Origin of the sequence: Mesorhizobium sp. IMUNJ 23232, assembly GCF_044326205.1 — a bacterium.
In the GTDB taxonomy this organism is placed as follows: domain Bacteria; phylum Pseudomonadota; class Alphaproteobacteria; order Rhizobiales; family Rhizobiaceae; genus Kumtagia.
On sequence record NZ_JBIRCY010000028.1, the window covers coordinates 1 to 56220 of the forward strand.

Annotated in this window: 53 protein-coding genes (1 of these 53 only partly in view); 32 read left to right on the top strand and 21 right to left on the bottom strand. The window is 65.2% G+C overall.

What is annotated here, in order from left to right:
• The first annotated feature begins 813 nt into the window (after positions 1-813).
• Complete coding sequence (locus ACH196_RS20045) at positions 814-1362, top strand: transposase (RefSeq protein WP_396648695.1); 549 nt, start codon at positions 814-816, stop codon at positions 1360-1362.
• A 187-nt stretch (positions 1363-1549) separates the two neighbouring features.
• Here ACH196_RS20045 and ACH196_RS20050 read toward each other — a convergent pair whose 3' ends face one another.
• Entirely contained in the window at positions 1550-1960 is a 411-nt protein-coding gene (locus ACH196_RS20050; protein ID WP_396648696.1) for a hypothetical protein, read from the bottom strand.
• A gap of 367 nt (positions 1961-2327) precedes the next feature.
• Between ACH196_RS20050 and rpmH the strand changes: the two genes are divergently transcribed.
• From rpmH to yidC, 3 genes are read left to right on the top strand one after another with little or no spacing between them, the layout of a single operon-like run.
• Positions 2328-2462 carry a 50S ribosomal protein L34 gene (gene rpmH / locus ACH196_RS20055; protein ID WP_287093473.1) on the top strand — a complete coding sequence of 45 codons (135 nt, stop codon included), beginning with the start codon at positions 2328-2330 and terminating at the stop codon, positions 2460-2462.
• A gap of 16 nt (positions 2463-2478) precedes the next feature.
• Positions 2479-2832 (top strand): ribonuclease P protein component, encoded by a 354-nt coding sequence (gene rnpA / locus ACH196_RS20060; protein ID WP_396648697.1) that lies wholly within the window; start codon positions 2479-2481, stop codon positions 2830-2832.
• 13 nt (positions 2833-2845) lie between these two features.
• A complete protein-coding gene (yidC, locus tag ACH196_RS20065; protein WP_396648698.1) occupies positions 2846-4684 on the top strand; it encodes a membrane protein insertase YidC in 1839 nt (612 codons plus the stop codon).
• A gap of 43 nt (positions 4685-4727) precedes the next feature.
• On the opposite strand, the gene ACH196_RS20070 is transcribed toward yidC, so the two are convergent.
• Positions 4728-5372, bottom strand: coding sequence for a TetR family transcriptional regulator (locus tag ACH196_RS20070; RefSeq protein WP_396648699.1), 645 nt, complete (start codon positions 5370-5372; stop codon positions 4728-4730).
• A gap of 102 nt (positions 5373-5474) precedes the next feature.
• Here ACH196_RS20070 and ACH196_RS20075 point away from each other — a divergent pair, with 102 nt between their 5' ends.
• From ACH196_RS20075 to ACH196_RS20095, 5 genes are all read left to right on the top strand, one after another.
• On the top strand, positions 5475-6335 hold the full coding sequence (locus ACH196_RS20075) for an NAD(P)H-binding protein (RefSeq protein ID WP_396648700.1): 861 nt from the start codon (positions 5475-5477) through the stop codon (positions 6333-6335).
• A 1-nt stretch (position 6336) separates the two neighbouring features.
• The gene (locus ACH196_RS20080) at positions 6337-6816 is read left to right on the top strand and encodes a DUF1772 domain-containing protein (RefSeq protein ID WP_396648701.1); all 480 of its coding nucleotides are present in this window, start codon (positions 6337-6339) and stop codon (positions 6814-6816) included.
• Between the two features lie 164 nt (positions 6817-6980).
• On the top strand, positions 6981-7619 hold the full coding sequence (locus ACH196_RS20085) for a CatB-related O-acetyltransferase (RefSeq protein WP_396648702.1): 639 nt from the start codon (positions 6981-6983) through the stop codon (positions 7617-7619).
• 2 nt (positions 7620-7621) lie between these two features.
• Positions 7622-8275 (top strand): ribosome biogenesis GTP-binding protein YihA/YsxC, encoded by a 654-nt coding sequence (yihA, locus tag ACH196_RS20090; RefSeq protein WP_396648784.1) that lies wholly within the window; start codon positions 7622-7624, stop codon positions 8273-8275.
• A 228-nt stretch (positions 8276-8503) separates the two neighbouring features.
• Positions 8504-8758 carry an RNA-binding protein gene (locus ACH196_RS20095; protein ID WP_396648703.1) on the top strand — a complete coding sequence of 85 codons (255 nt, stop codon included), beginning with the start codon at positions 8504-8506 and terminating at the stop codon, positions 8756-8758.
• Positions 8759-8818: 60 nt separating this feature from the next.
• Here the strand turns inward: ACH196_RS20095 and ACH196_RS20100 are convergent, their stop codons facing one another.
• A complete protein-coding gene (locus tag ACH196_RS20100; protein ID WP_396648704.1) occupies positions 8819-9511 on the bottom strand; it encodes a TetR/AcrR family transcriptional regulator in 693 nt (230 codons plus the stop codon).
• A 116-nt stretch (positions 9512-9627) separates the two neighbouring features.
• Between ACH196_RS20100 and ACH196_RS20105 the strand changes: the two genes are divergently transcribed.
• Both ACH196_RS20105 and ACH196_RS20110 read left to right on the top strand, forming a co-directional pair.
• Entirely contained in the window at positions 9628-10851 is a 1224-nt protein-coding gene (locus ACH196_RS20105) for an HlyD family secretion protein (protein ID WP_396648705.1), read from the top strand.
• Positions 10852-10873: 22 nt separating this feature from the next.
• Positions 10874-12460 (top strand): DHA2 family efflux MFS transporter permease subunit, encoded by a 1587-nt coding sequence (locus ACH196_RS20110; RefSeq protein ID WP_396648706.1) that lies wholly within the window; start codon positions 10874-10876, stop codon positions 12458-12460.
• A gap of 5 nt (positions 12461-12465) precedes the next feature.
• Here ACH196_RS20110 and ACH196_RS20115 read toward each other — a convergent pair whose 3' ends face one another.
• Entirely contained in the window at positions 12466-12813 is a 348-nt protein-coding gene (locus ACH196_RS20115; RefSeq protein ID WP_396648707.1) for a putative quinol monooxygenase, read from the bottom strand.
• 259 nt (positions 12814-13072) lie between these two features.
• Between ACH196_RS20115 and ACH196_RS20120 the strand changes: the two genes are divergently transcribed.
• From ACH196_RS20120 to otsB, 5 genes are all read left to right on the top strand, one after another.
• Positions 13073-13546, top strand: a complete 474-nt coding sequence (locus ACH196_RS20120; RefSeq protein WP_396648785.1) for a nucleoside deaminase — start codon at positions 13073-13075, stop codon at positions 13544-13546.
• Positions 13547-13667: 121 nt separating this feature from the next.
• Positions 13668-14762 carry a glycosyltransferase family 4 protein gene (locus tag ACH196_RS20125; RefSeq protein WP_396648708.1) on the top strand — a complete coding sequence of 365 codons (1095 nt, stop codon included), beginning with the start codon at positions 13668-13670 and terminating at the stop codon, positions 14760-14762.
• On the top strand, positions 14759-16957 hold the full coding sequence (locus tag ACH196_RS20130; protein ID WP_396648709.1) for a glycogen debranching N-terminal domain-containing protein: 2199 nt from the start codon (positions 14759-14761) through the stop codon (positions 16955-16957). Before ACH196_RS20125 ends, ACH196_RS20130 begins: the two co-directional genes overlap by 4 nt.
• Before the next feature lie 178 nt (positions 16958-17135).
• A complete protein-coding gene (locus tag ACH196_RS20135) occupies positions 17136-18896 on the top strand; it encodes a trehalose-6-phosphate synthase (protein ID WP_396648710.1) in 1761 nt (586 codons plus the stop codon).
• A gap of 8 nt (positions 18897-18904) precedes the next feature.
• Positions 18905-19690 carry a trehalose-phosphatase gene (gene otsB / locus ACH196_RS20140; protein ID WP_396648711.1) on the top strand — a complete coding sequence of 262 codons (786 nt, stop codon included), beginning with the start codon at positions 18905-18907 and terminating at the stop codon, positions 19688-19690.
• On the opposite strand, the gene ACH196_RS20145 is transcribed toward otsB, so the two are convergent.
• Positions 19641-19919: a hypothetical protein gene (locus tag ACH196_RS20145; protein WP_396648712.1), complete on the bottom strand. Its 279-nt coding sequence runs from the start codon at positions 19917-19919 to the stop codon at positions 19641-19643. The two genes, otsB and ACH196_RS20145, sit on opposite strands and share 50 nt — an antisense overlap.
• 98 nt (positions 19920-20017) lie before the next feature.
• Between ACH196_RS20145 and ACH196_RS20150 the strand changes: the two genes are divergently transcribed.
• Complete coding sequence (locus ACH196_RS20150) at positions 20018-20560, top strand: DNA-3-methyladenine glycosylase (protein WP_396648713.1); 543 nt, start codon at positions 20018-20020, stop codon at positions 20558-20560.
• Here ACH196_RS20150 and ACH196_RS20155 read toward each other — a convergent pair.
• From ACH196_RS20155 to ACH196_RS20165, 3 genes are read right to left on the bottom strand one after another with little or no spacing between them, the layout of a single operon-like run.
• The gene (locus ACH196_RS20155) at positions 20534-22678 is read right to left on the bottom strand and encodes a SpoIIE family protein phosphatase (RefSeq protein ID WP_396648714.1); all 2145 of its coding nucleotides are present in this window, start codon (positions 22676-22678) and stop codon (positions 20534-20536) included. The genes ACH196_RS20150 and ACH196_RS20155 overlap by 27 nt on opposite strands.
• Before the next feature lie 8 nt (positions 22679-22686).
• Positions 22687-24531, bottom strand: a complete 1845-nt coding sequence (locus tag ACH196_RS20160; protein WP_396648715.1) for a hypothetical protein — start codon at positions 24529-24531, stop codon at positions 22687-22689.
• A complete protein-coding gene (locus ACH196_RS20165; RefSeq protein WP_396648716.1) occupies positions 24503-25285 on the bottom strand; it encodes a hypothetical protein in 783 nt (260 codons plus the stop codon). The genes ACH196_RS20160 and ACH196_RS20165 overlap by 29 nt, the downstream gene beginning before the upstream one ends.
• A 146-nt stretch (positions 25286-25431) precedes the next feature.
• Between ACH196_RS20165 and ACH196_RS20170 the strand changes: the two genes are divergently transcribed.
• The 5 genes from ACH196_RS20170 (at position 25432) to ACH196_RS20190 (ending at position 31005) form a co-directional block, all read left to right on the top strand.
• Entirely contained in the window at positions 25432-26076 is a 645-nt protein-coding gene (locus tag ACH196_RS20170; protein WP_396648717.1) for a hypothetical protein, read from the top strand.
• Positions 26073-28076 (top strand): MFS transporter, encoded by a 2004-nt coding sequence (locus tag ACH196_RS20175; protein ID WP_396648718.1) that lies wholly within the window; start codon positions 26073-26075, stop codon positions 28074-28076. The genes ACH196_RS20170 and ACH196_RS20175 overlap by 4 nt, the downstream gene beginning before the upstream one ends.
• Positions 28073-29095, top strand: coding sequence for an ABC transporter substrate-binding protein (locus ACH196_RS20180; RefSeq protein ID WP_396648719.1), 1023 nt, complete (start codon positions 28073-28075; stop codon positions 29093-29095). Before ACH196_RS20175 ends, ACH196_RS20180 begins: the two co-directional genes overlap by 4 nt.
• 96 nt (positions 29096-29191) lie before the next feature.
• Entirely contained in the window at positions 29192-29869 is a 678-nt protein-coding gene (locus ACH196_RS20185; RefSeq protein ID WP_396648720.1) for a hypothetical protein, read from the top strand.
• Positions 29866-31005: an alanine racemase gene (locus ACH196_RS20190; RefSeq protein WP_396648721.1), complete on the top strand. Its 1140-nt coding sequence runs from the start codon at positions 29866-29868 to the stop codon at positions 31003-31005. The genes ACH196_RS20185 and ACH196_RS20190 overlap by 4 nt, the downstream gene beginning before the upstream one ends.
• Positions 31006-31103: 98 nt before the next feature.
• Here ACH196_RS20190 and ACH196_RS20195 read toward each other — a convergent pair whose 3' ends face one another.
• Entirely contained in the window at positions 31104-32219 is a 1116-nt protein-coding gene (locus ACH196_RS20195) for a Gfo/Idh/MocA family protein (RefSeq protein ID WP_396648722.1), read from the bottom strand.
• Between the two features lie 363 nt (positions 32220-32582).
• On the opposite strand from ACH196_RS20195, the gene ACH196_RS20200 reads away from it, so the two are divergent.
• Together ACH196_RS20200 and ACH196_RS20205 are read left to right on the top strand one after the other, a co-directional pair.
• Positions 32583-32789 carry a hypothetical protein gene (locus ACH196_RS20200; RefSeq protein ID WP_396648723.1) on the top strand — a complete coding sequence of 69 codons (207 nt, stop codon included), beginning with the start codon at positions 32583-32585 and terminating at the stop codon, positions 32787-32789.
• Positions 32790-32792: 3 nt separating this feature from the next.
• On the top strand, positions 32793-34259 hold the full coding sequence (locus ACH196_RS20205) for a PLP-dependent aminotransferase family protein (protein ID WP_396648724.1): 1467 nt from the start codon (positions 32793-32795) through the stop codon (positions 34257-34259).
• Positions 34260-34268: 9 nt separating this feature from the next.
• Here the strand turns inward: ACH196_RS20205 and ACH196_RS20210 are convergent, their stop codons facing one another.
• Entirely contained in the window at positions 34269-35513 is a 1245-nt protein-coding gene (locus tag ACH196_RS20210) for a DegT/DnrJ/EryC1/StrS family aminotransferase (protein ID WP_396648725.1), read from the bottom strand.
• Between the two features lie 708 nt (positions 35514-36221).
• Between ACH196_RS20210 and ACH196_RS20215 the strand changes: the two genes are divergently transcribed.
• The 4 genes from ACH196_RS20215 to ACH196_RS20230 all read left to right on the top strand — a co-directional run bounded on the left by ACH196_RS20215 (position 36222) and on the right by ACH196_RS20230 (position 40672).
• Positions 36222-37190 (top strand): sugar ABC transporter substrate-binding protein, encoded by a 969-nt coding sequence (locus tag ACH196_RS20215; protein ID WP_396648726.1) that lies wholly within the window; start codon positions 36222-36224, stop codon positions 37188-37190.
• Between the two features lie 229 nt (positions 37191-37419).
• A complete protein-coding gene (locus ACH196_RS20220; RefSeq protein WP_396648786.1) occupies positions 37420-38535 on the top strand; it encodes an ABC transporter permease in 1116 nt (371 codons plus the stop codon).
• A complete protein-coding gene (locus ACH196_RS20225) occupies positions 38532-39338 on the top strand; it encodes an ATP-binding cassette domain-containing protein (RefSeq protein WP_396648727.1) in 807 nt (268 codons plus the stop codon). The genes ACH196_RS20220 and ACH196_RS20225 overlap by 4 nt, the downstream gene beginning before the upstream one ends.
• A 236-nt stretch (positions 39339-39574) precedes the next feature.
• Positions 39575-40672, top strand: a complete 1098-nt coding sequence (locus ACH196_RS20230) for a Gfo/Idh/MocA family protein (RefSeq protein ID WP_396648728.1) — start codon at positions 39575-39577, stop codon at positions 40670-40672.
• A gap of 13 nt (positions 40673-40685) precedes the next feature.
• On the opposite strand, the gene ACH196_RS20235 is transcribed toward ACH196_RS20230, so the two are convergent.
• From ACH196_RS20235 to ACH196_RS20250, 4 genes are all read right to left on the bottom strand, one after another.
• Positions 40686-41549, bottom strand: a complete 864-nt coding sequence (locus ACH196_RS20235; RefSeq protein ID WP_396648729.1) for a carbohydrate deacetylase — start codon at positions 41547-41549, stop codon at positions 40686-40688.
• A 20-nt stretch (positions 41550-41569) separates the two neighbouring features.
• On the bottom strand, positions 41570-42421 hold the full coding sequence (locus ACH196_RS20240; protein WP_396648730.1) for an ATP-binding cassette domain-containing protein: 852 nt from the start codon (positions 42419-42421) through the stop codon (positions 41570-41572).
• On the bottom strand, positions 42418-43572 hold the full coding sequence (locus tag ACH196_RS20245) for an ABC transporter permease (protein ID WP_396648731.1): 1155 nt from the start codon (positions 43570-43572) through the stop codon (positions 42418-42420). The genes ACH196_RS20240 and ACH196_RS20245 overlap by 4 nt, the downstream gene beginning before the upstream one ends.
• Before the next feature lie 70 nt (positions 43573-43642).
• Positions 43643-44701 carry a substrate-binding domain-containing protein gene (locus tag ACH196_RS20250; RefSeq protein WP_396648732.1) on the bottom strand — a complete coding sequence of 353 codons (1059 nt, stop codon included), beginning with the start codon at positions 44699-44701 and terminating at the stop codon, positions 43643-43645.
• A gap of 296 nt (positions 44702-44997) precedes the next feature.
• Between ACH196_RS20250 and ACH196_RS20255 the strand changes: the two genes are divergently transcribed.
• On the top strand, positions 44998-46455 hold the full coding sequence (locus tag ACH196_RS20255) for a TrkH family potassium uptake protein (protein ID WP_396648733.1): 1458 nt from the start codon (positions 44998-45000) through the stop codon (positions 46453-46455).
• Between the two features lie 175 nt (positions 46456-46630).
• On the opposite strand, the gene ACH196_RS20260 is transcribed toward ACH196_RS20255, so the two are convergent.
• Positions 46631-47494 carry a hypothetical protein gene (locus tag ACH196_RS20260; protein ID WP_396648734.1) on the bottom strand — a complete coding sequence of 288 codons (864 nt, stop codon included), beginning with the start codon at positions 47492-47494 and terminating at the stop codon, positions 46631-46633.
• A 223-nt stretch (positions 47495-47717) separates the two neighbouring features.
• Between ACH196_RS20260 and ACH196_RS20265 the strand changes: the two genes are divergently transcribed.
• Genes ACH196_RS20265 through ACH196_RS20275 form a run of 3 tightly spaced genes read left to right on the top strand, consistent with a single transcriptional unit; the run spans position 47718 to position 49729 of the window.
• Positions 47718-48929, top strand: coding sequence for an adenylate/guanylate cyclase domain-containing protein (locus tag ACH196_RS20265; RefSeq protein WP_396648735.1), 1212 nt, complete (start codon positions 47718-47720; stop codon positions 48927-48929).
• A gap of 10 nt (positions 48930-48939) precedes the next feature.
• Entirely contained in the window at positions 48940-49365 is a 426-nt protein-coding gene (locus ACH196_RS20270) for an ATP-binding protein (protein ID WP_396648736.1), read from the top strand.
• A 25-nt stretch (positions 49366-49390) separates the two neighbouring features.
• A complete protein-coding gene (locus ACH196_RS20275) occupies positions 49391-49729 on the top strand; it encodes an STAS domain-containing protein (RefSeq protein WP_396648737.1) in 339 nt (112 codons plus the stop codon).
• A gap of 75 nt (positions 49730-49804) precedes the next feature.
• On the opposite strand, the gene ACH196_RS20280 is transcribed toward ACH196_RS20275, so the two are convergent.
• The 6 genes from ACH196_RS20280 to ggt form a co-directional block, all read right to left on the bottom strand.
• Positions 49805-51319, bottom strand: coding sequence for an ABC transporter substrate-binding protein (locus tag ACH196_RS20280; RefSeq protein WP_396648738.1), 1515 nt, complete (start codon positions 51317-51319; stop codon positions 49805-49807).
• A gap of 70 nt (positions 51320-51389) precedes the next feature.
• Positions 51390-52238: an ABC transporter permease gene (locus tag ACH196_RS20285; protein WP_396648739.1), complete on the bottom strand. Its 849-nt coding sequence runs from the start codon at positions 52236-52238 to the stop codon at positions 51390-51392.
• A complete protein-coding gene (locus tag ACH196_RS20290; protein WP_396648740.1) occupies positions 52235-53173 on the bottom strand; it encodes an ABC transporter permease in 939 nt (312 codons plus the stop codon). The genes ACH196_RS20285 and ACH196_RS20290 overlap by 4 nt, the downstream gene beginning before the upstream one ends.
• Entirely contained in the window at positions 53170-54252 is a 1083-nt protein-coding gene (locus ACH196_RS20295; protein ID WP_396648741.1) for an ABC transporter ATP-binding protein, read from the bottom strand. Before ACH196_RS20295 ends, ACH196_RS20290 begins: the two co-directional genes overlap by 4 nt.
• Positions 54249-55229 carry an ABC transporter ATP-binding protein gene (locus tag ACH196_RS20300; protein ID WP_396648742.1) on the bottom strand — a complete coding sequence of 327 codons (981 nt, stop codon included), beginning with the start codon at positions 55227-55229 and terminating at the stop codon, positions 54249-54251. Before ACH196_RS20300 ends, ACH196_RS20295 begins: the two co-directional genes overlap by 4 nt.
• 18 nt (positions 55230-55247) lie before the next feature.
• A protein-coding gene (gene ggt, locus ACH196_RS20305) for a gamma-glutamyltransferase (protein WP_396648743.1) crosses the window boundary here: on the bottom strand, positions 55248-56220 show its 3' portion. It continues 605 nt past the right edge of the window; only the last 973 of its 1578 coding nucleotides appear in the window; its start codon lies off the right edge, out of view; it ends in the stop codon at positions 55248-55250.

A 56220-nucleotide genomic window follows, 5' to 3' on the forward strand; every position in this document is an offset into this window, starting at 1 on the left:
CGACGGCGGCATCCCCAAGCACCAGCGACAGCGGCCTGCCAAACCCCATCTCGGCCATGCCGACGAGCATCAACAGGATATGCTTCAGCGCCTGCCGGTATCGCTCGATTGTCGTACTCGCGTCTCCAAACTCCACCGATGCCTCCTCCGGACAAGGCCGGCATCCAATATGGAACATATCGGGAACAAATGCAAGTGTCCGAGGAAAATAATCCTTAGTGATAACAGAAAGGCGCGACTGCCCTCACGCCGTCAGTACAACACTTTGAAAAAGCTTGATTTTTCGAGAGGCAGCGACGCGCCTCAGGGCCTTCCCAGCCTGGGCGCAAGGCCGGTCGAAAACAATGTCATGCTTGCAAAGCCAAGCGGAAGCAGAGAGTTAATCGGAACCCGCGTCGATTTTGGCGGAACAAGCATGACCAAACTGGGCTGACAAGGCCGACAAAGCGGCGATCGGAAATCCAGCCTGAAATCCGGAAATCCGGGGACAGTTTTACCCCGTCCACCCGGACCCGAAATTCGCCTGCACGAGGCCGATGCCGGAAGGGGAACTGCAGGGGACAGTTTACTTAACTCCGCAGAAACGCGCGGCGCTTCTGAGTTGATGCAGGTGGAATTAAGTAAACGGTCCCCGGCGTTCGAACCGTCTCGGGCACAAACTTCCGAACTGGTTTCGGGTTTCCAAGTGGACTGAATATTACTTCTTTCCGGTTGCGCTTTGTTCTGAACTGTTGCTGCTTTTCTGCGGAAAGAAAGTAAACTGTCCCCGGAAGGTGCCGTTGGCCCCGTCTCGCCCGCATCGTCGTTCCCGGCGTGCCTCATCACGTCACACAACGGGGAAACCGGCGCGAGCGAATCTTCTTATCGCCTTCAGATTATCGTTTCTACAAATGGCTCTTGTCCGAAGCTGCGCGCGAGGCGAGCACCGAAGTTTGGTGTTGCTGCCTGATGCCGAACCATGTTCATCTGATCCTGACGCCGTCGGATGCGGACGGGCTGCGGGCAACCCTTGCGGAAACCCACCGGCGCTACACCCAGTTCATCAACGACCGCAACGGTTGGACCGGTCATCTATGGCAGGGCCGCTATGGATCGGTTCCGATGGACGAGGATCATCTGGCTGGGGCTTTGCGATACGTGTCGCTCAATCCGGTAAGGGCCGGGTTGGTGCGGCGCGCGGAGGATTGGCCGTGGTCGAGCGTGCGGGCGCATTTTTCCGGGCAGGGCGATGGGCTTGTTTCGGTGCGGCCCGCACTGGACCGCTATCCGGATTTCGCTTCCATGCTGGAGGTTATGCCGAGCGGGAGCGAGATGAAATGCATTGCGCAAAGCCGAGACGAGCGGGCGGCCGCTCGGCAGTAAGGAATGGGTGGAGGGGCTCGGCGTGAAGACGGAGAAACGGGGACGGAAGGGGAGGTAAGCGCAGGGACGGTTGCGGATAAGCGCAGGGGACAGTTTACTTTTTTCCGCCCGCGCCAACCTTGAAGCGGCTGCGCCTTTCGGCGGAAAGAAAGTAAACTGTCCCCGGAGGTGCCACTTTCGTGTCCGTCTACAGTGTTTGTAACGCGTCGATGAACTTCTTCCTATTCCGGTCGATCTGCAATCGAAATTCTTCCATAATTCTCTTGAGTATAGGGGTTGGCGACTCATCCGAATGGATTTGGACTTTCGGTCCTCGAACAAATGCCCTACAACTCGGCTCATCGATATCGCAGGTTATCTGGAAAACGCAGCTCGTCATGTTCGTAACCATCACGGAAATTACCGCCTCGTCGCTATTTGCATCCCTGATGATAGAAAGGTATTTATTCATCAGGACGTTGTTCGACGATCCATCCTTTTGATGGTGGATGATAAAATCGTTTCCGAAAATCGAAGCAAGATTTCTTCGTTCTTCGGCCAGAAGGTCGTCGACGTCGTGGCCAAATTCTGACATCCATTGCGGAAGGCGGTCAGTCATGATGCAGCCTCGCACCCCGTCACGAACCCGTCCAGCAACTTTTTCTGCCCCGTCCCGTCAAAGTCGATCGTCAGTTGCCCGCGACCGGCGCAACACCACCGTTGCCGAATTTCCGGTGCAAGGCGCGATCGCCGACGTTAAGAGGGGAGGGGGTGACGAATGCGCTAACCAGCCAATGTCCCCTCAAGCGATCGCCTTGTCGCAGCCGCCGCCACCGATTGACTCGAAAAACCTCTGCCCCTATAAGCCCGCCACGCTCGGGCTCCGTCGTCCGGCGCGCTGTTTCGCGCGTCCCGCAAGGCCCGGCAAAGCTCCTGTTACCTGGTGACAGAATCAAGAAGGGCCGCACCCCGCGGTATTAAAACAAATGAAGCGTACCTATCAGCCGTCCAAACTCGTCCGCAAGCGCCGGCATGGTTTCCGCGCGCGCATGGCCACCAAGGGTGGACGCGACGTCGTCGCGGCGCGCCGCAACCGTGGCCGCAAGCGCCTGTCCGCCTGAACGGACGACCGGCGCGTTGCCGGTTTCCGGCATCTCTGAGCCTGCTGCTCCCGCGCGTTTGCGCAAGCGGGAAGAGTTTCTGGCCGTCCGGCGCGGTGAAAAGCGCCGTGGGCGGCTTTTCCTGCTGGAGGTGCTCGACCGCGGCGACGGCGGCGCGCCCCGCGCCGGCTTCACCGTGACCAAGAAGGTCGGCAACGCCGTGGTGCGCAACCGCGTGCGGCGGCGCCTGAAAGAGGCGGTGCGCGTCCATGCCGCCCGTGACATGGCGCCCGGCCATGACTATGTCATCGTCGGGCGCGAGGATGTGCTGACGGCGCCCTTCACGCAGCTTGCTGACGAACTGGCGCGGCGCATCCGCCCGAGGCGTTGAGACCTAGGACCCGATGGAAAACAACCGGAATTTCTTCATCACCATCGCGGCGTCGGTGCTGATCCTGACCTTGTGGCAGGTGTTCTACATGAACCCGCGCATCGAGCAGCAGCGGGAAACCGCGCGGATCGAGGCGGAGCGCGTGGCGGCGGAGCAGAAGGCGGCGCAGCCGGCCCAGCCGGGAGTCGCCGGAACCGACGCGGCCGTACCGCCGCAGGGCACCGTGCCGGGCCTGCCGGGGACCGACGGCGCGACGGAAGCCAGCCGCGAGCAGGCGCTCGCCAAGGGGCAGCGCGTGCCGATCGATACGCCCAGCCTTTACGGCTCGATCAACCTCGCCGGCGCGCGGCTCGACGACCTGCGCCTGAAGGATTTTCGGCTGACGGTCGATCCCAACTCGCCGACCATCGAACTTTTGAACCCGCAGGTGCTGCCGAGCGGCTATTTCGCCGAGATCGGCTTTGTCGGCAACGCCGAGACCGGCGCCGTTCCCGGCCCCGATACGGTCTGGACCGTCGAGGGCAACCCGACGCTGACGCCCTCCACGCCGGTCACGCTTTCCTGGACCAACGACAAGGGCCTGACCTTCAAGCGCACCATAAGCGTCGATGCCGACTATATGTTCACGGTCTCCGACACGGTGAGCAATGCCGGCACGGTGCCCGCCAGCCTGTCGAGCTACGGACGGGTGACGCGCTACGACAAGCCGCTGCACGCGGCAGCCTATGTGCTGCATGAGGGCCTGATCGGCGTGACCGGCGAGGAAGGCCTGCAGGAGATCGGCTATTCCAAGATCGAGGAGGAAAAGCAGATATCGCCCGGCAAGTCGACCGACGGCTGGCTGGGCATAACCGACAAATACTGGGCGGTGACGCTGGTGCCCTCGGGCAAGCAGCCGTTCCAGCCGCGCTTCGCCTTTTTCCCGGACGGACGCCCGCGCTATCAGGCGGATTTCCTGACCGATGGCATTTCGGTGGCGCCCGGCCAGTCGGCCACCGTCGAGACCATGGTGTTCGCCGGCGCCAAGGAAGTCGCCAAGATCAACGCCTACGAGCAGGACCGGCAGATTCGCCAGTTCAACCTGCTGATCGACTGGGGCTGGTTTTATTTCATCACCAAGCCGATGTTCTGGCTGATCGACAACCTCTACAAGCTGCTCGGCAATTTCGGCCTGGCCATTTTGGCCACCACCGTGCTGGTCAAGGCGGTGTTCTTTCCGCTCGCCAACAAGTCGTACAAGTCGATGGCGAACATGAAGAAGGTGCAGCCGAAGATGCTGGAAATCCGCGAGAAATACGCGGACGACAAGATGAAGCAGCAGCAGGCGATGATGGAGCTGTACAAGACCGAGAAGATCAACCCGATCGCCGGCTGCTGGCCGGTGCTGATCCAGATCCCGGTGTTCTTCGCGCTCTACAAGGTGCTCTACATCACCATCGAGATGCGGCATGCGCCGTTCTTCGGCTGGATCCAGGATCTTGCCGCGCCCGATCCGACCTCGCTGTTCAACCTGTTCGGCCTGCTGCCCTTCGATCCGAGCACGGTGCCGATGTTCGGTCCTTTCCTGATGCTGGGCGTCTGGCCGATCATCATGGGCATCACCATGTTCCTGCAGATGCGCATGAACCCGACGCCGCCGGACCCGACGCAGGCGATGATCTTCAACTGGATGCCGCTGATCTTTACCTTCATGCTGGCCTCGTTCCCGGCCGGGCTGGTGATCTACTGGGCCTGGAACAACTCGCTGTCGATCCTGCAGCAGGGCGTCATCATGAAGCGCCAGGGCGCCAAGATCGAGCTGTGGGACAATCTCGCGGGGCTGTTCAAACGGAAACCGACACCGGCGGAGTAGTTTTCGACCTCAAGAGAAGGCTCGTTTCGGCGGGCCTTTTTCTTTAGGTGGCCAGCAATACCGCCAGCGCCATGCGTTTGTAGGCTTCCACCAGCGCGTCGCCTTCGGCGCGCGGCACCGAGATCGCCAGCCGCATCGCTTCCTCGCCGAGATGCATGGCGATGAAGGCCGATGTTTCCAGCGCCTCAGAGTCGGCATCGGGCCGAAGCCGCTTGAGGGCCGCGGCGACCAGCGCGCCGTTGCGGCGGCTGTCGGCAAGCTGCGCGTCGCGCAGCGCCTTGTCGGCCTGCGCGCCGAACCAGATGTCGCGCATCACCGGCTCCGCCAGGAAGATCTTGTAGTAGATGTCGATTAGCGCCGAGAAGGCGCGGCGCATGTCGTCGTCGTTTGTCACATCAGCCAAGCCATCGGCGATGCAGCGGCGGCCCGCTTCGTTGTAGCGATCGACCAGCGTGCCGACGATCGCCTTCTTGTCCGGGAAGAACTGGTAGAGCGAGCCGATCGACACGCCCGCCCGCTCGGCCACCTCGCTCATGCGCAGCGCGTCGCTGCCCTGCTCCGAAATCAGCGCGGTCGCGGCGGCCAGCATGCGCTCCACCCGCTCACGGCTGCGCTTTTGCGTCGGCGTCCTGCGCGGCCCCGCCGCGTCGCCGGCGCCGGCCTCGGTCGCCCCTGTCGGATTCTCCATGCCCCGTTCGTCCTTCGCCTGGAATGCCGCTTGACATTCATAATATGAGGATTTATCACATTTGCAAATATGAGGGTTGCTCATATTTAGACGGAGGTTTCGATGACCATCAATGCTGAGGAAAAGCCGGTCCTTCTGGTTGGCGGCTACGGAAAAACCGGGCGGCGTGTCGCCGAACGGTTGCAGGCGCGTGGCGTGCCGGTCCGCGCCGGCTCCCGTTCGGCAACGCCGGCGTTCGAATGGACCGACCGCGAAACGTGGGCCGGGGCGCTCTATGGCGTGCGCGCAGCCTACATCACCTATTATCCCGACTTGGCTGCGCCGGGCGCCGCCGACGAGATAGGGGCCCTCGTCGAGGCCGCGCTGAAGGCCGGCGTGCGCCGGCTGGTTCTGCTGTCCGGCCGGGGCGAGGAGGAAGCACTGAAAGCGGAAGAGGCGCTGAAGGCGTCGGGCGCCGATTGGACGATCGTGCGCTGCGCCTGGTTCAACCAGAACTTTTCCGAAAGTTTTCTGCTCGACCCGATCCTAGCCGGCGTGGTGGCGCTGCCGGTCGGCGGGGTGCGTGAGCCGTTCGTCGATGCTGACGACATCGCCGACGTGGCCGCCGCCGCGCTCACCGACGACCGCCATATCGGAAAACTCTACGAACTGACCGGCCCGCGCCTGCTGAGTTTCGGCGAGGCGATTGCCGAGATCGTGGTGGCGACGGGCCGAAAAATCAGGCTGGAGCAGATATCGGTCAGCGAATTTTCGAACCTGCTGGTCGCGGAAGGCGTTCCGGACGAACTCATCGGCCTGCTGCTGATGCTGTTCACCGAAGTGCTGGATGGCCGCAACGAATCGCTGGCGAATGGTGTGTTCGAGGCGCTTGGCCGGCCGGCTCGCGACTTCGCGGATTATGCGCGGGATGCGGCGGAGACCGGCATATGGGCGCCGCGCCGCCGCCGGGCCGTGGGAGAGTAGGATGAGCGAGCGTGTGTTCCAGACCCTCACCATCCTGGCCGCCGTCGGCTCCGGCGTCATGGGCGGGCTGTTCTTCGCCTATTCGACCTCGGTGATGGGGGCCCTCGGGCGGGTCGCGCCGGCCGGCGGCATCGCCGCCATGCAGGCGGTGAACGTCGTCATCCAGAACCCGGTGTTCTTCATCGCCTTCTTCGGCCCGGCGCTGCTCAGCCTCGTGCTGGCGGCGGCGGCGCTGCTCGGCTGGCACGGCGGCAGCGCCGTGGCGATCTATGTAGGTGCGGCCTTCTATCTCGCCGGCATCATGGCTGTGACCATCGCCATCAACGTGCCGATGAACAACGCGCTCATGGCCGTCGATCCGGCAAGCGCCGAAGGCGCGCGATACTGGGCCACCTACCTCTCCAACTGGACGGCGTGGAACCATGTCCGCACCGTCGCGGGCATCGCCGCCTGCGTGTCGTATATCCTGGCGCTGCGCTAGGCTTTTCCGCCAGGCGCCAGGGGACGGCCGCCTCGCGCGGCCGTTTCCGCTTGAACGGTTTCCGGCCCCGTGCAATGAGCCGAAGGAATTGAGAAGCACGCGTCCGGGCCGCCGGGCGACCGGCGCGGAAAAAGATGCTTCCGACCGACGGAGCGAGGCGCGCCATGCACGGACCCCACCCGAATATCAAACACCCGATACCGATGCATTCGCGCGTCGGCTATCTGAAGCCGCTGGTCGACGCGCCGAACATCGAGATCGGCGACTTCACCTACTATGACGACCCGGACGGTCCCGACCGGTTTGCGGAAAAATGCGTATTGCACCACTATCCGTTCATCGGCGACAGGCTGGTGATCGGAAAGTTCTGCGCCATCGCCGAGGGCGCACGTTTCATCATGAACGGCGCCAACCACGCCATGTCCGGCTTTTCCACCTATCCGTTCAACATTTTTGGGCACGGCTGGGAGGAGGGGTTCGACGTATCGACATGGGAGCGCGAGGTGCGCGGCGACACGGTGATCGGCAACGATGTGTGGATCGGCATGGATGCGGTGGTCATGCCCGGCGTCAGTATCGGCAGCGGCGCCATCGTCGGGGCGAAGTCGGTGGTGACGCATGATGTGCCGGCCTACGCCATCGTCGCCGGCAATGCGGCGAAGGTGGTGAAGAAGCGTTTTGACGAGCGCACCATCCGCCGCCTGCTCGACATCGCCTGGTGGGACTGGCCGGTGGAAAAAATCACCCGCAATCTCAACGCCATCCGGGGCTCCGACCTGAAAGCGCTGGAGGCGGCACGGTGAGCATGACGACGAGCCAGGCCGACGTGGCGCCGGATTTTTTCGCAAAACCGTGGGTCTTCATCCGCAGCGTGCCGTCGATGACCCTGCTGCCGCCGGAAGGGCCGGCCGAGATCGCCTTCGCCGGCCGCTCCAATGTCGGAAAATCGTCGCTGATCAACGCGCTCACCGGCAAGAAGGGGCTGGCGCGGACCTCCAACACGCCGGGCCGCACGCAGGAGCTCAACTATTTCGTGCCGGACGGTTTTTCAGGCGAGGGGGCCGACCTGCCGCCGCTGGCGCTGGTCGACATGCCCGGCTACGGCTACGCCAAGGCGCCGAAGACCGAGGTCGACCGCTGGACAAAACTGGTGCTCGACTATCTCAGAGGCCGCGTCACGCTGAAGCGCGTCTACCTGCTGATCGACGCGCGCCACGGCATCAAGGCGAATGACGAGGAGGTGATGACCCTGCTCGACAAGGCGGCCGTGTCTTACCAGATCGTCTTGACCAAGATCGACAAGATCAAGGCCGCCGGCGTTCCGCGCCTGCTGGAGGAAACGGCGGAGAAGACGAAGAAACGTCCGGCCGCCTTTCCGGAGATCATCGCGACGTCGTCGGAGGAAGGCGAGGGGATCGAAGAGTTGCGGGCCGCTATCTCGCTGGCCGTGACGCAGTAGAGCGCCGGGGACAATTCCACTTTCTGGATACTACTGGATACAACAAGGCGCTATCCCCTTGAAGCAAGCAGGCGCGGCTTCACGGAAAATCGACCTACACGTCTTTGTACATAGCCAGCCGCCCCGCATGGGCGTACGGTCATCAAGTCGTCCGCACCCAGTCGAGGCACGCGGACGCTTGAAAGAGTCCATCACGCTTTCGCCCCGCAATGAGGGAGGAAAAGCGTCATGGCTTTCTCTGGATATATTGGCATGCTTACCCCGACCGACCTTCAGATGGTTCAGCGGGTTTTCGACCAGTTGTGCAAGGAGAGACGCCTGGCGCAAAGGGACAGGGAGCAGCGGGAAGATTTGGCTGCGGAGTTGATCCGCACCTTCCGTCAAGGCGCGACAAACGAGGTCGACCTTTGGCAGCGAATTTCCAAGTTGCGGCGAGCGCAAACAGGTGTGACGCAAGCCGCCGGCACCGCTGGCGGCTGTTAGCTTGAAGCCCAGCAAGACGATCCGACTTCTGGCACCATGGCAACGGTCCCGTAGAGCCGCTTATCGATTGGTTTTCTCCGGCCCGTACGCCTTCAAAAACACATCCACCCCGGCCGTCACCACCTCACCGATCTCCTCCTCGCTCGGCGTCGTGCTGCGGTAGCCGAACAGGCACTGGCGGAAGATGCGGGACATGCTGAGGTCGCCGAGCTGGTAGGCGGCAAGGTCGATGTCGGGGATATCAAGCAGGCCCTTTTCCACTGCCCGCGTCAGAAATACGGCCAGCTTGTCGTGGCCGCGCTTCGGGCCGCGTTCGTAGAATCGCACGCCGATCTCGGGCATGCGCTCGCAGATGCTGATCACGGTGCGCTGTGCTTTCAGCACCGTCGGCGAGGTGATCTTCCGGGCCAGCGCGATGCCGTAGCGGATCAGCGTCTCGCGCACGTCGCCATCGCCCTCCAACGCGTCGTAGAGATTGGCGAAGATGGTCTGGCGCTCGTCCTCGATCAGCGCCTCGAACAGTTCTTCCTTGTTGGCGAAATAGACATAGATGGTGCCCTTCGAGACGCCGGCCTCGCGGGTGATGTCGTTCATCGAGGCGGCGTCAAAACCCATGTTTATGAAGATGCGGCGCGCGCCGTCGATGATCTGCTTGCGTTTGGCGGGATCCTGGCCCGCCGCCCGACGGCCTGGGCGCAGGCTTTCCAGCGTGTCGTCATGCGCCGCTGGAGCCACCATGGTGTCAGGAGACATCGTTTCCTCGAAAATTATTCGAACCAGGCGGTTCGATTGCCTCTTGATATGCCTCTTTTAACGCGCTAAGTCAAGATCGAACCGAACGGTTCAGTTTAATCTCAAGGCCGATGTCCATGTCCGTCCGTACAGCCACAGCCCCGGTATCCGAAGCGCTCGCCGATGCCTCCGTGCATCCGTTCCCGGCCATGAAGAACGTGCCGGATGCGGAACGCCCGCTTCCCGAGATTGCGCCGCCGCCTGCGGCTCCGGCCGAGGCCGCTCCGCCCGCCCGCAAGAAGGGGTCGGCGAAGTCGTTCCTGCTGCCGATTATCGCGGTTGCCTTGCTGGGCGGAGCGGGCTGGTACGGCCATCAATACTGGACCGAAGGCCGCTTCATGATATCGACCGATGATGCCTATGTGCAGGCCGACATGGCCTTCGTCGCTCCGAAGATCACCGGTTATGTCGCGCAACTCAATGCGGACGAGAACCAGCACGTCAAGGCCGGCGACCCGCTGGTGACCATTGATGACGGCGACTATCGCATCGCGCTGGAGCAGGCAGAGGCGCAGATCGCCGTGCAGACCAGGACGCTGGACCGCATCAAGGCGCAGACGGAAGCCGCGCGCGCAGCCCTTGGACAGGCCGAAGCACAGAAGACTTCGGCCGTGGCCGCCGCCGGCAATGCCAAGAGAACCTCCGATCGCGCCAACAAGCTGCTGAAGACCCAGGTCGCCACCCAGGCGCAGGTCGACGATGCCCAGACGGCGGTCGACCAGGCCAATGCCGGGCTGGTGGGCGCGGATGCGCAGATCGCCAGCGCCAAGGCCAATATCGATGTGCTCGACGCGCAGTATCAGGAGGCGCAGGCATCGATGCGCAACCTGGAACTCGCCCGCGACAAGGCGGCGCGCGACCTGTCCTTCACCGTGCTGCGCGCGCCCTATGACGGCGTGGTGGGAAATCGCGCCGTCGAGGTCGGCGACCTCGTGTCGCCCGGCCAGAAGCTCGCCGTCGTCGTGCCGCTGAACAAGCTCTACATCGTTGCCAACTTCAAGGAGACGCAGCTTGCCCAACTGGTGCCCGGTGAGAAGGTGAAATTTTCGGTCGACGCCGTCGACGACGGCGAATTCGAGGGCACGGTATCGTCGCTGGCGCCGGCTTCCGGCGCGGTGTTCTCGCTGTTGCCGCCGGAAAATGCCACCGGCAACTTCACCAAGGTGGTGCAGCGCGTGCCGGTACGTATCGACGTGTCGGAGGAAGCGCTGGAATCCGGCAAGCTGCGCGCCGGCCTGTCGGTGATCGTCGACGTCGACAACCGCACCGCGCCGCCGGCGACGACGGCCAGCATCAACTGAAGAGCCTCCTGGAGGCACGATCATGGCCACCGCCACCGTTACAATGGGCGCCGCGCCGGCGGCGTCGCGCGACGCGATGCCCACGCGGCGCGTCATCGCTTTCCTGGCGATGGTGTTCGGCATGTTCATGGCGATCCTCGACATCCAGATCGTCTCGGCCTCGCTGGCCGAGATCCAGGCCGGCCTCAGCGCCAGCTCTGACGAGATCTCATGGGTGCAGACTTCGTACCTGATCGCCGAGGTCATCATGATCCCGCTGTCGGGTTTTCTGGCGCGCCTTGTCTCCACCCGCGTGCTGTTCGCCGCCTCGGCCGCCGGTTTCACGGCGGCGAGCGCGCTTGCCGCGACCGCCACCAACATCGACCAGATGATCGTCTACCGCGCCATCCAGGGTTTCATCGGCGGCGGCATGATCCCCAGCGTCTTCGCGGCCGCCTTCACCATCTTCCCGCCGTCGCGCCGCGCCATCGTGTCGCCGATGATCGGCCTTGTCGCCACGCTGGCGCCGACCATCGGCCCGACCGTCGGCGGCTATCTCACCAACGCCATGTCGTGGCACTGGCTGTTCCTGATCAACGTCGTGCCGGGCATCATGGTCGCCACCGCGACGTGGTTCCTCATCGATTTCGACAAGCCGGAGCCCGGGCTGCTGAAGAAGTTCGACTGGTGGGGTCTTGTCGGCATGGCCGCGTTCCTCGGCTCGCTCGAATTCGTGCTGGAGGAAGGTCCGACCAACGACTGGATGCAGGACGAGGCCGTCTTCATCTTCTCGATTGTGCTGGTGGTCGGCGCCATCATGTTCTTCTACCGGGCCTTCACCCAGGAAGAGCCGATCGTCGATCTAAAAGCCTTCACCAACGTGAATTTCGCCTTCGGCTCGCTGTTTTCCTTCGTGCTGGGCATCGGCCTCTACGGCCTGACCTATCTCTACCCGGTCTATCTCGGCCGCATCCGCGGCTATGATTCGCTGATGATCGGCGAAGCGCTGTTCGTCAGCGGCCTGGCCATGTTCCTGACCGCGCCGGTCGCCGGCTTCCTGTCCAGCAAGATGGATCCGCGCAAGATGATGATGATCGGCTTCCTCGGCTTCGCCGCGGGCACCTGGCGGATGACATATCTAACCGCCGACTGGGATTTCTACGAACTGCTCGTCCCGCAGATCCTGCGCGGCGTGTCGCTGATGCTGTGCATGGTGCCGATCAACAACGTGGCGCTGGGCACGCTGCCGCCCAACCGGCTGAAGAACGCGTCGGGCCTGTTCAACCTGATGCGCAACCTTGGCGGCGCGGTGGGGCTGGCTGTCATCAACCAGGTGCTGATCGACCGCAACGCCTTCCACTACGAGCGGCTGGCCGAGCACGTCACCTGGAGCAATCCGGAGGCGCTGCAAAAGCTGAACAATATGACCCAGAATTTCCAGTCGCACGGTTTCGACGGAGCGACGGCCGCACTGTCGAAGATGAGCGGCATGGTCAGCCAGCAGGCGTCGGTGCTGTCCTTCATGGACGTTTTCTACATGCTGACCATCCTGTTCGCATCATTGGCTTTTTTCGCCCTGATGATGCGTAAGCCGGCGCCTGCCCATGGTGGCGGCGGAGGCGGGCATTGAGGCAGTCAGGCGGGCAGCCCGGCGGCCTCCTCGCCGACCGCCTTCGCCAGTGCGAAATAGCCCGGTTCGACGCCATCGACGAGTTGGCGGATTTTAGCGGCATGCTCGGCGAAGCGGTCGGTGGCGTGGACGCGCTGGTGGTCGGCGATCGAATCGAAAGTGGTGACCATGATCGCCCTGTTGCCGTCGAGTTGGCGGTGCAGGCGGCTGCCGCGCCAGCCCGGAACTTTTCCACGCGAATCCTCCAGATAGGCCCGCTGGAGGGCGACGAATTCCTCCAGCCGCCCCGGCTTCACCGTGAAGATGTTGATGAAAACAACGGGTTCTTTTTCCATATCGACGACGCGGTCCATGGCGGTTTCCTTTCGGGTTTGTCCAGGGAGGAACGCGTACGACCTCAACTATAGTTGAGGTCAAGAGACCAGCGAGCGCGCATTTCACAATTGATGTCGGCGCCAGCGGTCGGATAGCCAGGCTCAGGACAAATCGATCAGAACCAGAAGACGGCGTTTGCCGCCATACGGATCGCCGACTTGAATCTGATTTGCAGCCTTGGAAATCCCTCAGGTTCAAGACAAGATCATCCCGCTCAAGCTTTTGGGGGAGACTCTGATGGAAGATCACGAGCCGTTTTTGCGCGAGGCGATTGCGCTCTCGAAATCGGCGATGGAAAACGGCGACGAACCGTTTGGCTCGGTGCTGGTGAAGGACGGCGAAGTCATCCTGCGCGCCGAAAACAGCGTCTTCACCGGCCACGATATGACGAACCACGCCGAGATGAACCTGGTCAAACTGGCGGCGCGGCACTACGACACGGCTTTTCTCGCCGACTGCACGCTCTACACCAGCACGGAGCCGTGCGCGATGTGCGCAGGGGCGATTTACTGGTCGGGCATCGGGCGTATGGTGTTTGCGTGCTCCGAAACGCGGCTTGGCGAGATTGCAGGGATCGGGTTGAACGTGCCGAGCCGCGCGGTGTTGCAGACCGGCGCGCGCACCGTCGAGGTGGTTGGCCCGACCAACCTCGAAGACGAAGCCGCGGAAGTCCATCAGCAATTCTGGCCGAAGCATCTGGGCAAGGTTTAGAGCCTGGTCATCGGCATAAGGCGACGTGTCGCGGGAACCTCTGTGCGGTCTTGCGGGTTCAGTCGGTCGAGGGAGCCTTTGGCGCGCCCATCACCCAGACTGAAAGCGAACCCGCCGACCGATGCGAATTGCCCAGATTGCACCCCTTTTCGAACCCGTGCCGCCGCCGCTTTATGGCGGGACCGAGCGGATCGTCTCCAACCTGACCGAGGAACTGGTGGCGCGCGGCCATGAGGTCACGCTGTTTGCCAGCGGCGAGTCGAGAACCACAGCCAGGCTCGTGCCCGGCCGGGAGCGGTCGCTGCGGCTCGACCCGGCGCCGCTGAAATCGGAGATCGCGGCGCATCTTTCGATGCTGGACGAGGTGCGCCAGCGGGCAGATGATTTCGACATATTGCATTTCCATTTGAGCCATTTTCAGCATTTCCCGTTCTTCGAGCATATCAGGGAAAAGACGGTGACGACGCCGCATGGCAGGCTGGATTATGTCGACCTAGTAGGGGCGTACCGGCGCTGGCCGGACTTTCCGATGATCTCGATCTCGTTGCGCCAACGAAAGCCGTTGCCGAAAGCCAACTGGGTGGGGAACGTCTATCACGGCCTGCCGCTCGACCATTATCACGTTCCCCCCGAGCCTGACCGGAGCGGACAGCCGTATCTCGCTTTCCTCGGCCGGCTGTCGCGCGACAAGCGGCCGGACCGTGCCGTCGAGATCGCAAGGCGTAGCGGCATGCAATTGCGAATTGCCGCCAAGATCGGAGACGGCGACCGCACCTATTTCCACGAAAACATCGAACCGCTGATCGATGGCAAGCAGGTGGTCTACCTCGGCGAGGTCGGCGAGGAGGCCAAGGCAAAATTCCTGCATGAGGCAGCCGGCCTGCTGTTTCCGATCGACTGGCCGGAACCGTTCGGGCTGGTGGTGATCGAGGCGATGGCCTTCGGCACGCCGGTCATCGCTTGGAACGAGGGGGCAATGCCGGAGATCGTCGACGAGGGCGTCACCGGGTTTGTTGTCGAATCCATCGACGAGGCGGTCGAGAGGGTAGGGCGGCTCGGCGGGCTGGACCGGGCGAGGATCAGGCGGACGCTGGAGCAGCGCTTCTCGGTTCCGCGCATGGTGGACGATTATGAGGCGATCTACGCGGCCCAGGTCGCGCGATTGGACGGCGGCCTTCGTGCGCCGCTGCGGGCAATCTCCGGAGGGCCGGCATGAACGAGCTTGCTCAAAACATTCCGCCCGCCGGGCTATCGTTGGATGAGCAGCGTCTCGACCCGGCGGTGGCGCTGTCGTCGATCGACGAATCCGCGCCGCGCGAGCCGCATCGCCAGTTCGCGCTGAAGCATGAGGACTGCTTCATCGTCTCCGACGCCTATGGCGACATACGCGGTTCCGGTGACGGGCTGTTCCGCGACGACACCCGCGTGCTGTCGCATTTCCGGCTGCTGATCGGCGGCCGCACGCCGTCACTGCTCGGCGCCTCGCTGTCGCAGGACAACATTCTGTTCACCGCCAATCTGACCAACCTGCCGCTGAAGCTGCCGGACGGCCCGGACCTGCGCCAGGGCGTGCTGCATATCGAGCGCACGCGCTTCCTCTGGCAGGAGCGCATGTATGAGCGGCTGACGCTTTCCAACTATTCCGGAAGGCCGCTGCGCATCCCGCTGCGCCTCGAATTCGACGTCGATTTCCGCGACATGTTCGAGGTGCGCGGCTCGACCCGCAGCCGCCGCGGCCGGTCCTACGACGCCGAGACCGTGCCGGACGCCATCACCTTCCGCTATGACGGGCTGGACGAGGTGGTCCGCCATTCGGTCGTGGCGTTTTCGAGGAGCCCGGACGATCTTTCCCGCGCCCACACCGAATTCAGCGTTCCTGTGGCGCATCGGGCGCGGGAGGTTCTCTACATCGAGGTCGGCAAGGAGCACGCGGTTCCCGACCGCGAACGGTTCCGCGCCGCCGCCGCCCGCGCCCGCTGGGCCATGCGCACCAAACGCCGGCTGGGCGCCACGGTGCACAGTTCCGGCCGCGTCTTCAACGACTGGCTGACACGCACCCGCGCCGACATCTCGCTGCTGACCACCGATCTCGCCACCGGACCTTACCCCTATGCCGGCATCCCCTGGTTCTCGACGGCCTTCGGCCGCGACGGCGTCATCTCGGCCTTGCAGATGCTGTGGCTCAATCCCGGCCTGGCGCGTGGCGTGCTCGCTTTCCTCGCCATCCACCAGGCGACGGAAACCGCGCCCTTCAGCGATTCCGAGCCCGGAAAGATCATGCACGAGACGCGCAAGGGCGAGATGGCGGTGATGCGCGAGCTGCCTTTCGCCCGTTATTATGGCGGCGTCGACACCACGCCGCTCTATATCTATCTCGCTGCTTCCTATGCCGAGCGCACCGGCGATCTCGCCTTCGTCGACCGCATGTGGGCCTCGCTGTGCGCAGCCGCCGGCTGGATCGAGGAAGCCTGCGCGCGCAATGCCGATGGTTTCCTTACCTACAAGCGGGCGGCCGATTCCGGCCTCTCCAACCAGGGCTGGAAGGACAGCGCCGACGCCATCTTCCATGCCGACGGCCGTATCCCGCCCGGCCCGATCGCGCTGGTCGAGGTGCAAGGTTACGTCTTCGCCGCCTTCCAGGGGCTGGCGGGGCTGGCGACCCTACGCGGCGAGGAGGAGCGCGCCGCCCATTGGCAGGGGCTGGCGGAAAAGATGCGCGACGCGGTCGAGGACCGGTTCTGGATGGAGGAGCAGGGGCATTATGCGCTGGCGATCGACGGCGACGGGCTGCCTTGCCAAGTGAAGGCCTCGAATGCCGGCCATCTTCTCTATGTCGGCCTGCCCTCGCGTGAGCGCGCGGCGCGGCTTTCCGAGCAATTGCTGGCCGGCTCGCTGTATACGGGATGGGGCATACGCACGCTGGCCGAGACCGAACTGCCCTTCAACCCGATGTCCTACCACAACGGTTCGATCTGGCCGCATGACACGGCGATCTGCGCCGCGGGTCTCGCTCGCTATGGCGACCGCGACAACGTCGTGAAACTGATGAGCGGCACCTTCGAAGCGGCCGTGCATTTCAGCATGCGGCTTCCGGAACTGTTCTGCGGTTTTACGCGCTCGCCCGGCGAGGCGCCGGTCGCCTATCCCGTCGCCTGCCTGCCGCAGGCGTGGTCGGCGGGCTCGGCCTTCATGCTGCTGCAGGCGTGCCTTGGACTCAAGGTCGACGGCTGGAAAGGCGAGATCGAGGTGACCAATCCGCGCCTGCCGATCGGCATCGACAATCTCGAGATCCGCCATATCCGCGTTGGCGACGCTAGTGTCGACGTTGTCTTCGAGCGCGTCCGCGACCGGGTCGTGTGTTATCTCGACCGCCGCCATGAGGGCATGGCGCCGCTCATCGTCAGGAGTTGACGACTTTAGCCAAAACGCAATGCCGAGCAGGGCGAAAAAGGTGGGAACATATTGCGCTGCGAAAAGTTAACCGTCCGCCGCCTGCTGAAAGATCGGTGCCGGCAGCGTCCCACTGACGGCGTTGTCTGGCGCCGATTGGCAACAAAAAGTGGCGATCAACGACTAGAACAAAGAGACGATGACGCCAGACAGTTTGTTTCCTGCCGCCCTCCACTGGACCATCCTTGCCGCAAGTCTGATCGTATCGCTGGTCGCGCTGGCCTGCGTGATCGTGCTGTTGAGACGGCGCGCTCCTGTTCCGACTTTCACCGCGTCCACGCCCGATGCGGCGCCCATTCTGCGCGAAGGCGAAAAGAACGGACGTTCGCCGGACGAAGCCTTCATGCAGTGGTCACCCGATATGCTGCGGCAGATTCTGGCGAGCGAGCTGCCGAATACCGAGCTGATCGTGGTGTCGAACCGCGAGCCTTATGTGCACGAACATGGCGCGGACGGCATCGAGCTCAAGGTGCCGGCGAGCGGTCTCGTCTCGGCGCTGGAACCGATCACCCGCACCTGCGCCGGCACCTGGATCGCGCATGGCGGCGGCTCCGCGGACCGCGAGACCAGCGACCGCAACGACCATGTGATGGTGCCGCCGGACGCGCCCGCCTATACGCTGCGCCGGGTGTGGCTGAGCGAGGAGGAGTACAAGGGTTATTATCTCGGCTTCGCCAATGAGGGGCTCTGGCCGCTCTGCCACATCGCGTTCACCCGCCCGCAGTTCCGCGCCGCGGATTGGGAGTGCTACCAGGCGGTCAACCGCAAATTCGCCGATGCGGTGGTCGAGGAGGCGAAGACCAAGCGGCCGATCGTGCTGGTGCAGGACTATCATTTCGCCCTGCTGCCGCGGCTGATCCGCGAGCGGCTGCCCGACGCCATCATCATCACCTTCTGGCATATCCCGTGGCCGAACTCGGAAGTGTTCAGCGTCTGCCCGTGGCGCGAGCAGATTCTCGACGGCCTGCTCGGCAGTTCGATCCTCGGCTTTCACATCCAGCTTCATTGCAACAATTTCGTCGAGAGCGTTGATCGTTTCCTCGAATCGCGCGTCGACCGCGAGGGCGCAGCCATCTCCTATGGCGGCCGCACGACGCTGGTGCATTCCTATCCGATCTCGATCGAATGGCCGGAGGAAAGGGTGCGTTCGGAGACCGTGGCGCAGGCGCGCAGGCGTATCTTCAAGCGCTACGATCTTTCCCCAGACGTCAAACTCGCAGTGGGGGTGGAACGCCTCGACTACACCAAGGGCATTCTGGACCGTTTCCATGCGCTCGACGAGTTCTTCCACCAGCATTCCGACTGGATCGGCCGGCTGGTCTTTTTGCAGATCGCAGCACCCAGCCGCGGCACCCTGCCAGCCTATCAGGCACTCTATCAGGAATGCCTGGACCTGGTCGCCGAGATCAACGAACGGTATGGCAGCGACGGATATCAGCCGATCGTACTGGTCCCCGAGCACCACGACCATGAGGAGCTCGCCGACCTGTTCCGCGCGGCGGATGTCTGCGTCGTCTCCAGCCTGCATGACGGCATGAACCTCGTCGCCAAGGAGTTCGTCGCGGCGCGCGACGACGAGGCTGGCGTGCTGGTGCTCAGCGCCTTCGCCGGCGCCTCGCGGGAACTGCTGGAGGCGCTGATCGTCAACCCGTTCGACGCGACCGGCATGGGCGAGGTGTTCTTCCAGGCGCTGACGATGCCTGTCGAGGAGCAGACGATGCGCATGCGCCGCCTGCGCGAGGTGGTGCGGTCGAACAATGTCTACCGCTGGGCCGGCAGCATGCTGCTGGACGCCGCCCGGTTGCGGCAAAGGGAACAGTTTCGTGATCTCGGAGGGTCGTCCGCCCCGTGGGCGGTGAGCCGCCCGGTCGAGGAAAACGTGATCAGACTGAGAGCATGAGGACCGGCATGAATCCCCCAAAACCCGAAAGCCCGTTTGCGCTGTTCCTCGATATCGACGGCACGCTGATCGAGCACCAGGCGCATCCGGACGGCATCGCGGTCGACGATGAACTGCGCGACCTGCTGGTGGCGGCGGGCGAGGCGGTCGACGGCGCGCTGGCCTTCGTCACCGGCCGTTCGGTGGCGATGGTCGACCGCATCTTTGCGCCGCTGGCGATCCCCGTGGCCGGGCTCTATGGGCTGGAGCACCGGCTGACGCCTGGTGGCAGGATCGAGACCGCCGACGAGCCGGAGGACGTGGCGGCGGTGGCGGAAGCCATGCAGCGCGAGTTCGCGGAGGCTCCGGGCGTTTATTTCGAGCGCAAGGGTCCGGTTCTGGCGATCCACACGCGGGCGGCGCCGGAGGCATTCGACGCGGTGAAGGCTTCGGCCGAGGCGGCGCTGGCCCGGCTACCGGCCGGCTATCGCATCGTCGCCGGAAATGCCGGGCTGGAGTTCCTGCCGGTAGGCGCGCTGAAGAGTGCGGCGATCGACCGGTTCATGCAGATCGAGGCTTTCAAGGGCAGGGTGCCGGTGTTCATCGGCGACGACGTTTCCGACGAGAGTGGCTTTGCCTTCGTCAACGAGGTGGGCGGCGTGTCGATCCGCGTCAGGCCGCGCGGCGAGACCGAGGCGCGCCATACGCTGCCGGATGTGGCGGCGGTACGGAAATGGCTGGCGGAGGCGATTCTCGCTTGCCCGGTCAGATCTCGTCGAAGCGGCTCCCTTCCCGTGACGGATCCCGCTGGATGACCTTTTCCTCCAGATCGTCGGGCAAAGCCTCGTCGCTCTCCTGGTAGGGGTTGTCGTCGTCCTCGTCGGGGAGGTCGCCCGGCGCCTCGCCCTCGATCTCTTCGTCTTCAAGCTCTACATCCGGCGCGAACGGGTCGGCGGCCTCGATGTCGTCCCAATCCGTCTGCTCGAGTTCCGGAGCTTCCTTGGCTGCGTCGAGGGCGGATCGCTTCTTCGTGTCGTTCTGCATGGTCCGATCCTTATGCTGCTTGCGTTTTAAACTCGCCACGGGGAGAAACGCTCCGGCAAACTGAGAGATTCTGCCGGCGAACCGGCAGGCGAGGAGGCATGCTGAAGACGTTCTTTTCCCGAAGCGCGGTCGAGGTCGCGAGAGAACTGATCGGCGCGAAGCTTCTCGTCGCCGGCGTCGGCGGCCTCATCGTCGAGACGGAAGCCTATCAGCCCGACGACCCGGCCTCGCATGCCTTTCGCGGCCCGACGCCGCGCAATCTCGCGATGTTCGGCCCGGCGGGACATGCCTATGTCTACCGCTCCTACGGCATCCACTGGTGCCTGAACTTCGTCTGCCTGCCGGGCAGCGCTGTGCTGATCCGCGCGCTGGAGCCGCGCGACGGTTTGGACAAGATGCGCGAGCGGCGGGGACTGGAGGCGTCGCGGCTGCTGTGCTCCGGACCTGGTCGGCTTACGCAGGCGCTGGGCATCGATCTGTCGCTCAATGCGCTGCCGCTGGATCGCGCGCCGTTCGAGCTGACACTGGCTGCGGCGAAGGCCGAGACGGTCGCCGGCCCGCGCATCGGCATCACGCGGGCGGTGGAATTGCCATGGCGGTTCGGGCTGGCCGGCTCAGCCTTCGCCAGCAAGCGCTTCTAGCGGGCGTGAAGGCGCCGGCGACTGAGCCGGGCCGCTGAAACGGACCACCAGCAAGGTGATGTCGTCCGACTGGTGCACGCCGTTCTCGAAGCTCTTGACGGTCGACAGGATGCCCTGCGCCACCGCATCCGGGCCGCTGACATCGCGAAATCCTTCCAGTGCGCTCAGCAGGCGGGTCTCGCCGAACTGGTCGCCCTCGGCGTTGAACGCCTCGCTGACGCCGTCGGTGTAGAGCACGATCATTTCGCCGGGCGAAAGGTCGATCGAATGGCTGGTGAACTCGACGGCGTCCATGACCGCCACGGCCATGTCGCTGTCCTCCGGGACCACGGAGACGCCGCCGTTCGGGCTGACGCGGATCGGCGCGCTGTGGCCGGCATTGACGTAGTCGACGTGTCCGGTTCGGGGGTCGAAGACGCCGAAGACCAGGGTGACGAACATCATCTGGTCGTTGTCGACGACGAGCAGGTCGTTCAACTGACGCACACAGACGGCCGGATCGTTTTCGAAAAGCGCGATGGCTTTCAGCAGCGTGCGCGAGATCGCCATGAAGAAGGCGGCCGGCACGCCCTTGCCCGACACGTCGGCGATGACGAAGACCAGCTTGCCGTCGCCGCGCTCGAAGAAATCGTAAAAATCGCCGCCGACCTCGTTGGCCGACTGCATCAGGCCCTTGACCGCAAAAGTCGGCCGCTCCGGGAAATCGGCCGGCAGGACGGAACGCTGCAGGTCGCGGGCGATGGCCAGTTCCTGCTGCAGCGTGGCGAGTTGCGTCTCGCGCACCAGCGCCTCGCGCAGGCGGGCGACCAGTTCGGAAAGCCGTCGATGCTGGTCGACGACGCGGCCCGACATTTGCTGGAGCACGGCAGCGATCGGGCCGAGCTGGTCGTCCTCGCGAATCAGCCGGGCGATCGGGTCTATGTCCTCGACTGGCTCGGAGCCGCCTTTGGTCGCAGCGACAATGCGGCCGAGATCGCCCAGCACTTCCTCGCGGGCACCGGGCTCCAGCGTCTCGGCGAGTGATTCCATCTGCCGGCGCACGAAGCGCTCCTGCCGCCGCCGCTGCAACTCGCGCTGCCGCCGCGCTTCGTTGAGCGCCACGAGGTTGTGCCTGAGTTCGGTGATCGCCGAGGCGATCTGGCCGATCTCGTCGTCACTCCTGCGCACCAGCGTGGCCGAGGTGTCGCCGCGCGCCAGCGCCGCCAGAATGGTGACCGCCCGGCGGAGCGGGTTGAAGCTGTAGCGCAGGTAGAAATAGAGCCCGCCGACGGTGAGGATCGCCACAACGGCCATGACGATGACGGTGAGCATCGTCAGCCGGTCGAGCGCCCGAAGGCTTTCCGTGGCGTCCTGCGCGGCAACCAGCAAGCCCGCCGAACCGGCAGAGATGTCTGCGAGCGGGATGGCGGTGACCGCATAGAGGCGATCGTCGACCTCGGCCTGCTGGACCGAGCCGATGCGCTGCGGGAAGGTCAGGTCCAGCTTCTGCCAGAGTTGCGATTCCGTGCCTTCGACCAGCCTGCCGCGTGTGCTGACCAGATAGCTTTCGGCGTTCATGGCCTCGGCGAAGCTTTTTAAAGGCCCGCTCGCCTTCGAGCCGATGGCGAGCACCGTCGGCGTGCCGTCCCAAGCCTCGTAGCGTTTGGCCGCGACGATGCGAAAACCGTCCGACGAGACCTGGCGGATGCCGGTCGGTTCCTGCCCGTCGAGGATGGCCGCGATGGTGCTGATGTCAAGCAGGCGCGGCGGCTCGGCTAGGGCGGAACTGGCGACGATGATGCGGCCCTGATGGTCGAGGATCTGCAGGTCGGAGAGTTCGCCGGAGGTCAGCCAGGGCTGCGTCCAGTTGAGCGCCAACCGCCGCAGCGTCGGCAGGTCCTCCTTGCGGAAGGCTTCGGTGACGGCGGTATCGGCGACGATGCGTTCCCTGAGCATCGACAGGCGGCGGGTCTCGGTGTGCAGGATCTCGCGCCACAGCGCTTCCTGTCCGGCGATGGCGATGCGCGTATACGGCTGCGCGGCCAGCGTCTCGCGCTGCAGGCCGATGACGGCGAGCGAGCCGAAGGCGAGGATGAAGGCCAGCGAGACGAACAGGGCGATACGCGTGCTGAGGAGCATGATCGTCCTCAGGCGGGAGCTGTTTCGGCCGGACGCCGGCCGAGGAAATGACCGGCGGCGACCGCCAGGGCGAGCGCGACGATGACGGCCGCGAACGGGACGCCGGATTGGGCGGTCGTCCCTGCAATGACTAGCCCGGCGGCGGCCGCAAAGCCGAGCGCCAGCCATGGCCGGCTGGCCGCGCCGCAGAAGGCGCGGATCGCACCGCCCGCCGCGAATCCCAGTGCGGCGCAGGCAATAACCGTCGACACGACCATATTGGACAGCGGATCGAAGAGCGCGACCGCCGCAAGCAGCAACGCCGTGCCGCAGGCGAGCGGAGACAGCGCCGGGGCGGCCAGCGCGGCGATGGCGAGCACCGCCGCTGCGCCCGTACCGACGAGATAATTGTCGAAGCCGATCCCGGCCGGCAGCCCGACAAGCACCATCGCCGCCGCCGGGATGGTGGCCAGGCCGAGCAGCAGGTCTGCGGGGGCGGGGGAGGTCCGCGATGGACCTAGGGGTTTGCCGGCCTCTCCCGATCCCGCGGCCAAAAAGGGCGTTGCAACCAGCATGGCGATGCCGAGGACAAGGAATCCGGAGCGCCGGCCGATCGCCTCGGCATAGAGGCCGCTGGCAAGCGGAGCGGCGAACAGCGCCGAAAAGATCAGCGGTGTCGCGAGGCTGCGCGGAGGCAGGTCGATGTGGCGGTGGAGGAGCAGCGCGGCGGCGATGAAGCCGCCGGCAAGGCCCGCGCAGGCGCGCAGCATGACGAAAACGTCGTAGGTGCGGCACCAGTAGGTCGCGCCGAGCGCTGCTGCGAGCAAGAAGCCGGCCAGCGCCAGCAGTGCGCCCGAAGAGCCGGCCCGCGTCCGGCCGAGCATCGTGCCGGCAAACACCGCGGCCAGTTCGGCCAGCAGCGGCAGGACGGGCAGCCAGGGCAGGGGGACCACGTCGGATTCGCGGTCGATGGCAAAGTTCGCCACGTAGGGGAAGGCCGCGGCGTAGAGGCCGAGCATGAGCGCGACGCGCCAGACACCGCTCCGCGACGCGACTTCGGCAAAACCGTCCCGGTCCTCGCCGGCATCGGCGAAGGCATAGCGGCTGTCGATCGGCTTGAGGATCGCGTCGACGCGGCGCCCAAGGCTGCCGTCGAAATCGATGGCGCGGATGGTCGCGACGGCCTCGACCATGCCGCGCCGCGCGGCCTTGACACGTTCGATGTTGCGGGAAAGCGCACGCGACGCCGAAAACAGCGGGCCGCGATCCTCGCCCACGAAGTGAGCGCTGAAATCACCCTTCGCAACGCGCTCCATATCGTCGAGCAGCCTGCCTTGCGCAGGCCTGAGATGGAACGCGACGAAACAGGCGACCAGGCCGCCCGTTACCGCACCGGCAAGCAGGGCGGCGATAGCCAGCGCCACCCGTACCTGCAGCACCGCCTGGTCGATCAATGGCGACTCCATCTCGACCATCAGAGTCGCCTGTACGCCATTGCCGGAGATCGGAAAACTCTCGCCTGCAATATCGCCCCCAGTGGTGAAAAGCGTCTTGCCTGCACTGTCGATGATCGCCAGACCATCTACCTGGGGCGAGTTGTCAGCGATCCGCTTGAGATAGGGATCGACGCCCGGCAGCTTGTCGAACGGAATGCCGAGGTTCAGCGCATGCGAGAACTGCCCGGCGACCGCCTGGCCGACCGCCGCCGCGCCGGTCCGGCTTGCCTGCTCCAGCGGGGGAGTTGCATGCCGCAGGCCTGCGTCGAGGAACAGCCACGCCGCCAGCCCCACCGCGATCACCACGACTGCACCCACGATCGCCGCCGGAACCCAGGCGCTGGCGCGTTCAGGCTGCATTGCGGTCGTCGCTTTCATCGACCTTCAGCACCTCGGCGGTGGTGCGCTCGAAATCCTGCACGGCGCGGTCTACCGACAGCCGCACCCCTTCCACTCCCGAGAGGAGAAGCGCTGGCGCGGCGCCGTCGGCCGCCGGAGGCGCGGCGGAAGCCAGGCGCTCCGCCAGCCGCTTCAGCGGACGTCCGGTGAGGTTGAAGACGATCATCGACACGACCAGCACCGCCAGCAGCGCGAGCGGCACGATCACCGCCGCACGCTTCGCAAGCCCGGTGAGCACTCTTTCGGCAAGCTTGCTGCGGGCTTCGCCGGAAACGGTGATCGCCAGATACCCGACCGCTTCGTTGAAATCGTTGCGGATGACCTGGCCGACAACGATGTTGCCGAACTCCTCGACCCGCCAGCGTTCGTTCACGACGCGGTATCGGACGGCGTTCTGCCAGGACGCGGAGATGGCCTCGCCGATGCTGCCGCGGTCGGTGTTGAACAGCGACAGGCCGTCGGGTGAAAACACTTCGACCGCCAGCACCTGCGGGTCGGTGGCCTTGGCCCGTTCGATCAGATCCTGGACGACACGGACATCCGCCAGCGGCAGGCCAAGGCCGACATTGGCCTCGATCGTGTCGCGCAATTGTGTGAGCAGGAAGTCGACATTGGATTCCGCCGTGCGCAGGCTGAGCCGGTCGAGGCTGCCGAAAACCAGCGCCGCGCACAGGGCAAGGCCCGCGCTCGTGACGCCAAGGATAGCCAGAATGATCCTCGTACCGGGGGCCATGGGCGGGTTTGTATGAGTCGGAATAGGGTGTGGCAACGGTATTCGAGCCGTCCCTCGCTGTCATCCGACAAAACCTATTGATTATAATAATATTCTGCTAATCTCGCGGTGCTCCAATGGGGCGGGCGAACTCCAGTGATTCCCACATGATACGGCTAGCGCTGCGCACAGTACCGGTATTCGCCGTGATCATCGGCTTCGCCATGTTCCTGGCAGCCTACATGAATTTCAGCGGGGTGCGCTCGGCCTATCTCGACCTCATCCGATCGCGCATGGCGATGACGGCCGACGGCATCGGCAACGACATCTCCACCGCGTCGACGCTGGGAATCAGGCTGACCGAGCAGGCGACCCTGCCGGGGCTGCTGGCGCGGCAAAAAGCGACGGATCCGCTGACGCTGTCGATCGACGTCGCCGCCGACGACGGCACGGTGGTCTTCAGCAGCGACGCCAAGCGCGTCGGCACCAACGACGCGGCGGCAAACGACGCAGGCGCCTTCCGCCAGGAGGAGCATATCGCCAACGATATCGGGGCGGCGGTGGGCAGCGTCATCGTGCGGCTGGACCGCGCGGCGATCGACGCCGAGATCGACCGGCTGCGCTTCGACATCCTCAACGGCGCGGTGCCGGCGGGGCTCGCCGCCGTTGCCGCCGGGAGCCTGATTTGCCTGCTGCTTCTCACCAATCTGCATCGCCGCGCCCGGCAATCGGCGCTCGGCGCGTCGGATGACGATCCGATCGGCCGCGCCACGCGGGAAATGCAGCGCCTTCAGCCGGAATCGCACGCATGAACAGCCTGCGCGTCCGCCTTTCCGTCACCGTTCTTGCGGTGCTTATCGTCGCGCTGGTGTTCCTGTCGTTCCAGACCGCGCAGCGCGCCCAGTCGATCCTCCAGCCGGAACTCGAGCGCAAGGCGGCGACCGTCGCCGGCTCGACGGCTTCGCTGATCGGCCGGGCACTCGAGGTCGGCGTCCCGCTTGACCGGCTCCAGGGCCTCGACGCCTATCTGCAGCGCATCCTCGCCGGCAATCCTGACCTATCCTACATCGCGCTTCGCGACGCCGGCGGCGCAACGCTCTACCAGGCGGTGACCGGCGACGCCGCGGCAGCGGCTGCCACGGACGATCCGGCTCAGAGCGTCAGCGTGCCGATCGCCGTGCAGGGCGGCGGCCAGGAAACCCTCGTCGTCGGCCTCGATCCGGCCTATGCACGGCAGGTCGTCTCGACACTGTGGATCGACCTCGTCATCGTCATGTTCGTGACCGCGGTGGTGGCGCTGGAACTGGTCTATGTCGGTTTCGGCGCCGGGCTCTATGGGGCGATCGAAGGCGTCGAGAGAAGGCTGAAGACGATCCGCAAGGGCGATCTCAGGCTGCATCCGCCGGTCGATGCCGGCAGCGAGTTCGGCAGCTTTGCCCGCTCGCTCGACGACCGCCTGGGGCAATTGCACTCGACCTACACCTCGCTGCGCAACAATGTGGTGGAGCGCGGCGACCAGATATCGCAGCAGGCGCTGGACATGATGCGCGGCCGTTTCGGCCTGGGCGAGGGCGTCATCACGGCGCCCGCGCAGGTCATCGCGATGCGTGCGCCGCTGTTCGTGTTCATGCTGGCCGAGGAACTCACCCGGCCGTTCCTGCCGGTCTATATCCGCTCGCTGGCGACGCCGATCGCCGGCCTGTCTCCCGAATTCGTCATCAGCCTGCCGATGATGACGTTCCTGATCGTCGTGGCGCTGTCGCAGCCGCTGCTCGGCAACCTCACCGAGCGCATCGGCCGCCGCAACTGCCTGATGGCGGGCGCGCTGTTCGGCCTGATCGGCTACTGCGCCTCGGCCTTCGTCGGCGACCTCATCGGATTGACCGTGGCCCGGGCGATATCGGGCCTGGGTTTCGCCCTGGTCTTCGTCAGCGCGCAAGGTTTTGTCATCGATTCCACTGACATCCGCCAGCGGTCGAGCGGCATGGCGATGTTTATCAGCGCCATCCTTGTCGCCGGCCTCTGCGGCCCGCCGATCGGCGGCATCATGGCCGACCGCATCGGCATTCCCGGCACCTTCATCATCGCCGGCCTGTTCGCCTTGTGCAGCCTCGTGCTCGCCTGGTTCTGCATGCCGGCGACGGCGTCGCGCCTGTCGCAGGGGCCGGCGATCCGCTGGCGCGATTTTGGGCCGATCATCTCCTCGCCGCCGCTGGCCGGGCTGCTGTTTCTGTGCGCCATGCCGGCAAAAATCATCCTCGTCTCGTTCTGCTTCTTCCTCGTTCCGCTGCAGATGGAAGCCATTGGCGCCACGCAGGCGACGACCGGCCGGATGCTGATGATCTACCCGATCGCCATGGTCGTCCTGGTGCCGTTCTTTGCCTCGCTGGCCGACCGCTGGAGCATGCGCGCGCAATTCGTGGCGCTGGGCGGGCTGGTGGCGGGCGTCAGCGCCTTCGTGGTGTATCTCGGCGGTACACAAATCCTGCCGATCGCCTTGATGCTGCTCGGCCTCGGACTGGGCCAGGCGATCAGCATCGCGCCGCTGTCCGGGCTGGTCGGCGAGATGGGGCGGGCGCTGCCTGGCGATGTCAGCGAGAATTCGGTCTACGGCATATTCCGGCTGGTGGAGCGCACCGGCAACGCGCTTGGGCCGCTGGTCGGCGGCGTGCTGCTCGGCATATACGGGTTCTCGACGACGGTGATGATCATCGGCGGTGGCATGGCGCTGTGCGCGCTGCTGTTTTTCGCGGTGCTGGGATCGCGACGCCAGCCCAAGCTCGAACTGCCTGTGACCGGGAGCCGACCATGATCCAACGACGCGCGTTTCTTGGGATGGCAGCGGGCGGCGTCGCCGGCATGCTTTCGCCCGGTATCGCTGGCGCCCAGTCCGGCGGGCAGGCGAAGCCGTACCGGATCTACCGCGTTACCTATCGCGGCCGCACCGAGGTGGAGGACGGTTTCGACGACTATCTGGCCAGCAACGGCATCGCCGCCGAATTCATCGAGCGCGACGCTGAACGCGGCGTGACGAAGCTGCCGGGCTTCGTCGAGGAGATACGCGCGCTCAAGCCGGACCTCGTCTACACCTGGGGCACGCCGGTTACGCTCGGCATCGCAGGCCGCTACGACGCGCCCGACAAGGCGAAATTCATCACCGATATCCCCATCGTCTTCGCGCTGGTCGCGTCGCCGATAGCGGCCGGGCTGGTGGCCGATCGCATGGTGCCGAACCGCAATTTGACTGGTGCGGTGCATGTCGTGCCGACGGAGACGCAGCTCAGGGCCATGCAATCCTATCGGCCGATCACAAAGCTCGGCGTGCTTTATACGGCGACCGAGCAGAACTCCGTGTCGATCGTCAAGGAATTGCAGGGCCTGCAGCAGACGATGAATTTCGGTCTGATCGAACGGCAGTTCCGCGCCGGCGCCGACGGACGCCCGGTGGCCGACGGCATCGAGGAGCTGGTCGCGGAGATCAAGCAGGAGGGCGCCAATTGGCTCTATCTGCTGCCCGACACGTTTCTCGGCACGCAGTATGACCGCGTCACTCCGGCGGCGATGGCCCAGAGCCTGCCGACATTCGGCGCGGCGGAACTGGCGATCCGTCAGGGCGGGGCGCTGGTGGCGTTGATCAGCCGCTATTATTCGGTCGGCCAACTCGCCGCCTCGAAGGCGGTGAAGATCCTCAAGAAGGAAACGCCGGTCGGCGAGATCCCGATCGAAACGCTGAAACGCTTTTCGCTGATTATTAACATGCCTGTGGCAAAAAAACTCGATCTGTATCCGCCGATCGACATGCTGAACTATGCGGAAGTCCTTACGGGCTAGGTCTGTCGCTCTTCACGTTCCGAAATCCATCTCAGGCCTTTCGGAACCGAAATATCGACCGGTCGTGAACCGCATCCGGGGCCGGGGGGCCGCCGAATGATCGAGATGAAAGAAGCGCCGGACACAAGCGCGCGTCATGTCAGCCTCTCGGTATCGGACCTCGATGCGGTCTACGCCCTGCATCTGGCCGCCACCGGCGCCGTGGGCCGGCCGGAGCTGATCAAGCCGGAATCGCGCGATTTCTTCGCACGTATCCTGTCGGGCGGCGGGCGCATCATGGGCGTCATGCGGGGCGACGCCTTGGTCGCTTACGGTGTCTTGCAGCTCGAACTGCCTCCGTCGGAGGACGCCCGCCCGTTGCTCGGGCTGTCGCCCGCCGACCGGTTGGCGAAGCTCGCCGGAGCGGCGGTGCTGCCGCAAGCCTGGGGCGGCGGCATCCATGACGATCTGATCCATCTGCGCGTCGAGGATGCGCGCCGCATCGGTGTCGGCCATCTCTACGCCACCTCGGCGCCCGGCAATTTCCGCAGTTGGCCGAATCTGGTCGAAGCTGGTTTTGCCGTGCGCGCCATCGTGGAAAAATATGGCGGCCACCTGCGCTATATTCTCTATCGCGATCTGGCCGCGGCCGAGCCGCGAGATGCGGACGGTGTCTGGTGCGGCGTCGAGGATATCGAGCGCCAGCGCTCGCTGATTGCCGCCGGCTGTGTAGGCGCGCGCTGGCGCAAGCGCGCCGATGGCGGCCGCGACCTGTGGTACCGGGCGGCGGCATGAACAAGGTCTTTTCGCTTCCAACTCCAGCAAAGGTGAACGCCACGTCGCCCGAGAATGCACCGTCATTGCGCATCGACCTTGGGGCGGTGCGCTCCAACTACCGGGAAATGCGCCGCCGCTACCACGGGCAGGTGCTGTCCGCCGTGGTCAAGTCCGACGCCTATGGCGTTGGCTTGGAGCCGGTCGTGCGCACGCTGGCCAAGGCAGGCTGCCGGGATTTCTGGGTCAACGATCTGGAGGAGGCGGCGCGGGTCAGGCTGAACGCCCCCGAGGCGACGGCCTATACGCTGATGGGGCTGGGCAATGCCCACATACGCGACTTCGAGGCGCTGGGCGCCATGCCGGCAATCGCCACTCTGGCCGAGTTGGAGCATTGCGCCCGGCACGCCATGCTGGGCGGGCGCAGGATTCCGGTCGCCGTCCAGGTCGATACGGGACTTGGCCGGCTGGGTCTCTGCGAGGAGGAACTGGCGTTTCTCGCCGGCCAACCGGACATACTGGACCGTCTCGACATAAAACTGTGGGTGTCGCATCTCGCCGCCTACAACCTTCCAGGCGACCCGGAAAACGCCGAGCAGCGCCGCAGGCTGCGCGACTGGGTGTCGGCCCTGCCGCATGCGCCGATCAGCCTCGCCGCCTCGTCGGGCGTGTTCATGGCCGACGAGTGGCATTTCGACATGGCGCGCGTCGGCAGCGCGCTCTACGGCGTGCAGACCTCCGCCGTCTGGCAGGACGGGCTTGTGCCTTGCTACGAACTCAGCGCCCCGGTGATCCGCGTGGCGGAATTCCCGGCCGGAAGGCATCTCGGTTATCGCGGCACCACAGAACTGAAGCGCCCGTCACGGATAGCCACGATCGGCATCGGCTACGCCAATGGCCTGCCGCAGCGTTTTGCCGAGATCGGCAGGGTGCGCTTTGCCGGAACATCGGTGCCGCTGGTCGGCGGCATCGCCATGAACATGACGATGATCGACCTGACCGATGTGCCGGCTTGTGTCGATCTGGCCACGGAACGGGCGATCTTTCTCGACCGCGACCAGCCGGTCGAGCCGCTCGCCGAAAAGCTCGACTGCGCCCCGAACGTGCTGCTGACGCAGATCGGCGCGGGCACGCGGAGAATTTATCTCGACGATTGACGGGCAGCCAGGTGAGGGGGCAACGAAAGCGGCAAAAGCCAAGGTGGCCGGATAAGGCGATCGGAACCGGCGCGCCGGTTTCGGCCGGCACCGAGTTCTCATGAAACGTCCACGCTCCGCCGCTCCCGCGCGCTGCGCACCGCTGCCTCGATCAGTTCGATGCCCCGCAGCCCGTCGGCGAAAGTCGGGAAGCCGGATCTCTCGCCGCGCATTCCGGCCCAGATCTGCGAAACGACATTGCGGAAGGCGTCGAGATAACCTTCGGCATGGCCGCCGGGCAGCGTCGTCATCCACGCCGAGCCGGGCTCCATCAGGCCGGGAGAGCGTTGGCGTACCAGCTCTCCTTCAGTGGAGCGCTCGCGAAAGACGTTCGGCTCCTGCTGGTTCCAGTGAAATCCCTTTTCCGACCCATCCACCGAGAGCACGATGGTGTTGGGGTGGCCGACGGAGACGCAACTGATCGTCGCAGCACCCGCCGCGCCGCAGTCCAGCCGGATCAACAGGTCAGCCTGATCCTCGACATCGACCTCCACCGGCACGCCGCCATCGGGGTCAGACGCGCCTGGCGGCCGCGGCCCCTGGCCCTCGCCACCGCGCCAGACGCGCTTCTTCTGGTGCGTAGACAGCATCGCCGAGAGTTCGCGGATGCGCTGGCCGGTGACGTGCTCGACGAGGTCGAGCCAGTGGACGCCGATGTCCATCAGCGCGTAGCCGGGGCCGACGCTGCCCGGTGTGAAATGCCACATGTATTTCCGCGGATCGTAGCCGTCGTCCGAAAGATAGCAGCCGCCGACCCGACGCAGCGCGCCGAAATCGCCGGCCGCGACGCGCTGCTTGAGATGCGCCACCAGCGGATAGCCGCGATAATTGTAGGTGATGCCGCCGACCCGACCGGCCTTGCCGGCGGCGTCGATCATGTGGCGGGCCTCGTCGGACGAGGTCGCCATCGGCTTTTCGCAGACCACATGCGCACCGGCGGCAAAACCGGCCTGGACCTGCTCGGCATGCAGGTGGTTGGGCGTGCAGACATGCAGCACGTCCGGCTTCTCCGCGCGCAGCATGGCTGCCAGATTGTCGTAGGCCGCGCCCGCGCCGAAGGATTGCGCCGAGGCGAGCGAACGGCCGCAGACGCCGACCACCTCGCCGCCGAGTTCGCGGATCACGCGCCTGTGGACGCGCGCAATGCCTCCGGTGCCGACGATTGCTGCACGCATGGTTTCCTCCCGAATTCGCCGGCTGAGGCAGGCATCACCGTTGCGCAATCGCTTGCAGATCGGTGAGTTTGCCTGACACGGCCACGACCACCGTATCGCGATCTGAATATCGGAGTCAATTCGCTAAAAGGTAATGAGAATTCAGTTATTTGAGTAGCTATCAGAGCTTTTACAAGTTTGATGATCGAGAATGAAAACGGCTCTTACAAGCGCTTACGCAGATGTTATTCTCTTAGCGAACCGGCGATCTGTACCGGTTGCTGGAAGGAATTTTCCGGACGTACGGCGACGCGGACATTTGGCGGTTCGCCGCATGATTGCGTCGGCAAAAAGGACCGATCTGGTTTCACAGGGATTTGAAACATGGCATTCGAAACGGCACTCGGCGCGGAGCGCCTCTGCACGATCAAGGAGATCGCCGACAAGTCGGGCCTCGGCGCCGGTACGGTGCATCGCGCGCTGAAGGGCGGCAAATCGGTGCATCGCGACACCTGCCGGCTGGTGATCGACACGATGCGGCAGCTCAACGAGGAAAAGATCATGAGGGCGGCGCGTCTCGCCGCGGGGTGAGCTATGGCCGACCACATGCGCCTGTCGCTCGACATCATGTCGGTCGACCGCCAGTCGGACGAGCCGATGCACCGGCAGATATACAGCGCGCTGCGCCGCTACATCCTCGAAGGGCAGATCCAGGCGCAGACACTGCTGCCCTCGACGCGCTCGCTGGCCGAGGATCTGAAGGTCGGGCGCAACACGGTGATCGCCGCCTATGACCAGCTGCTGTCGGAAGGCTTCATCGAGGCGCGCGGCGGCTCCGGCACATGGGTGGCGCCAATCCAGCAGAACCGCAACGCGGCCGCGCCGAGCAAGCTGCAATGCAATTCGCGCCGCCTGTCGCGGCGCGGCCAGACCATCGTCAACGGGCCGCAGCCGCCGCGCAACGCCGGCGTCATCAATTTTCATCCCGGCGTGCCGGAGACCGAGTCCTTTCCCTTCTCGATCTGGAGCAGCCTCTTGGTGCGCAATTCGCGCAGCCGGGACGAGGCGCTGCTGGGCTATCTCTCCTTCGCCGGCCATCCTGAACTGCGCCAGACCATCGCTAGCAACATCAGCCTGTCGCGCGGCATAAGCTGCACCGCCGACCAGGTGATCGTCGTCACCGGCGCGCAGGCCGCGCTCGACCTCGTCTCGCGGGTGCTGACCGACGAGGGCGACCACGTCTGGATGGAGGAGCCCGGTTATCTCGGCGCAAAGAGCGCCTTCCTCGCCGCCGGGGCGCAGCTTGCGCCGCTAAAGGTCGACCGGCGCGGCTGGAACCTTTCCGACCCCGACCTGCCGCGCCCGCGCCTGGTCTATGTTACGCCGTCCTGCCAGTGGCCGTTCGGCACGATCATGCGCATCGAGGAAAGGCTGCAACTGCTCGACATCGCCGAGCGCAGTGGCGCCTGGATCGTCGAGGACGATTATGACGGGGAATACCGGTTCCGGGGCCGGCCGGTGCCGGCGCTGCGCGGCCTCGATCACACCGACCGCGTCGTCTATATCGGCAGCTTCGGCAAGACGCTGATCCCGGCACTGCGCATCGGCTACCTGATCGTGCCGCGCGAGCTATCGGAATCCTTCGACCGCGCCGTCTCCATCACCGGCCAGTTCGCGCCGCTGATCCTGCAAGCCACCGTCGCCGACTTCATCAAGCAAGGCTATTTCGCCACACATCTGAAGCGCATGCGCCGGCTCTACGCGCGCCGCCAGGCGAATTTTGTGAAACTCTGCGAGGAGCATCTGGGCGACTGGATATCGGTGCGCGAAAACGATTCCGGCATGCAGTTGCTCGCCAGTTTCAAGCGGCCGTTCAGGGACAGCGACGTGGTGGCGGCAGCGCTGCGCGAGGGGCTGGATGTGCAGGGCATCTCGATCAACTACCATTCGACCGAGCCCGAGCACGGGCTGCTGCTGGGTTACGCCGCCATGGACGACCGGCAAATTCTCCGGGCGGTTCTGGCGTTGCGCGCCGCATTCATGCGGCTGGAGAAGCGATAAGCGGGCGCCTCACCCCGCGCTGTCGAATTTCTGCAAATCGACCGGCGCGGTCTTGCGCAGGTCGACCTGGTCCAGCGACAGATCCTCCAGCGCGACGCGCGCGGCCTGGTCGATGTTGTGGATGGTATCCTCGATCTCCTCGTCGGTGTGGAGCGGGCTGGTCGCCACCATCACGGTGCGATTGAGGATTTCCAGCGAATCCTTGCACATGCCCTCCGTATAAGTCGTCCGCAGCCCCTTGTTCTGCGGCAGCTTGTAGGGATTGAGCGCCGGATGGTGCGCGCCCTCGTGCATCAGCACCTGGTCCCATTGTGTGAAGGTGTGGCGGCCGGTCTTGCCGGCGATGACGGCCGGCGTCGCCTTGACGAAAGCCTGCGCCGCCGCCTCGCTGGGCAGCGTGTACATCACTTGCGTCGCGCAATCGTGGTCGGCGCTGTTCATCGGGCTGGCGCGCAGGCCGAGATTGTCGAGGTGTTTTGTGCCGGCGAGGATTCTCTTCTTCTCCGCCCGCATGGAGCGGATCATGCCGTCGAGCCGGTCGAGCTGCACGTTGAGCATGGCGCCGAGCAGTTCCGAGGCGCGCGCGCCGACGCCGGCGAAGGGTTTTGTGTCGTCGCTTCGGCCCTGCCAATAGAAATGGCAGGGGTCGATGTAGCAGCGGGCCCGCTCGGCCACCTTCGGGTCGCTGGTGGCGATGCCGCCGCCCTCGCCACCGCTCATGTTCTTGAAGAAATTGAAGCTGAAGGCGCCGGCATGGCCGATCGAACCGAGCTTGCGGCCCTCGTAGGAACCGCCAATACCCTGGCAGACGTCCTCGAGCACCAGCAGGCCATGTTCCTCCGCGATGTCCATGATGGCGTCCATGTTGCAGGCCGCGCCCCACATATGGACGGGAATGATCGCCTTCGTATGCGGGCCGATCGCGTCGCGGATGGCGTCTGGGCTGATGGTGATCGTCTCGTCTATGTCGACGATGACCGGGATCGCGCCGACCGCCAGAACCGCGGTCGCGGTCGCCATGTAGGTGTGCGCCGGCACCAGCACCTCGTCGCCGGGGCCGATGCCCAGGCCGACAAGTCCGGCGGCGATACCATAGGTGCCGCTGACGCCGAGCGCGAACTCGCTGACGCCGAGATGTTTTGCGTAGCGCTTCTCGAAACGTTCGCATTCGCTGTCGTCGCGGTAGCGGAAAAGCTTGCCCGAACGGATGACCTTGGCGATCGCCTCGATCTCTTCCTCGCCCGCAATGTACATGCGTCTCTCCAAAAGTCTTTTGATTGGTTGGAGTGATGCGCCATTGCAAAGGGTTTTTGAAAGAACCAATCCGCCGCTATCGGACGAAACCACTGACAATCGCCGCGTTATCAGAGAACAGCCCCGCCGGATTTCCTTCGCACCGGATCGCCACGCCTGTCCGCAACCGCCAAGACAAAAATCGTATCCATCAGAATCCACAAAAGTGGCTCTGTCGGAACCCACCGTTCCGTCGTTCCATCGCATCCAGTTCGGGGAGTGTAAGGGCTTCATGTCGCGACAGGACGACAATGGCGGGATGGCGGTCGCTATCGTGTTTTGCCGCGCTCCAACCTCGGAATCTCACCTATGACGGACGGCTGGCCGCGGCACAGGAACGTCTTGCACGGGGACGGCGGCCTATGTCGGGGGGAGCGCCTTCCGCGACTGGCGTTTGGCACCGGATATCGACATCATCAGCATGAGGCCGTTGCGCCAGGAGTTGCGCCCGGTTGCCGAAGCGCGCGAACCAGACGAAGCTCTTCGCCAGACCTCGATCAGCGGCGGATGGCGGAGTGGTCTTGCATGACGGCCCAAGGGGCGGGCTGAAAAAGACTTCACGATGGCACAGGGCCCGCAAGAGGCCGCCGTCGCGACAGCGCCGGGATAGCCGACAGGCGTCGCGGCGGACGGACAAGGGAAATTGGCCGCAGAAATGGGAGATAGAAAATGAAATCCGTAATGAAACTGGCGCTCGGCGCGTTGATGACAGCCGGTATGATGGTTGGGCTCGCCCATGCCGATGGACTGAAGGATCCGAAGGACGTGCATATCGCCTTCGTGGTGCACGGTTCCGCTTCTGACCCGTATTGGTCGGTGGTGAAACGTGGCGTGGACGACGCCGCCAAGCTGACCGGGGCGAACGTGGAATACCATGCGCCGCAGGTGTTCGACGTGGTGGAGCAGGCGCGCATGATGGAGGCGGCGATCGCCACCAAGCCGGACGGCATCGCCGTGTCGATCGCCGACGCTGACGCCATGCGCAAGTCGATCCAGTCGGCACTCGCCGCCAACATTCCGGTGGTGGTGCTGGATTCCGGCGAGAAGACCGGCGCCGAGATGGGCACCACGCTCTATGTCGGCACCGTGTCGGAATATGATTCCGGCAAGAAGGCCGGGGAGCGGCTGGCCAAGGACGGCATTCTGAAAGTCGTCTGCATCAACCACGAGGTCGGCAATGTCAGTCTCGACGAGCGCTGCCAGGGCCTGAATGACGGGCTGAAGCCGTCCGGCGGCGGCACGGAAGTCGTCGCCGTGACGCCCGATCCGGCCGACGTGCAGCGCCGCACCGAGGCTTATCTCTCGGCCCATCCGGACGTGCAGGCCGTGTTCGCGCTCGGCGCCACCGCCGCCAACCCGCTGATCCCGATGTTCCGCGAGAAGGAACTGTTCGGCAAGATCAAGCTCTACACCTTCGACATCAGCCCGGAAGTGCTGGACTCGATCGTCGCCGGCGAGATGGGTTTCGGCATGGACGCTCAGCAATACCTGATGGGCTACCTGCCGGTGATCTATCTGGTTGAACAGGCGACGCATGGCTTCTGGCCGATCAACAACTCCTACACCGGCCCGTTGTTCATCGACACGCCGGAGAAGGCGAAGGCGATCCTGGTGCTGGCCAAGCAGGGGATTCGGTGAGTTCTTCCCTTCTCCCCGCTTGCGGGGAGAAGGTGCCCCGAAGGGCCGGATGAGGGGCAGCGCCAAGCTTGCGCAAGCCTGCTCTGCCCCTCATCTGCCTGCCGGCCTCTTCTCCCCGCAAACGGGGAGAAGAGAGCTGACCCACCGATTGCACAACCGGCATTTGGAGCGCCTAATGACCGCCGTGGAACAGCAGGCACCATCGGGCGAAAGCGCCGACCGCTTCGGCATGCGCCGCAAGAGCGCCGGCGGGCCGGACGAACGGCTTGCCGCGACCGGGCGCTTCACGCAACTGATACGACGCCCCGAGGCTGGCGCGGCGGCGGGCCTGCTGGCCACCATGATCATCTTCGCGCTGCTGCCGGGTGCCGCGAACCTCTATTCGCTGCAAGGGTCGATGACCTTCCTGACGCTGTCGGCGGAACTCGGCATCATCGCCACCGCCGCGGCGCTGCTGATCATCGCCGGCGAGTTCGATCTTTCCGTCGGCTCGATGATCGGCTTCGCCGGTGTGGTCATCGGGCTCGCCGTGCGCGAACTGCATTTCCCGCTTTGGGGCGGCATCGGGCTCGCCTTCGCCGCCGCGATCCTCACCGGCTATCTCAACGGCCTGATCGTGGTGAAGACAAAACTGCCGTCCTTCATCGTCACGCTGGCCTCGCTGTTCATCCTGCGCGGCCTGTCGATCGGCATCACCCGCGCCGTCACCGGGCGCACCCAGATCCCCTATATCCTCGACGAGGTGCCGGACCCTGCAACGGCGGCGCTCTTCAACGGCCACATCTTCACCGGCTTCTTCCGATGGATGGCCGATCAGGGCTGGATTGCCGCGCGCAGCGACGGCGCGCCCTTCGTCACCGGCGTCCCGATGTCGATCGTCTGGTGGCTGGTGCTGACGGCGCTCGCCGGCTACGTGCTCACCCAGACCAAATACGGCAACTGGATTTTCGCCACCGGCGGCGACGCTGACGTGGCGCGCAATGTCGGCGTGCCGGTCGGCCGCGTGAAGATCAGCCTGTTCGTCTACACCGCCTGCGCCGCCACGCTGCTCGCCACCATCCAGGTGATGGAGGCCGGCTCGGCGGACACGACGCGCGGCCTGCTGAAGGAGTTCGAGGCGATCATCGCCGCCGTCATCGGTGGCGTCCTGCTCACCGGCGGCTACGGTACGGTCTATGGCGTGCTGTTCGGTGCATTGATCTTCGGGCTGGTGCAGATGGGCATCTTCTACACCGGCATCGACACCGACTGGTTCAAGGTGTTCCTCGGCATCGTCATCCTGATCGCCGTGCTGGTGAACAACTACATCCGGATCAAGGCGCTGGGGCGCGGAGGCGGCAAATGAGCGTTCCGGCGATGGAACTGCGCGGCGTCAGCGTCAATTTCGGCTCGGTCAAGGCGCTGCAGGACATCGACATAAAGGTGTTTCCCGGCGAGGTGCATTGCCTGCTCGGCGACAATGGCGCGGGAAAGTCGACGCTGATCAAGGTTCTGTCCGGCGTGCACCGCCCGAGCAGCGGCGAGATCTTGGTCGAAGGCCGCCCCGTGGCGTTCCGCAACCCGCGCGACGCGCAGAGCTACGGCGTGGCGACCGTGTTCCAGGACCTCGGCATGATTTCGCTGATGTCGATCACACGGAATTTCTTCCTCGGCCGCGAACCGACGAAAAGCCGCCTTCCCTTCTCGCGTATCGACAAGGAACTCGCCAACCGCACGGCCAAGCAAGCGATGGCCGACATCGGAATCGACATACGCGACCCGACCCAGGCTGTCGGCACGTTGTCGGGCGGCGAGCGGCAGTCGGTGGCGATCGCGCGCGCCGTGCATTTCGGCGCAAAGGTGCTGATCCTCGACGAGCCGACCTCGGCGCTCGGCGTGCACCAGGCGGCGATGGTGCTGAAACTGATCGTGGAGGCGCGCATGCGCGGCTTGGCGGTGATCTTCATCAGCCACAACATCCACCACGCCTATCCGGTCGGGGACACGTTCACGCTGCTCAATCGCGGCCGCAATCGCGGCACCTACGCCAAATCCGCCATCACCCGCGACGAGGTGATCTCGATCATGTCCGGCGGCGAGGATCTGAAGGCGGTCGAGGCTGAGATCGAGCGGCTGCTGGCGTCAATCGGAAACAGAGCGGCGGCGTAACGGATGGATATCGCGGCGCCCCTTCACACCCCCCTCTGTCCTGCCGGACATCTCCCCCGCAAGGGGGGAGATTGGCAGCGTCAGTCGCACTGCTTCTCCTGCAATACTGACGATTGGCGAGGGTCAGTATGACAGCCAATCTCCCCCCTTGCGGGGGGAGATGTCCGGCAGGACAGAGGGGGGTGCGAAGGTGCATCCTTCATGCGATTAATGTGCAACAACCCAGAGTTCCTCACATGACCAGACTGAGCGTGGGCGTGATCGGCGCCGGAACCATCTGCCAGGTCGAACATATTCCCAACCTGCTGGCGCTGAACACGCTGTTCGAGGTCAAGGGCGTCGCCGATCCCTCGAAGACCGCGCGCGACTTCGTCACCGAGACTTTTGGTATCCCCGGTTTCGAATCGCCCGGCGCGCTGCTCGACCAGCCGCTCGACGCCGTCGTGATAGGCTCGCCCGACCCGCTGCATCACGAGCAGGTGCTGGCTGCGCTGGAACGTGGCCTGAATGTCTTCTGCGAAAAGCCGCTGTGCTATTCGCCTCAGGAGATCGCCGAGATCATCGCGGCGCGGGACAAGGCCGGCAAGGTGGTGCAGGTCGGCTACATGAAACGCTTCGACCCCAACTACCGGCTGGCGCTGCAATCGCTGCCCGGAACGGCGAAGACGCTGCGCTACGTGTCGGTCGAGGTGAACGACCCGGATTCCTGGCCGTTCATCCATCATTTTCGCACGCGGTTCGGGACCGACGTGCCGCAGGACCTCATCGCGGCGACGGCGGCGAAACGCAAGGCGCAGGCCGAGCGCGCCATAGGCATGCCGCTGACCGACCTTGCCTTCCGGGGCTTCACCGCCGCCTACAGTTCGTCGCTGGTGCATGACGTCAACGCCGTGCACGGCATTCTCGACGCGCTCGGCGTGCCCGACGGCGAGGTCGTCGGCGCGCAGATTTTCGCGAATGGCGGCGGCGGCCAGGGTACCGTACGCTTGCTGGACGGCCAGGCGCTGTGGACGATGATGCATCTCGCCGTGCCGTCGCTCGCCGACTACAGGGAACGCATCTCGCTCTATTTCGACGACGCGATCCTGGAGCTGGAATTCCCGTCGCCCTACCTCAACCACCAGCCGACCCGGCTGACCATCAAGACCTCGGACGGTCACAAGGCCTCGTACAAGGAGCTGCGTGCAAACTATGAAGAGGCATTCGTTGAGGAACTGCGCGCGTTCCATGCGGCCATCACCGAGGGCGTGCCGGTTGTTAACCGGCCCGAGCACGCCGCGCGCGACATGACGCTGCTGGTCGGCCTGACGCGGCATTTTTTGGGGCAGCGATAGATAGGCGTACCGATTATTCCCGCGCCCGCAATAGGTCGCGCAGTTCGCGCATGCCGATCACCTCGATGCCGAACTCGGCGATCCATTCCTTGATGCGCCCCGTCTTGAACACCGCGTACTCCTCGGTGCGCAGATGGGCGTCCGGGGGATTGATCGTCTCGAAATCGCCCGGCGTGTTGAAATGCAGCGACAGGAAGGTCATGCCGTCCGGGATGCTGGCGAACATCGCGCGATAGGCTGTCTCGGCGTCGGTTTTTCTGGCCCAGGGCGTTTCCAGAACGATGTCGAAGACCGGCTCGTTGGCTGCCCGTGCCTTGGCGATCTCGGCATCGTATGGGGCGGTGTCGAGGGGGCCAGCGTAGCTCGCCGGATTGTAGCCGGACAGGTCCTTTACGAACAGCACGGGCACCTTGTATTCCTGCCCGAGTTTTCGCGTGATCGCCGTGAATTCCGGCATCTGCGCCGTGCCCATGTGCGCGTCGAAATGGGTGATGTCGATGCCGGCCGCCTTCGCCGCATCGATCTGGGCGCGCAGTTCCGCCTCCACCGCTTCCGGGTGCGCCTTGCGGGCGCGCGGCACGTCCGGCCAGAAATAGCCAAGCTCGTCGGTCATCCCAGCCGACTTCGGCGGCGCGGTCAGCGGGCGCCAGCGATAGGGTTTTTGTTCGCTGGTCAGCGTCAGGTGGACGCCCAGGTCGAGCGAGGTGTCTTTGCCGGCAAGCTCGGCCGCTTCGGGGAACCACGGGCATGGCGCCATGACCGAACCGGAACTGCAGGTTCCGAGCTTCGACAGTTCGACGAAAGCCATGTTTGCACCATGGCTCATGCCGACATCGTCCTCGTGGATGACGACCCGCTTCTTGCCCTTCTGTGCCATGTCCCGCTCCTGTTTTCGGATCAACCCACGCGCGCGACCAGATCGGTCAACGCATCAAGCTCGATTTCGTCGCGCCGGAAATGCCCGGCGACGCGGCCTTGCGCCAGCACGGTCAGGTCGTCGGCGACCGACAGCGCGTGGCGGAAATTGTGGGTGATCAGGATCGCCGCCTGCCCCTGTTCGCGCGCCTTGACGATATGGTCGAGCACGCGGCCGGCCTGGCGCACCGCAAGCGCCGAGGTCGGCTCGTCGAGGATCAGCACGGAGGAGCCGAAGAACATGGCCCGCGCAATCGCCAGCGACTGCTTTTCGCCGCCGGAGATGTTGGCGCCCCGCTCGTCCAGCCCGCGCTCCCAGCGCACGCCGAGCCCGTGCAGCGCTGAGCGCGCCATTTCCTCGGCGCGCTTCAGGTCGAGGAACTTGAATGGTCCAAATCCCTTCTGCGGCTCGCGGCCGAGCACGACATTGCGCGTCACCGACAGGAGTTCGCAGACGGCGAGATCCTGGAAGACGGTGGCGATGCCGCGCTCGCGCGCGTCGGCGGGATTGTTGAAGACGACCGGCTCGCCCTTGAAGCGCATCTCGCCGCGATCCGGCGGAAACACGCCGGACAGGATTTTTATCAGCGTCGATTTGCCGGCTCCATTGTCGCCGAGCAGCGCCAGGATGCGCCCGGAATAGGCTTTCAGAGATACGTCGACCAGCGCCGTCGTCGCGCCAAATCCCTTGGAGATGCTGACGGCCTCAAGCACCGGCACCGCGCCGGCCGGCACTGGCTCTATGACGCGGCCGGCCACACCCATGTCGTGCGAGCCGCTGCCGGCCGGCAGCCTGCCGCCATTGGCCGGCGCACCCTCTCCCGACCCGTTCATGACGAGGCCTCCTTGCCGGCGGCGCGCGAGGTGAGCGGGTCGTCGTCCTGGTAGCGGCCGCCCTTGTCTGACCCGGCTTTCGAGATGGCGGCGTCGGCTTCCGCGCTGCTGCGCCGAAACCCGCCCAGCGGCTTCGATTTCGCCATGCGGCGGGCAACGGAGGTGTTCAGCACGACCGCACCGACGACGATGACCCCGGTCAGCGTCCGGAAGAAATGGCCCGGTGCGCCGGCCAGCACCAGCCCGACCTGGATCATGCCGAAGGTGATGGCGCCGAGCACCGTGCCGACCACCGAACCATAGCCGCCGGCAAGCAGCGTGCCGCCGATGACCGTCACGGCGACGGCTTGCAGTTCCATACCCTCGCCACGCAACGCGTCGACCGAGGAGAAGCGCGCGACCTGGATGATGCCGGCAACCGCTGCAAGCGCCGACGCCAGCATGAACAGGATGATCGTGACGCGGTCGACCGGCACGCCGAGATTGCGTGCTGCCTGCTCGTTCTGGCCGCGCGCCTGGATCCAGTTGCCGAGTTTTGTGCGGTTCAGCAGGATCGTGCCCAGCAGCCCGATCAGCAGGAACCAGAACATCGACATGCGAAAACCGCCGAGCAGCGGCCCGGCCATGGCGTCCTTGAAGGCAGGCGGGATGCTGACCGTCATCGGAAAACCGCCGGTCAGGGCGATCAGGATGCCACGCCAGATCAGCATGGTGCCGAGCGTCACCACGAAGGAATGGATGCGGAAACGCACGACCATGTAGCCGTTGACGGCACCAAGCAGCGCGCCGATGGCGACCGCGACGAGCGAGGCCGCGACCGGAGGAAAACCGTAGTCGCGCATCAGCACGACGCAGACATAGGAGGTCAGCCCGAGCACCGCGCCGGCCGAAAGGTCGAAATGCCCGCCGATCATCAGCAGCGTGATGCCGATGCTGACGATGCCGAGCTCGGCGGCCACGGCCATGATGCTGATATAGGTGAGTTTGGTCGGGAAGAGCTGCGGGCTGAGCGCCGTGAAGACGGCGAAGAGGATGATGACGGCGGCGATCGAGGTGGCCTCGGGCCGCAGCATGAAGCGGCGGATCGCCTCGCCAAACACGATGCGCCGGGGCGGACCGCCTGATGCGTTCTGTGCCGATTGCTCGTTCATGCCTGCCCCTGATGCGTGACTGCGGCGGAGGGGAACGGGAGGGTTTTTGCCCTCCCGCCACGAGACGTGCCTAGCGGTAGCCTTCCTTCACCAGCGCGGCCACCCGCTCGACATTGTCCTTGTCGACGATGGTCGGACCCGTGAGGAAATAATTGCCCTGGATCAGACCGTATTTCAGATAGTGGGTCAACAGCAGCACGGGCATGTAGCCGCGCCAGAACTGCTGCTGGTCGATGGTGAAGGACTGCCGCCCGTCCTTGATGGCCTCCAGCGACTGGGCGACGATGTCGTAGCCGGTGAGGATCAGGTCGGTGCGGCCGCTGTCGGCCTTGGCCGACAGGAAGCCGTCGATGACGTCGCAGGTGCTGGTCGCGGCGGCGGTATCCGGATGCAGGCGCAGATAGTTGAAGATCGCCTCGGATTGCTGGCCGGGATCCATCGTCAGTTCGAGGAAGTCGGCCTCGACGCCCGCAGCCTTGAGGGCGTCGATTTGCGACGTGGCGCGCAACTGGCAGCTTGCATCGCCGGGCTGCTGGTTGGCGACGACGACGCGGCCCTTGACGCCCATGGCGAGCAGCCGCTGGGCGGTCAGTTTTCCCGCGGCTGCCTCGTCGGAGCCGGTGCGGAACAGGAAGAGGTCGTTGGGATCGCGCACCTGCGCGCCGGACGGCGGGGCGGCCGCGCTGCCGAAGGCGATGCCGGCTTCCTTGGCGCGGGCGGCGACATCGGCATAGGAGGAATCCTCGGTGAAGGCGCAGACCGCGATGCCCTTGGCCTGCGCGGCGATGGCTTCCTCGATCTTCTGCACCTGGTTCGGTATGGTAAGCTGGTCGGGATAGATGTAGGTGACCTTGACGCCGAGGTTCTTGCCGGCCTCTTCCGCGCCGCGCGCCAGATAGCCGTGGAAACCGGTCGGCGCGGCGCAGCCGACGAAATAGATCGAGATGTCGTCCTGCGCCTTGGCCTCGCCTCCAAACGCCAGCACTGCCGCCGCTAGCGTGACGGCCGCCGCCACGCCGGTCTTGGCCCGCGCGATGCGCGTCCATGCCGCGCCGATCACGTAGGCGGCATGCGCGGCCGGCCCCTGCCGCACCGTGAAATCATCGACTTTCCAGTTCTGGATATGCATCGGATTTCCCCTGTCATTGTTCTCAAGCGTGCCTTTACGCAGGACGCGCGATGGGGAGGCTAGGCGGCAGCCAGTCCTCGAAACAGAACCATTTCGCGGCTTTTTTTGCGGACCACTTTGCGGCCGGATACCCGCACCAGACCGTCGACGCTTGCGCACGTGGCGGCGGCCGGCGCGCCGATTTCATGGGAGTGCCACCGCGTGCTGTTGTTTCTTTCGCGATGCGCGGCCATTATCGTGCATGGACAGGGCATGGATGCCGTCCGTCGCATGAGAAGTGGCAAGGTCGGCATATCGTGAACAGATCGGCAGTCCGCGCCGCGGTGCATGTCGCGGCGGTCTTCGCGATCTACCTGTCGGTGGCGATGCTGCTGCCGGCGCTCACCGACCTCTATTATGGCAATCCGGACTGGAAGGCCTTCGCCTTCTCGGCGCTGTTCGTCGGCGGTTTCGCGCTGGCCGTGGCGCTGGCGACCCAGGGCCGCCCGCCGACGGTGACCACGCGCTTCGGCTTCCTGCTGGTCAATTTGCTGTGGTTCACCATGGCGGTGGCCGGCGCCGTACCGCTGATGCTGTCGTCGATAGAGCTCAGCCCGACCGACGCTTTCTTCGAAGCCGTCTCCGGCATCACCACCACCGGCGGCACCGTCATCAACGGCCTCGACCGGGCGCCCCCCGGCCTTCTTCTGTGGCGCTCGCTGCTTTGCTTCATGGGCGGCCTCGGCGTCATCGTGCTCGGCCTGTTCCTGCTGCCCTTCCTCAACATCGGCGGCGTCAGCTATTTCAAGATCGAATCCTCCGACATCGAGGACCGGCCGTTCGAGCGGTTCCAGACCTTTACCATCAGCCTGATCGGCATCTACGGGGCGCTGGGGGTGGCCTGCACCATCGGCTACGCCGCCGGCGGCATGGACACGTTCAATTCGATCAACCACGCCATGTCGACGGTGGCGACGGGCGGATTCTCCACCCACGACACCTCGTTCCTGCGCTATGCGGACATGCCGATCATCCTGTGGACCGGCAGCATCTTCATGTTCATTGGCAGCCTGCCCTTCTCGATCATGATCCTGTTCGCCGTGCGTGGCCGGCTCGACGCGTTGCGCGATCCGCAGATCCGCGTCTTCGCCGGATACTGCATCGTCTTTTCCGTCGCCGTCGCCATCTACCTGCGGGTAAAACTCGACATGCCGTTCGGCGACGCCATCACCCACTCCACCTTCAACTTCATGTCGATCATCAGCACCGCCGGCTTCGCCAGCGACGACTATACGCTGTGGGGACCATTTGCAGTGGCCTGCATTTTCGTCGCCACCTTCCTCGGCGGCTGCTCCGGATCGACCACGGGCGGCATAAAAGCCTACCGGTTCCTGATTCTGTTCGAACTGCTCGCCAATGGCCTGCGCCGGCTGATCTATCCGCACACTGTGCTGCCCGTCCGCTACGGCGACCGCACGGTGCCGTCGGAAATGCAGCACACGGTGATGCTGTTCATCGCCTCGTTCTTCGCCATCTGGGCGATCGGCGCGATCCTGCTCGGCGCCACCGGGCTCGATTTCATCACCGCCACCACCGGCGCGCTGACGGCGCTGACCAATGTCGGGCCGGGGCTCGGGCCGATCATCGGGCCGGTCGGCAATTTCTCGTCACTGCCCGATACGTCGAAATGGATTCTTTCCTTCCTGATGCTGCTCGGCCGCCTCGAAATCCTGGCGGTGCTGGTGATGTTCACGCCGGCTTTCTGGGCGCGGTGAAATCCGGGAAGCGATTCCTTGTTCGTTTGCGCAAGCCCTTGAAAGGCTTCGGCGCTTCCTTGAAAGCAGGAAAACTGTCCCTGGATTGTTGCAGACAGCACTTCTCGCCGCCAGACCGCGGAAAAATCCGCGCCGGCCGTCGATCCCTGGTTTTTTGGCGTCCGGGGGCAGCCGTCTAGGACGTGTCCGGCGCCTTTGGCGCCGAAAGGGCAAGCTCGTGCACGGCGTTCAACGCCGCGTGCACCTCATGAACGGGGTTTCGCCACCAGCCCGGCGGCCGGCGGGTTTTCAGCGGCGATATCCGGCAGGACCGGATCGTGCCACAAGCCGCCTTGCCTCGCGCGCCCGCGCCGCCACCTTGCCCGGCTTGTGCGACCGTGGCGTCCGGGCCTTTGTCTTGCACGTCCACGCCCTCTTGCTCGCTCCGCGCAAGCGCCTCGTCGCGCCTCGCTTTCCAACGGGCAAACCGTCTTGCCTGGGCCGGCAGGTCGTCCAGCGCCCTGGTCAGCGCATCCAGCCGCAACATCAGCCGTGCCGTGCTGAGCGGATCGTCCGGCGACGGCGGCGGCGGTTGTGGCAGCAGTCGCGCGTCGAAATCGAGCGACGGGATGCGCGGGGCCGCATCGGCGGGTGCGTAGCGGTGCAGGCCGCCGAACGGACGTTCGAGCGGATCGAACAGCGGCAGGGAAAGCACGCGCGGACGTGCGGCCCCGAACGCTGCGGTTTTCAGCGCCGCTTCGGCGCACTGGAAATCGGCATGCGGCGGGGTGAGGGCGATGCCGAGACGGCGCAGCCACAACTCAATGGACTCCGGCCTAGGCTCGCACGGCTGAAGCGGCGGCACTTCCGCCACCATGCCGCGCGCCGCCGCGATGACCAGCCGCCGGGCGGCGGATTCGGCCGGCAGCAGCAGGCCGAGCACGAAGCGATGGAGATGGCGGGGCAGGGTTTTTCCGCCGCCCATCATCGCGAAGAGCGGCGCCAGCACGCGCTTCAGCGCCACCAGATTCCGCTCGATCGCCGCATTCCAATCCTCCACCGCCGCCACCTCTTTCCAGCACAGGCTGCGAGGATTATCGCTCCGGATCGGAGAGATGTAAATAGTCCTAGGAAAATAATCCTTAAACTATTTATGATGGCGGCCATGGCGCGCCGTTCTTGCGCAAATGGACCGCCCGATCATGCCGTTCATTTATCCGCAAGTTCGATCGTGCAAGGTTAGGAGGAAAGCATTGCCGGAAGGCGGGCAGGAGGAAGATGGGTTGACATCCGAAGCCGCAATCATGCTCTGCGCCGGACAGCGGCTCGATGCCGCTTCGGCCGGCACGATGGGGCCGGAGGCAATGGCCGCTTTGCGGGAGGAGATTCGCGACGAGTTGGCGCGCCATGAGGTCGCCATCGGCTATGCATCGGCATCGGCGGGCGCCGACATCATCTTCGGCGAGGAACTTTTGGCGCGCGGCGGCGAACTGCATATCTTCCTGCCCTGTCCGCGCGACGATTTCGCCGAGCAGTATGTCGCCCCGGCGGGCGAGGAGTGGATGGCGCGGTTCCGCAGCCTCGTCGCTTCCGCCACGGAGGTCGAGATAAGCTGCGAGGAGCGGCTGATCGGCGACGACACGCTGCTGCGCTTCAACAACCAGGTTCTTCAGGGCATGGCGCGCATCCATGCGGAGCGCCTCGGCGGCCACGCCAGGCTGCTCGCCGTCTGGAGCCCGGAGGCGCCCGCCGATCCCGGCAGCCCGGCGGATTTCATGGACCAGTGGCCGGAACTCGAGCATCTGTCGCTGATCGACCTCGACGATCTGCGCCAACGCACCGGCGGCGGCGACAACGGCACTACCGGAGACCTTTCCGGCGGCGTCAACGCGCTTGCGATCGGGCTCAGCCCGCTTGTGGTGCGGGCGATCCTCTTTGCCGACATGGCGACCTACACCTCGTTCAGCGACGAGCAGGTGCCGCTGCTCTGGGATTTTCTGGCCGAGGTGCAGCAGGTCGTGGAGCAGCGGGCGAAGCCGCCGATCCTCATCAACACCTGGGGCGATGCCGTGCATGCGGCGGCCGAGACCGCGCTGGATCTCGCCGACTATGCGCTGGCTCTGGTCGAAACCATCGCTGCAACCGACCCTGAACCCTTCGGACTGGCGAGTCGGCCGCGCTTCCGCGTCGCGCTGCATGCCGGCCCGGTCTATGTCGGCCTGCATCCGCTGACCGGGCGCAGCATGGTTTACGGCCACCACGTCAACCGGGCGGCGCGCATCGAAACGGTAGCAGCACCCGGCGAAGCCTATGCCTCGCAGCATTTCGTGGCCCTGCTGTGGGCCGAGATGGACTCTCTTCAGCATGAGGCGAGATTGACGGGGGCGGCCTATCGACGGCCTTACCGGGTGGAGTATGTTGGCCGCGTGAAACTGCCAAAACATTTCGGCAGCGAAGCGCTGTATCGAATTCTGCCCGCCGACGCCGAGCGATAGAACGCCAAGGATGTCCCGCCTGCCCGCGCTCAACCTCACCATCGCCAACGATCTTGCCGAGATCGGCCGCATCGCGCCCGTCATCGAGGATTTTTGCGCCGGGCACGGCCTGGGCGAGGAGATCGCTCACGCCATCAACCTGTCGCTCGACGAGCTTCTGACCAACACGATCAGCTATGGCTATGAGGATGGCGGCCCGCATTCCATCGGCATCGTCATCGAGGTTCTGGGTGACCGCGCGACCGTCACCGTCCGCGACGATGCCGTCGCTTTCGATCCGACGCAGGCCGGAGACCCCGATCTCGATCTGGATCTCGACGACCGGCCGATCGGCGGGCTCGGCATCCATATCGTGCGGGCGATGATGGACGAGGTTCGTTACGACCGCGTCGACGGGCACAACCGGCTGACATTGACGAAATTCACCACGCGCTGAGCGTGGCGCATGACAGGAGACTATGATGGACATCCGCAAGGAGACGATCGAGGGGACAACCGTGCTGTCGCCGGTCGGCCGTGTCGACAGCAATTCGGCGCGCGAAGTCGAGGACGCCCTGCTGCCGCTCTTCGACGCCGGCCAGCCCGTTCTGGTCGATTTCGCTGAGCTGAGCTACATCTCCAGCGCCGGCCTGCGCGTGCTGCTGCTTGCCGCGCGGCGCAGCAAGGCCACCGGCCTGCCGCTATCGCTCGCCGGCATGAGCAAGCCGGTCGACGAGGTGTTCAAGATCAGCGGCTTTGCCAAACTGTTCCAGATCCACGCCGACCGCGCCGAGGCGCTCGCGGCGCGCGGCAAGGCTTGAGTTCGCTCGCGCCGTCGCGCCCGGCGGGGCTACAGCCGGGCGAGAGGTAGCGTCATCGGCCGATGTTGTCGGGCGCTACTCCATCGACACGCCTTCCAGCCGCATCAGGCCGTCGGGGATCGGCTTAAAACCCGTCACTTCCTTCTTCGCCGCGAAGAACGGTTTTGAATGGTAGATGACCAGCAGCGGGGCTTCCGGCATCCACAGTTTGTTGGCCTCCGCATACAGCGCGGCGCGCTTGGCGGGATCGGCTTCCTTCGCCGCCGCCGTCAGGATGTCGTCGACCTTCTGGTTGCAGTATTTGCCGACGTTCGACGAGCCCTTGCAGCCGAGATAGTTGTAGATGTTGCCGTCCGGGTCGGCGCGGCCGCTCCAGAACGAAAGATGCGACTGGAACTCGCCGGCCGCCACCGCCGCGCCGGCGGTGCTCGCCTCGATCGGCTTGATGACGATCTTGATGCCGGCCTCCGCCGCCATCGACTGGATCACCTGGCCGACGCGCAGGAAGGTCGGGTTGTTGTTGACCGTGACTTCCAGCGTCGGGTCGGCCACGCCGGATTCCGCGACCAGCGCCTTCGCCTTGTCCAGGTCGCGCGCCGGCACCGGCATCGACTTGTCGTAATAGGGCGACGACGGCGAGACGGGCTGGTTGCCGGGGGTGAAGTTGCCGCCGAACGCCACCTGGTTGATCACGTTGCGGTCGATCGCCGCGTCGATCGCCTGCCGGAGTTTGGCATTCTCGGCAAAACTGTTCTTGGCGCCTTCGCCATTGGCGAGATTGAACAGCAGGTAGAAGAAGCCGAGTCCGTCGATGGAACTGACGGTGAAGCGCGGATCGGCCTTCACGCGCTCGAGGTCGGCGGTCGAGACCTGCTCGATCAGGTCGAGCTGGCCGGCGAGCAGATTGTTGAGCCGCACCGTCGCGTCCGGTACCGGCAGGTAGGTCACCTCGTCGAAATGGAACGCATCCTTGTTCCAGTAGTCCGGAAATTTTTCCAGCACGATGCGGTCCTGCACCACCCGCTCGACCAGCTTGTACGGACCGGAGCAGACGGGGGCGCTGCCGAAGGCGGCGGCATCGGCGGCGGCCTTGATGGCGGTCGGCGACATCATCATGCCGGCGCGGTCGGCGAGCTGCGCCAACAGCGGCGTGAAGGGCTGCTTGAGGTGCAGCTTGACCGTCAGCGGATCGACCACCTCGATCGTGTCGACGGCGCGCACGTCGCCCTTGCGCTTCGATTGCTCAAGCGTCAGCGCGCGCTCGATGTTGAACTTCACCGCCTCGGCGTCGAACGGCGTGCCGTCATGGAATTTCACGCCGTCGCGCAGTTTCAGCGTGATGGTAAGCCCGTCCGCCGACACTTCGTGGCTGGTCGCCAGCCGGCCGATCACGCCGGCCTTTTCGTCGAGGTCGAACAGCTTGTCACAGAGCGCGGAAAACACCTGCCGGCCGCCGAGCGTGCCGCCCTGCGTCGGGTCGAGCGTGTCGACATCCTCGATCAGGCCGATGCGCAGCGCCTTCTCCTGCGCCAGCGCGCCGGTGGCGAAAAGGGCGAGCGCCCCCGCAAGCCCCAGTTTAAGAGTTCTCATCATGGCTTTCCGTCTCCCATTTCGTCGTTCCAGCGGCTTCTGATCGGATGCACCCTGCCGCAGGGGCGCATCAACTGCGTGGATCGAGGGCGCGGCGCAGGCCGTCGCCGAGAAGGTTGAAGCCGATGACGGCGAGGCAGATGCAGAGGCCAGGCCAGATCGATAGCCACGGCGCGGTGGCGATGTAGTCCTTGCCGACCGTCAGCATCGAGCCCCAGGACGGGGCCGGCAATTCGCGGCCGAGGCCGAGGAAGGAAAGCCCGGCCTCGGCGATGATGGCGACGGCGGTGGCGAGCGCGGCCTGCACGATCAGCGGCGGCACGATGTTGGGCAGGAGATGGACAAACAGCAGCCGCCGCACCGGATTGCCGACCGAGATAGCCGCCTCGATGTAGACGGCGGCCGTCTGCTCGATGGTCTTGGCGCGCGCCAGCCGCACGAACACCGGCACCGTCGAGATGCCGATGGCGATCGAGGCGTTGAGCAGGCTGCCGCCGAGGAACATGGCGAGTGCGATGGCGAGCATCACCTGCGGGCAGGCGAGCAGCGTGTCGGCCAGCCGCGTCACCACCACGTCGATCCAGCCGCGGAAGTAGCCGGCCGCAATGCCGAGCGGCACGCCGATGGCGAGCGCGATCATCACCGAGGCGACGCCGGCGATCAGCGAGGTCTGCGCGCCCCAGATGGCGCGCGACAGCACGTCCCGCCCCAGATCGTCGGTGCCCATCGGATGCGCCAGCGACGGCGGCTGCAGCACGCCCATCCAGTCGCTGGCCAGCGGATCGTAGGGCGAGATCATGGGAGCCGTGACCGCCACCAGCACGAAGGCAAGCACGATGCCGCCGCCGATGCGGGCGGACAGGTTGTAGCGGGCGAAGCGCCGCCTGCGCCGGGTCAAGGAGGGGGCCGCGGCGCTCATGGCGCTTCCCTCGCGACGCGCGGGTCGAGGAAACGCTGGGCGAGATCGGCGAGCAGGTTGAGCGCGATATAGAGCGCCCCCGAGCACAGCACGACCGCCTGCACCACCGCATAGTCGCGGTTGAAGACGGAATCGACGATCAGCTTGCCGATGCCGGGCACTGTGAAGACGAATTCGGTCAGCACCGAGCCGCCGAGCAACTGGCCGAACTCCAGCGCGCCGAGCGTGACGACGGGCACCAGCGCATTGCGCAGCGCATGCCGCAGGATGATGCTGAGCGAGCCGACGCCCTTGGCGCGCGCCGTGCGAATGTAGTCGGCGTTGAGCACCTCGATCATGGCGCTGCGGGTATGGCGCATCAGCACGGTGGCGACATGGCTGCCGAGCACGATCGCCGGCATGATCATCGCGCGCAGGTTCCCCCAAAGATCCTCGAAGGGCGAGACGTAGCCCGAGGCCGGCAGCCAGCCGAGCTGCACCGAAAACACCATGATGAACAGGATGCCGAGCCAGAAGTTCGGGATCGACATGCCGATGACGCTGAGCACGCTGGTGGCGCCATCAACCGCCGTGTCGACATAGACGGCGGCGAGAATGCCGGCGGGCACGCCGACGACGATGCCGACGACCAACGCCATGGTGGCGAGCTGGATGGTGACCGGCAGTTTTTCGGCCAGCAGTTGGGCGACGCTGCGATTGAGCCGCATCGACACGCCGAAATCGCCATGCAGCAGATTGCCGAGCCAGGTCAGGTACTGGATCGGCAAGGGACGGTCGAGCCCGTAAAGCGCCCGGATGGCGGCGATGGTCTCGGGCGACTTGTCTTCGCCGGCCAGCACCACGGCCGGGTCGCCCGGCAGCAATTGCTGCAGCGAGAACACGATGACGCTGAGCAGCAGCAGCGTGACCGCGATGCTCGCCAGCCGGGCGATCATATCTGCGCCTCCGCCGTTTCCAGCGCGCGCGCAACGAACCGGTTCTGTAGGCGCATCAGCCGGTAGGCTGCGGCGCTGGACAGCGGCGCCTCGCCGACGGCTGGTGGCAGCACCTCTCCGGCGCGGTAGCAGGCGCTGAGATGACTTGCGGCCTTTGCCTCCAGTGGTGGCAATTCGCGGCGGCATTGGTCGAAGGCCAGCGGACAGCGCGAGACATAGGGGCAGCCGGCAGAGTTGTCTTCCGCTCTGTCTGGCGCGGCGGCTGCCGCTCTCGCCCGCCGCGCGCCGACGCGGGCGACCGGCATCGCCGACAGCAGCGCCGCCGTGTAGGGGTGGCGCGGCGCGGAAAAGATCGCGTCCGTCGGGCCGATCTCGACGATCCGGCCGCGATACATCACAGCGATCCGGTCGACGAGATGGCGCACCACGCCGAGGTCGTGCGAGATGAACACCATGGCGAGATCGGACGAGCGTTTCAGGTCGTCGAGCAGGTTGAGGATCTGGGCGCGCACCGACACGTCGAGGGCCGATACCGCCTCGTCGGCGACGATCAGTTGCGGCTCGGCGGCGAGCGCGCGGGCGATTGCGATGCGCTGGCGCTGGCCGCCGGAAAATTCGTGCGGATAGGCTTTTGCGCGTGATGGATCGAGGCCGACGGTCGCGAGCAGGCCGGCGACGCGCTCGCCGATGGCGCTTCCCGTGGCGAGGCCGTGGACGAGCAGCGGCTCGCCGATCTGCGCGCCGACGGTGAGGCGCGGGTTGAGCGACGAGAACGGGTCCTGGAACACCATCTGGATGCCGCACCGCCGTTTGCGCAGCGTCTCAGCGTCGAGCCCGAGCAGGTCTTCGCCGTCGAGCTTCAGCGCGCCGGATGTCGGCTCGACCAGCCTGAGCAGCATGCGTGCCGTCGTCGACTTGCCCGAGCCGGATTCGCCGACGATGCCCAGCGTCTCGCCGCGCGCCACGCTGAAGCTGACGTCGCTGACCGCGGCGAACCCTGGGCCGCGCGAAGTGAGCCAGCGTTTTCGCGCGCCGAAGACTTTTCCCAGTCTGATGGCCTCCAGCACCGGCGCGCTCATGCCAGCGCCTCCAGCGGCGCGCGCCAGCAGGCGACGGCCTGGCCGCCCGGCAATGTCGCCAGAAGCGGCTCCTCGGCCTCGCAGCGCTCGACCGAGAACGGGCAGCGCGGCGAGAACCGGCATCCCGGCATAGGGTCGGCGGGGGAGGGGACGCGGCCGAGGATCGGCGTCAGCCGGCCGCGCTTCTCAGGTGACGGAAGCGCGCCGAGCAGGCCGATCGTGTAGGGATGCTCCGGCACCTCGAACACGTCGCCGACCGCGCCGTTCTCGACGATCCTGCCGGCATACATGACGGCGACCTCGTCGGCGATCTCCGCCACGACGCCGAGATCGTGGGTGATCATCAGCATCGCAGTGCCGGTCTCGGCCTGCAGGTCGGCGAGCAGGTCGAGGATTTCGGCCTGCACCGTCACGTCCAGCGCGGTGGTCGGCTCGTCGGCGATGAGCAGCGCCGGCGAGCAGGCCAAGGCCAGCGCGATCATCACCCGCTGCCGCATGCCGCCCGAGAACATGAAGGGATAGTCGTCGGCGCGCTGGGCAGAACGCGGGGGGCGGAACCGCAAAAGCAACTCCACAGTGCGGCTCTTCGCCTGTCGCCGGTTCATGCCGAGATGGATGCGCAGCACCTCTGCGATCTGCTCTCCCGCCGTCATCGTCGGATTGAGCGAACTCATCGGCTCCTGGAAGATCATGCCGATCCTGCGGCCACGGATTTTTCGCAGCCGCCGTTCGCCGATCGTGGCGAGGTCCTGCCCGTCGAAGCGCACCGCGCCGGAGGCGACGCGGGCGTTGCGCGGCAGCAGCCCGAGCAGCGCCATCGCCGTGATGCTCTTGCCGCAGCCGGATTCGCCGACGAGGCAGAGCGTCTTGCCGGGGCGGATGGAAAAGTCGATGCCGCGAACCACGTCGACACCCTCGCCGTCCAGGTCGAAGCGAACCGAAAGGCCCTCGACGGACAGGAGCGGCGCGGCGGTCATCTTAGAAAACCCCTCCCGTCATAGCGCCAGCGCGATCCCGTCCTTGCGCGGGTCCGACCCGCCGGACAGAACGCCGGTGTCCCAGTCGATCCAGACGCCATGCGCGCCGCCGACGGCGCGCATGGCGGGTGCGACGTCATATCCCGCCGCGGCAAGCGCCTCCTGCTGCACAAGCAGGGCTGGCTCCAGTTGCAGTCTGCCATCGACCAGAAAACTGCGGGGCCGGTCGATAACGTCCTGGATGTCGAGCCCGTGGTCGACGAGCCCGGTGATCATCTGCGCATGGCCGATCGGCTGGTATTGCCCGCCGGTGACGCCGAAGGCCAGCACCGGCCGGCCGTTTTGCGAGACCATGCCGGGGATGATGGTGTGCAGCGGCCGCTTGTTCGGCGCCAGCGCGTTTGGATGGTCGGCGAGGGCGGAAAAGCCGGAGCCGCGATTGTGGAAGATAACGCCGGTATCCGGGTCACGCAAGCCGGAGCCGAACCCCTCGAACAGCGAACTGATCAGCGAGATCGCATTGCGGTCCTTGTCGACGACCGAGACATAGGCGGTGTCGCCGCGCGCCCTCGGAGCCTTCGCCTCGTCGGCGCGCGCGGTCCGCGCCTCGGCGGCCAGCCATCCCGCCTCGCTCTTGTCGAGGAAGACTTCGAGCGCCACCGGCCCGAACTCCGGATCGGCGACCAGCCGGTTGCGCTCGCGAAAGGCGACCCGCGCCGCGTCGGCCAGCTTGCGATGGCGCTCAAAACCGTCGAACTCGCCGGCATCGCCGCCAAATGCCTCGAGCAAGTTGAGCATCAGCAGCGCCGTCGCGCCCTGTCCGTTGGGCGGTATCTGCCAGACGTCGTGGCCATTGTAGGTCGTGGAGATCGGCTCCACCCAGGCGCCGCGATGCGCCGCGAAATCCGTCGCCGAATGGAAACCGCCATTATCGGCGAGGAAGCGCGCCATCGTTTCCGCGACCTCACCCCGGTAGAACGCATCGCGGCCA

Coding starts and splice junctions, on each gene's coding strand:
- ACH196_RS20050 (WP_396648696.1), bottom strand. CDS start 1,960: ATGACTGACCGCCTTCCGCAATGGATGTCAGAATTTGGCCACGACGTC.
- rpmH (WP_287093473.1), top strand. CDS start 2,328: ATGAAGCGTACCTATCAGCCGTCCAAACTCGTCCGCAAGCGCCGGCAT.
- yidC (WP_396648698.1), top strand. CDS start 2,846: ATGGAAAACAACCGGAATTTCTTCATCACCATCGCGGCGTCGGTGCTG.
- ACH196_RS20070 (WP_396648699.1), bottom strand. CDS start 5,372: ATGGAGAATCCGACAGGGGCGACCGAGGCCGGCGCCGGCGACGCGGCG.
- ACH196_RS20075 (WP_396648700.1), top strand. CDS start 5,475: ATGACCATCAATGCTGAGGAAAAGCCGGTCCTTCTGGTTGGCGGCTAC.
- ACH196_RS20080 (WP_396648701.1), top strand. CDS start 6,337: ATGAGCGAGCGTGTGTTCCAGACCCTCACCATCCTGGCCGCCGTCGGC.
- ACH196_RS20085 (WP_396648702.1), top strand. CDS start 6,981: ATGCACGGACCCCACCCGAATATCAAACACCCGATACCGATGCATTCG.
- yihA (WP_396648784.1), top strand. CDS start 7,622: ATGACGACGAGCCAGGCCGACGTGGCGCCGGATTTTTTCGCAAAACCG.
- ACH196_RS20095 (WP_396648703.1), top strand. CDS start 8,504: ATGGCTTTCTCTGGATATATTGGCATGCTTACCCCGACCGACCTTCAG.
- ACH196_RS20100 (WP_396648704.1), bottom strand. CDS start 9,511: ATGTCTCCTGACACCATGGTGGCTCCAGCGGCGCATGACGACACGCTG.
- ACH196_RS20105 (WP_396648705.1), top strand. CDS start 9,628: ATGTCCGTCCGTACAGCCACAGCCCCGGTATCCGAAGCGCTCGCCGAT.
- ACH196_RS20110 (WP_396648706.1), top strand. CDS start 10,874: ATGGCCACCGCCACCGTTACAATGGGCGCCGCGCCGGCGGCGTCGCGC.
- ACH196_RS20115 (WP_396648707.1), bottom strand. CDS start 12,813: ATGGACCGCGTCGTCGATATGGAAAAAGAACCCGTTGTTTTCATCAAC.
- ACH196_RS20120 (WP_396648785.1), top strand. CDS start 13,073: ATGGAAGATCACGAGCCGTTTTTGCGCGAGGCGATTGCGCTCTCGAAA.
- ACH196_RS20125 (WP_396648708.1), top strand. CDS start 13,668: ATGCGAATTGCCCAGATTGCACCCCTTTTCGAACCCGTGCCGCCGCCG.
- ACH196_RS20130 (WP_396648709.1), top strand. CDS start 14,759: ATGAACGAGCTTGCTCAAAACATTCCGCCCGCCGGGCTATCGTTGGAT.
- ACH196_RS20135 (WP_396648710.1), top strand. CDS start 17,136: ATGACGCCAGACAGTTTGTTTCCTGCCGCCCTCCACTGGACCATCCTT.
- otsB (WP_396648711.1), top strand. CDS start 18,905: ATGAATCCCCCAAAACCCGAAAGCCCGTTTGCGCTGTTCCTCGATATC.
- ACH196_RS20145 (WP_396648712.1), bottom strand. CDS start 19,919: ATGCAGAACGACACGAAGAAGCGATCCGCCCTCGACGCAGCCAAGGAA.
- ACH196_RS20150 (WP_396648713.1), top strand. CDS start 20,018: ATGCTGAAGACGTTCTTTTCCCGAAGCGCGGTCGAGGTCGCGAGAGAA.
- ACH196_RS20155 (WP_396648714.1), bottom strand. CDS start 22,678: ATGCTCCTCAGCACGCGTATCGCCCTGTTCGTCTCGCTGGCCTTCATC.
- ACH196_RS20160 (WP_396648715.1), bottom strand. CDS start 24,531: ATGAAAGCGACGACCGCAATGCAGCCTGAACGCGCCAGCGCCTGGGTT.
- ACH196_RS20165 (WP_396648716.1), bottom strand. CDS start 25,285: ATGGCCCCCGGTACGAGGATCATTCTGGCTATCCTTGGCGTCACGAGC.
- ACH196_RS20170 (WP_396648717.1), top strand. CDS start 25,432: ATGATACGGCTAGCGCTGCGCACAGTACCGGTATTCGCCGTGATCATC.
- ACH196_RS20175 (WP_396648718.1), top strand. CDS start 26,073: ATGAACAGCCTGCGCGTCCGCCTTTCCGTCACCGTTCTTGCGGTGCTT.
- ACH196_RS20180 (WP_396648719.1), top strand. CDS start 28,073: ATGATCCAACGACGCGCGTTTCTTGGGATGGCAGCGGGCGGCGTCGCC.
- ACH196_RS20185 (WP_396648720.1), top strand. CDS start 29,192: ATGATCGAGATGAAAGAAGCGCCGGACACAAGCGCGCGTCATGTCAGC.
- ACH196_RS20190 (WP_396648721.1), top strand. CDS start 29,866: ATGAACAAGGTCTTTTCGCTTCCAACTCCAGCAAAGGTGAACGCCACG.
- ACH196_RS20195 (WP_396648722.1), bottom strand. CDS start 32,219: ATGCGTGCAGCAATCGTCGGCACCGGAGGCATTGCGCGCGTCCACAGG.
- ACH196_RS20200 (WP_396648723.1), top strand. CDS start 32,583: ATGGCATTCGAAACGGCACTCGGCGCGGAGCGCCTCTGCACGATCAAG.
- ACH196_RS20205 (WP_396648724.1), top strand. CDS start 32,793: ATGGCCGACCACATGCGCCTGTCGCTCGACATCATGTCGGTCGACCGC.
- ACH196_RS20210 (WP_396648725.1), bottom strand. CDS start 35,513: ATGTACATTGCGGGCGAGGAAGAGATCGAGGCGATCGCCAAGGTCATC.
- ACH196_RS20215 (WP_396648726.1), top strand. CDS start 36,222: ATGAAATCCGTAATGAAACTGGCGCTCGGCGCGTTGATGACAGCCGGT.
- ACH196_RS20220 (WP_396648786.1), top strand. CDS start 37,420: ATGCGCCGCAAGAGCGCCGGCGGGCCGGACGAACGGCTTGCCGCGACC.
- ACH196_RS20225 (WP_396648727.1), top strand. CDS start 38,532: ATGAGCGTTCCGGCGATGGAACTGCGCGGCGTCAGCGTCAATTTCGGC.
- ACH196_RS20230 (WP_396648728.1), top strand. CDS start 39,575: ATGACCAGACTGAGCGTGGGCGTGATCGGCGCCGGAACCATCTGCCAG.
- ACH196_RS20235 (WP_396648729.1), bottom strand. CDS start 41,549: ATGGCACAGAAGGGCAAGAAGCGGGTCGTCATCCACGAGGACGATGTC.
- ACH196_RS20240 (WP_396648730.1), bottom strand. CDS start 42,421: ATGAACGGGTCGGGAGAGGGTGCGCCGGCCAATGGCGGCAGGCTGCCG.
- ACH196_RS20245 (WP_396648731.1), bottom strand. CDS start 43,572: ATGAACGAGCAATCGGCACAGAACGCATCAGGCGGTCCGCCCCGGCGC.
- ACH196_RS20250 (WP_396648732.1), bottom strand. CDS start 44,701: ATGCATATCCAGAACTGGAAAGTCGATGATTTCACGGTGCGGCAGGGG.
- ACH196_RS20270 (WP_396648736.1), top strand. CDS start 48,940: ATGTCCCGCCTGCCCGCGCTCAACCTCACCATCGCCAACGATCTTGCC.
- ACH196_RS20275 (WP_396648737.1), top strand. CDS start 49,391: ATGGACATCCGCAAGGAGACGATCGAGGGGACAACCGTGCTGTCGCCG.
- ACH196_RS20280 (WP_396648738.1), bottom strand. CDS start 51,319: ATGAGAACTCTTAAACTGGGGCTTGCGGGGGCGCTCGCCCTTTTCGCC.
- ACH196_RS20285 (WP_396648739.1), bottom strand. CDS start 52,238: ATGAGCGCCGCGGCCCCCTCCTTGACCCGGCGCAGGCGGCGCTTCGCC.
- ACH196_RS20290 (WP_396648740.1), bottom strand. CDS start 53,173: ATGATCGCCCGGCTGGCGAGCATCGCGGTCACGCTGCTGCTGCTCAGC.
- ACH196_RS20295 (WP_396648741.1), bottom strand. CDS start 54,252: ATGAGCGCGCCGGTGCTGGAGGCCATCAGACTGGGAAAAGTCTTCGGC.
- ACH196_RS20300 (WP_396648742.1), bottom strand. CDS start 55,229: ATGACCGCCGCGCCGCTCCTGTCCGTCGAGGGCCTTTCGGTTCGCTTC.